Consider the following 57,671-nt stretch of genomic DNA (forward strand, 5'->3'; position numbering starts at 1 on the left):
GTCTCGTGCTGCGCGGCGGCGCGCAGTTCGGCGGCGGCCTGCTCGGCCTCCGCGCGCACCTCGGCGGCGTAGGCGTCGGCGGTGTCGCGGACCTCGGCGGCGGTGTGCTCGGCCTGGGCGCGCGCGGCCTTGGCGGCGGCCAGCTGCTCGGCCGTCTCCTCACGCTCGCGCAGCAGCCCGGCGGCTGCCTCCTCGCGCTCGCGGCGGCTCTCCTCGCGCAGCGCGTTCGCGGTGGCCTCGGCCTCGGCCCGGGTCCGGGCGGCCTCGGCGTCGGCCTCGGTGCGCACCCGCTCGGCGTCGGCCACCGCGGCGTCACGCACCGCGTTCGCCTCGGCCTGCGCCTCGCTGGTCACGGCCTCCGCGGCGGCGGCCGCCTCGGCCCGCACCCGCTGGTCGAACTCGGTTGCCTCCCGCCGGAGTTCGGCGGTCTCGCGCTCGGCCGCGGTGCGGTTCTCGGCGGCCGCGGCCTTGGCCGCGGACAGCGCGTCCCGGCCCTGCTGCTCGGCGGCGGCGGTGATCTTCGCGGCCTCGGCACGGGCCCGGGCCAGGGTCTGCTCGGCCCGGCCCTGGGTCTCGGCGGCCTGCTCCTGGGCCTGCTCGCGCAGCCGCTCGATCTCGCCGGCGGCGCCCGCCCGCAGCTCGTCCGCGTCCGCCTTGGCCTTGGTGAGCAGCTCCTCGGCGTTCTTCGCCGACTCCTCGATCTGCAGCACCGCCTGCCGACGGGCCTCGCCACGGACCCGGTCGGCCTCGGCGGCGGCCTGGGCGCGCAGCTCCTCGGCCTCGGCGCGCAGCCGGGCCGCCTCGTCCTGCATCTGCTCGATCCGCTCGCGGATCGCGGCGGCGTCGTCCAGGGCGGCGTTCTGGGCCTGCTCGACGGCGGCCTGCGCCTGCTCGCGCAGCCGCTGCGCCTCGGCGGCGGCCTCGCCGCGGATCCGCTCGGCTTCGGCGGCGGCCTCGCTCCGGGCGGTCTCGGCGTCCTGGTTGGCGCGGGCGAGCACCTCCTCGGCGGTCTTGGCGGCCTTGGCGAGGTGGACGGTGGCGTCCTTGGCGCCGGCCGCGCGGCCCTCCTCCTCGGCCTCGCCGCGCAGCCGCTGGGCGTCGGCCGCGGCCTGCGCCCGCAGCTCGGCGACGTCCCGCTCGGCCTGCGCGCGCAGCTCGGCGATCGCGGCCTCGGCCTCGGCGCGCAGCTCGGCGGCGACCGATTCGGCGGTGGCCCGCAGCCGCTCGCTCTCCTCGGCGGCGGCGGCCTTGGCGGCCTCGGCCTCGGCCTGCTTGGTGACGGCGGCGGTCCGCACGGCCTCGGCCTCGGCGCGGATCGCGTTCGCCTCCTTGGTGGCCTGGGCCACCATCCGGGCCACCTCGGCCCGGGCGGTCTGCGAGCGCTGCTCGCTGGCGGCCTCGCCGTCGGCGACCTTGCGGACGGCGGCGGCCTCGGCGTCGGCCTGCAGCTGTTCCGCGGCCTGCTCGGCCTGGGCGCGCAGCTCGGCGGCCTCGCGGCGGGTGCGCTCCGCCTCGGCGATGGCCTCGGCGCGCAGCCGCTCTATCTCGGCCTTGGCGGCGGCGAGCTGCTGCTCGGCCCGGGCCTGCTCGGCGGCGGCCTGCTCCTTGAGCCGGCCGATCTCGCCGTGTGCGACGGCCAGCTGCTGTTCGGCGGCGGCGTGGGCCGCGGCGAGCTCCTGCTGGGCCTGGCCGCGGGCGGCGTCGACGTCCGCGGCGGCCTGGGCGCCGGCCTGCTGGGCCTGCTCGGAGGCGGCGCGCAGCAGGCGCTCGGCGTCGCTCTGGGCGCGCTGGAGGGCGGCCTCGGCGGCGGCGTGGGCCTCGCCGCGGGCGGCGTCCACGTCGGCGGCGGTCTGGGCGCGGGCCTGGTCGGCGAGGGCGACGGCCTCCGCGCGGGCGGCGGCGACCATCCGTTCGGCCTCGGCCCGGGCCTCCTGGAGGAGGCGCTGGGCCTCCTGCTCGGAGCCGGCCCTGGCCTGCTCGGCCCAGCCGTTGACGTGCTGCTCGGCGGTGCGGCGCAGCTCGGCGAGTTCGTCCTCCAGCTGGCGGCGGCGGGCGGCGAGCTCGGCCTCCAGCCGGGCGGTGCGCTCGGCGGCCTCGGCCATGATCCGCTGGGTGGCGGCCTGGGAGTCGCGCAGCTGGCGCTCGGCGTCCGCGCGCAGCTGCTGGGCCTGCATCTCGGCGGTGCGGAGCATCTGCTCGGCCTGGCCGGAGACGGCGTCGAAGGCGCGCGGCTGGGCGAGCATGCGACGGGACTCGTGCAGCTTCGCCCGGAGGACCTCCACCTGGTAGGCGAGGTCTTCGGCATGCTCGACTGCCTTGTCCCGCTCCTTCCGAGTCCGACCCATCTCGGCCTCGAACTGGGAGAGGTGATCGTCAGCCTCGTAGCGGTCGTTGCCCCGCACTCCGCGGTCCCATCCATCTCCTGGTCGCGTCCTCGACCCGGCCGGTTCCGGGCTCCCGTGTCCCGGGCGCCGGTCCGACTGGTCCTTGCATCCGCAGCCGGTGGACGCCCCCTTGCCTAGTCGGGGCCGCCCGCCGCGGTCGTCGGAGTCCGGGGCGCGGGATCGCGGGGGTACCGCGTTCCCCCGTCCGGGTGGACTCCTGGGCGAACTCTTGCCTTGTGGAGAATGGTGACAGATCAGTCTTACGACTGTGCAGCCGTGCCCGCGTAATGGACTCCCCTTGCGACGGGCCGACCGCCGCGCGGCGGACGGGCCTGTCTTCGGCCGTGCCCGTCCCCTCCGTCCCCCGGAGTCTTCGCGCACCTGGGCATTGTAGTGGGAGCGCACTGCGGGGGAATGGCCGCATGGGGGTTTTCCGGCTGTCCCGGCCAGGTTACTGACGGGTCATGACCGACGGGCCGTCGGATGCCGCCGGAGCGCGCGGCACCCTGGGGACGGTCCGGTGAACGATCGGTGCTCCTGGTGTGTGCTCCCGGGGTCGTCCCGGTGCGCGTCCTAGTGCTCGGCGGGCGCGTCCTGGTGCGCGTCCTGGTGCGCGTTCTGGGCGGAGGTGACCAGCTCGGTCAGGACGCCGCCGCAGTCCTTCGGGTGCAGGAAGGTGATCCGCGAGCCCATCGAGCCGATCCGCGGCTCCTCGTACAGGACCCGGACGCCCTTGCCGCGGATGGCCTCGGCGTCGCCGTCCACGTCGGCGGTGCCGAAGGCGATGTGGTGGACGCCCTCGCCGTTCTTCTCCAGCCACTTGGCGACGGTGGAGTCGGGCCGGGTCGGCTCCAGCAGCTGGAGGTAGGAGGCGCCGCCGTCGTCGGTCCCGTTGATCCTGAGCATGGCCTCGCGGACCCCCTGCTCCTCGTTGACCTCGGAGTGGAAGACCTCGAAGCCGTAGGTGGCGCGGTAGAACTCGACCGTCTTGTCGAGGTCTCGGCAGGCGATGCCGATGTGGTCGATGCGGGTCAGCACGGCGACCTCCGGGGTGGTGGCGGACAAAGGTGGCACCAAGTGCAGCGCATGGCCCGCGACGGACGCCAGTGCCGGAGGTGCGAGCCTGCTCACACGCCGCGGGGTTCACCCGGACCGCGTCGGCACGGTGTTGACTGGAGGGTGCCAGTGCGCTCGATCACACCGTCGCTCCGGTGACGGGCGGGTAACAGGTCAGTACATTGAGCGCATCCTCACCTGGCCACGACGTGCGAAGGGGCCCGTCCCATGACCAACACCACCTCTGTGATCGTTGCCGGTGCGCGGACCCCGATGGGTCGCCTGCTCGGCTCCCTCAAGGGCTTCTCCGGGGCCGACCTCGGCGGTGTCGCCATCAAGGCCGCGCTGGAGCGGGCGGGCATCACGGGTGACCAGGTCCAGTACGTGATCATGGGCCAGGTGCTGCAGGCCGGCGCCGGCCAGATCCCGGCCCGCCAGGCCGCCGTCAAGGCCGGCATCCCGATGAACGTCCCGGCGCTGACCGTCAACAAGGTGTGCCTCTCCGGCCTGGACGCCATCGCCCTGGCCGACCAGCTGATCCGGGCCGGCGAGTTCGACATCGTCGTGGCCGGCGGCCAGGAGTCGATGACCAACGCCCCGCACCTGCTGCCGAAGTCCCGCGAGGGCTTCAAGTACGGCGCGGTCGAGATGCTCGACGCGATGGCCTACGACGGCCTGACCGACGCGTACGAGAACATCCCGATGGGCGAGTCCACCGAGAAGCACAACACCCGCCTGGGCATCCCGCGCGAGGTGCAGGACGAGATCGCCGCCGCCTCCCACCAGCGGGCCGCCAAGGCGCAGGCCGACGGCGTCTTCGACGCCGAGATCGCGCCCGTCGCCATCCCGCAGCGCAAGGGCGAGCCGGTGCTGTTCAGCCAGGACGAGGGCATCCGCGCCGACACCACCGTCGAGGGCCTGGCCAAGCTGCGCCCGGCGTTCACCAAGGACGGCACGATCACCGCCGGCACCTCCTCGCAGATCTCCGACGGCGCCGCCGCGGTGGTCGTGATGAGCAAGGCCAAGGCCGAGGAGCTGGGCCTGACCTGGATCGCCGAGATCGGTGCGCACGGCAACGTGGCCGGCCCGGACAACTCGCTGCAGTCGCAGCCGTCCAACGCGATCAAGCACGCGCTGGCCAAGGAGGGCCTGCAGGTCGCCGACCTCGACCTGATCGAGATCAACGAGGCGTTCGCGGCCGTCGCGTACCAGTCGATGAAGGACCTGGGCGTCTCCTCGGACATCGTCAACGTCAACGGCGGCGCGATCGCGCTGGGCCACCCGATCGGCATGTCCGGCGCCCGCGTGGTGCTGACCCTCGCGCTGGAGCTGCAGCGCCGCGGCGGCGGAATCGGCGCGGCCGCGCTGTGCGGCGGCGGTGGCCAGGGTGACGCGCTCATCGTGCGCGTCCCGAAGGCCTGATCAGCTGATCTGATCTTCGGGGCTGCGGACCGCCACAAGCGGTCCGCAGCCCCTTCGGCATCCGCATCCGCGCTAGGAGCTCCTGATGATCGATGTCGCCACGCTGGTCGAGCAGGCCCGGGAGGGCCGGCCGCGGGCCGTCGCCCGGCTGATCACCCTGGTCGAGAACGCCGCCCCCCAGCTGCGGGAGGTGATGGCCGCGCTCGCGCCGTACACCGGGCAGGCCTACACGATCGGCCTCACCGGCTCGCCCGGGGTCGGCAAGTCCACCTCCACCTCGGCCCTCGTCTCCGCCTACCGGCGGCTCGGCAAGCGGGTCGGGGTCCTGGCCGTCGACCCCTCCTCGCCGTTCTCCGGCGGCGCGCTGCTCGGCGACCGGGTCCGGATGCAGGACCACGCCACCGACCCCGAGGTGTTCATCCGCTCGATGGCCACCCGCGGCCACCTCGGCGGACTCTCCTGGGCCGCGCCGCAGGCCCTGCGGGTGCTGGACGCCGCCGGCTGCGAGGTGATCCTGGTCGAGACCGTCGGTGTCGGCCAGTCCGAGGTCGAGATCGCCGCCCAGGCCGACACCACCGTGGTCCTGCTGGCCCCCGGGATGGGCGACGGCATCCAGGCCGCCAAGGCCGGGATCCTGGAGATCGGCGACGTCTTCGTGGTCAACAAGGCCGACCGGGACGGCGCCGACGCCACCGCGCGGGAACTCAACCACATGCTCGGCCTCGGCGAGGCCCGCGAGGCGGGGGACTGGCGGCCCCCGATCGTCAAGACCGTCGCGGCCCGCGGCGAGGGCGTGGACGAGGTCGTCGAGGCACTGGAGAAGCACCGCGCCTGGCTGGAGGAGCACGGCGAACTCGCCGTCCGCCGCCGCCGCCGCGCCGCCGAGGAGATCGAGGCCATCGCCCTCGCCGAACTGCGCGCCCGCATCGGCGACCTGCGCGGCGACCGCCACCTCGCCGCCCTCGCCGAACGCGTCGCCGCCGGCACCCTCGACCCCTACGGCGCCGCCGACGAACTCGTCGCCGGCCTCACGGCGAGCTGACGCGCCCCGGCTCGTACCGTCCGCAACCCCGCGCGCAGGAAGTCGGTGTGGCCGACTTCCTGCGCGCGAGGTGCCGGGCGGGTGGGGCAGCGGCCCGGAACGCGGACCGCCCCGCCGCGACGGGGGTCGGGGCGGGGGAGGAGCAGCGGGGCCTAGCCGCGGCCGCGGAGGCCGCGGAGGTGCTCGGCGATGGGGGCGAGGGCGTCGAACATGGCGTCGAGCTGCTCCGGGGTGAAGCGGTCGATGAAGTGGGCCCGGACGCTGCGCACGTGGTCGGGGGCGACGCGCTGCATGGTCTCCCAGCCCTGCTCGGTGAGATGGGCGTAGAGGCCGCGGCGGTCGCCGGGGCACTCCTGGCGCAGGACGAGGCCGGCGTTCTCCATGCGGGTGATCTGGTGCGACAGCCGGCTCTTGGACTGCAGGGTGGCGGTCGCGAGGTCGGTCATCCGCATCCGGCGGTCCGGGGCCTCGGAGAGCACGACGAGGATCTCGTAGTCGTTGATGGCCAGGTTGTGCGGCTGCAGTTCGCGGCTGAGCTGGTACTCCAGCAGCTTGGCGACCTCCAGATGGGCGCGCCACATCCGCTGCTCCCTGGCGGTCAGCCAGGGAGTCTCCTCCTCGGGCTGCGACGGAGGGTTGTCCGCAGTGTTGGTTGTGTGCGTATCCATGGGATCCAGCATAGCCGCTTTAGTTCAATCTTGTACAAGTTTACAGGCCGAAACGTCGGCCGAGGTCGCCCAGGTTACCCAGCCCCGGGATGTTGGGATTCCCGCCGCCGTGGCCGCTCGTGCCCGGCTGGGACGGCACGCCGCCCATCGGCACGCCCGCCTCGGCGCCGACCACGCCCACCGACCGCTCCGCCATCAGCTTCTCGCTCGACTGCAGCAGCACCTGCCCGGCGCCGATGAACTCGAACTGGTGCTCCTCGCCGGAGGCGCCGCCGATGCCGGTGAGCCGGCGGATGCCGCCGATCAGCCCGTGCATGTAGTCGTGGTCGTAGTGGTGGCACGGGGCCGGGCAGTCCGCCCAGCCGACCAGGGCCTGCGGGTCCACCCGGATCGGCGGCTCCACGAAGTGCACCGGCCCGTTGGAGGCGGCGACGAAGCGGCCGGTGCCGATCAGGGTCAGGAACCCCGGGATGATCGACTGCTTGAGCCGCAGCGTCGGGTCGAAGGCCAGCAGATTGCCCGAGCGGACGGTCAGGTTGCCGTCCTCCAGGTCGTACGAATTGAGGTCGAACGCCCGGTCGGCCAGCAGCAGCTTGCCGCGGCCCTGGGCGACCACCCAGTCCGACGCGTGCAGCGGCGAGTTGAAGTGCTGCCCGAGCATCCGGTCGATCGCGCCGGCACCGACGCCCTTGAAGGTGATGTCGCCGTAGTAGGCGATCATCTTCCCCTTCTGCAGGAAGTAGGACCCGTTCAGCTCAACCGAGAAGGCGTACGGGTTGACGTTGTCGTTGACCGGCAGGCTGTGGAGGTCGTGCACCACCGGGCCGGTGCCGCCCTGGGCGGTCGGCAACGGGGCGACCGGCCCGCCGAACTGCTCCTGGGCGTAAGGCTGTTGGGGCGGCTGCGGGGGCGCCGGGTAGCCGCCCTGCGCCGGGTAGCCGCCGGGCTGCGGGTACCCGCCCTGCTGGGGGTACCCGCCCTGCGACGGGTGGCCCGGCTGCGGGCCGTGGTTCGGCGGGGGCGGCGGGACGACGAAGCCGGGCTGGGTCGGCTGGTCGTGCGGCGAGCCGTACGGGGGCTGCGGCGGGTAGGACATCAGAGCTTCTCCTCGCTCGCCTGGACGTACACCGCGCCCTGCCCGGACAGCTCCAGCTGGAACGCCTCGCCCGAGCCGCGGCCGATCATGTCGCGCCAGCCGAGCGCGGTGGACAGCTTGTTGCGCACGTCGCCGCGGTGCGCCACGTACGCCTGCGGGTCGACGTGCACGTCCTGGCCCGGGACGATCGGCAGCTCGAAGACGCCGCCGTGGGCCATCACCGCGACCGAGCCGCTGCCCTCCAGCTTGGTGGTGAACAGGCCCTGCCCGGTGACCTGGCCGCGGACCATCCCCATCACCCCGCCCTGCGAGCCCATGAACATGGTGGACTGGCGCAGCGTGCCCTCGAAGGCGAGCAGCCGGTCCGCCTCGACGTACAGGGTGTCGCCGAACAGGTCGATCACGTGGACGTGGTGGCCGCCGTGCCCGAACATCACCCTGCCCTGCCCCTCGACGGTCATCAGCGGAGTGTCCTCGTTGGCCACCCGGCGCCCGATCATCGACATCACGCCGCCCTGCCCGCCGGTGATGTTCGGCGTGAAGCGGACGTCCCCGCTGTACGCGAGCATCGCGCCGCGCTGGCTGAACAGCCGCTGCCCGGGGACCACCTGGGCCTCGACCATCTTTCCGTTGATCTTCGTGAAGGCCATCAGACGTCACCCCCGATGGTGACCTTCTCGGAGGGCTGGACGTAGACCAGGCCGTCGCCGGTGAACTCGACCTGGACGGCCTCGCCGCCGCCCTCGCCGATCACCGTCGTCCAGCCCGCGCCCGACTTCAGGCTGCGGTGCAGGTTGCCGGTGTGCGCCACGTACGCGCCCGGGTCGACGCGCAGCGGCATGTTCTTGTCGACCCGCAGGATGATGGCGGGCCCGTCGGAGGTGACGGCCGCCCAGCCGTGGCCCTCCACCTTGGTGGTGAACAGCCCGTTGCCGGAGGACATGCCGTTGAGGCCGGTGAAGCTGGTGCCGGTGTGCAGGGTGGACTCGGTGCAGAGCAGGTTGTCCGCCTCCACGTACAGCGCCTCGCCGTTCAGCCGGACCAGGTTGATCTCGGTGGCCTTGTCGGCGAAGTAGCAGGTGCCCTGGCCCTTCACCTCCATGACGGTCATCTTCTCGCCGGTCAGCCGACGGGCGACCATGCCGCGCAGGCCGTCCCCACCACCGGTCAGCTTCTTGAAGGTCATCTGCCCGGTGTAGGCGACCATGGAGCCGTGTCTGGCCTTGACGGCGTCCCCGCCCAAGTCGACGGCGAGCACGCGCGATCCCTGGAGTCTGAACTGTGCCACGCCCGCAATCTAGCCGCTGCGGCCGTGGCGGGGGGAGGGTTCGGTGCCCGACTGGTACGGGTCTGCGACAAACGCGCCGGTCAGGACCGGGCGTGCGCGCCGTGCCCGGGGCCCGGGATCGCGCCCGCCGCCTGCTCGACCTCCAGCAGCGAGGCCGAGTGGCGCTCCGCCTCGAAGGCCACCACGCCGCCGCGCAGCCCGAACAGGCGCTTGGAGAGCATGATCCAGAGGACCGCCGCGATGTTCAGCAGCAGGGTGCAGATCTTCAGCGCGCTGACGTGGTGGCTCAGCTCGTAGCCCTCCAGGGGGAGGAAGGCCGCGGTGGCGACCACCGTCAGGTACTCGGCCCAGCGCTTGTTCAGCCAGAGGCCCACCGCCTCGACGATCTCGATCGCCGCGTAGGCCAGCAGCGCGCCGGCGACGATCAGCAGGGTGCTCTTCTTGAAGTCGAAGGTCTTGCGGATCGTCTCGACGATGGGGGCGTGTTCGAGGTCCCAGTGGAAGTGGTCGGTGACCGGCCGGAAGACCGTCAGGTTCTCGTCGAACACCCGGTGCACCGCGTCCTGGCTGTTGGAGAACTTCCACACGGCCCAGGCGATCACGATGATCAGCAGACCGCGCAGCACCCGCTCGACGGCCAGGAAGCGCAGGATGAAGAGGTCCCGCAGGGCCTTGCCGCGCGGCACCAGCGGCGCGTCGGCGGCCGGGCCGGAGCCGTGCGGGGCGCCGAGCGCGAAGTCGCCGCAGCGCAGGCAGCGCCAGGCGTCGCCGAGCGCGGTGGCCGCGTGCAGCCGGGAGGCCAGCTCGGGCTCGGTCGGCGCGTAGGTGGTGTGGCCGCGCTTGGCGCAGGTCCTGCGGTCCCAGTCGCGCTTGAACATGTGGTGGCTACCCCCGTGACGTGTGGCTCCCGGCGCCCGGATCGGTGGGCGCGCGGGCAGCAGGATAGGGGTTCCCGATGACGGGCGGTCGCGCCCGGCGGCGATCCGGCACACAGCTGTGACACCGCGGGCGGGCACGGGCGGGCGGGCGCCGGGCCGGACACCGGGGTGTGGCGCGCCGGGCGCTGTGAGATCGGGCACGGAGCCCGCCCCCCGCCGGGGGATCGGACATGTGCTCGGTGATAATGGGCGGAAGGCTTGTGAGTCGCTTCACAAGCGTGCCCGCGCCTCCGACCCCCGTATTGAGGTATCCCACGTGAACAGCAGCGCCGTCCACCGCCTGCGCCTGGTCTCCGGCCCCGAAGGGGTCTCGTTCATCCTGCTGCTGATCTGCTCGGTGCTGAAGCGGACCACCTCCTTCGACGCCGTTCCGGTGCTGGGCATGGTCCACGGGATCCTGTTCATCCTCTACGTGATCTTCTGGATCCAGGCCTGGCAGGCGCAGAAGTGGGACGCCAAGCGCGGCGTCCTGCTGTTCGTCCTGTCGGTGCTGCCCACCGGCGGCTTCTTCGCCGAGCGGATGCTCGGCCGCGAGGAGCGCGGCGAGCTGAAGCCCGCCACCGCCTGATCCGACGGCTTCCGTCCGCCGCGCGGACGGGCGACAGGCTGCCACGGCCTCCTCTCCCAAAGGGCCGCGGCAGCCTGTCGCCGTTTCTCACCGGTGGTGGCTCCCCGGCCGGGACGTCGTGTCGACGCCGGCGACGGCCGGTCGGTGTCGACGGCCGGCCGTCGCCGACGGCGGGTCGACGTCGACGGCTAGTTGACGTTGACGGCGCTCCAGGCCGCCGCCACCGTCTTGTACTCGGTGCTGGTCGCGCCGTAGAGGTCGGTCGCGGCCTTCAGGGTCGCCGCGCGGGCGGCCTTGTAGTTGGTCGTGGAGGTCATGTAGACGGTCAGCGCGCGGTACCAGACGGCCGCCGCCTTGGTCCGGCCGATGCCGGTCACCGTCGAGCCGTTGGAGGTCGGGCTGTTGTAGCTGACCCCGTTGATCACCTTGGCGCCGCTGCCCTCGGCCAGCAGGTAGAAGAAGTGGTTGGCGACGCCGGAGGAGTAGTGGACGTCCTTGTTGCCGACCGTGGAGGACCAGTAGTCGGCCGAGGCGCCGTCCTTGGAGGGCTTGTCCATGTAGCGCAGCGGGGTGCCGTTGCCGTTGATGTTGAGCTTCTCGCCGATCAGGTAGTCCGGCGGGTCGGCGGGCAGGTTGGCCGACCACTCGACCATGGTGCCGAAGATGTCCGAGGTGGCCTCGTTGAGGCCGCCGGACTCGCCCGAGTAGATCAGGCCGGCGGTGGCCGAGGTGACGCCGTGGCTCATCTCGTGGCCCGAGACGTCGATGGCGGTCAGCGGGTGGGTGTTGCCGGAACCGTCACCGTAGGTCATGCAGAAGCAGGAGTCGTCCCAGAACGCGTTGACGTAGTTGGTGCTGTAGTGGACGCGGCTCGCGGCGCCGACGCCGTTGTTCTTGATGCCGTTGCGGCCGAAGGTGTTCTTGTAGTAGTCCCAGGTGGCCGCGGCGCCGAACTGGGCGTCCACGGCGGCGGATTCGCGGTTGGACGGCGAGCCGTTGCCCCACGAGTTCGTGGTGTTGGTGAACAGCGTGCCGCTGCCGGAGGTGCCGCCCTTGAGGTCGGTGGTGGACTGGTTGCCCCGGGAGCCGTCCTTCAGCTGGTAGCTGGAGCCGCTCTGGGTGGTGGTCAGCGTGACGGTGCCGACGTTGACGCCCTTGCCGGTGCCGGTCGCGGTCTGCACGTGCTCCTGGCTGGAGAGCACCTGGCCGGTGGCGGCGTCGGTGACGACCTCCTGGCGGCTCGGGGTGCCGTCCGCGCGCTCGCCGGTGACCGTCGTGCGGTGGGCCAGCCGCGGCGCGCCGTCGGCGGCCCAGACCACCAGCTCGGTCGCGTCGGCGCCGTCGACCCGGCTGAGCGCGGCCTCGTCCTCGTCCGCGGCGATGCCGACCGTCGAGCGCACCGCGGCGGTGGCCCGCTCGGCGGCCTGGCCGGCGGCGAGGGCCGGGGTCAGGCTGGGCACGGACAGCCGGCCGTCGAAGGCCCGGTCGACCGAGCCCACGGTGCCGTCGGCCTTCTGGTGGACGACCAGGTCGCCGCCGATCACCGGCAGGCCGGCGTAGGTCCGCTCGTACCGGAGGTGGCGGGTGCCGTCCCGGTCGACCACCACGTCCTTGGGGACGAGCCGTTCCTGGCTGCCGAGGGCGAGGGCCTGCGCGACCGGGGCGCTCTGCCCGGCGGCGAAGGCGAGCAGCGTGGACTGCTGCTGCGCGGCGGAGGGGGCGGCGGCCTGGGCGGCGGGGACGGCGGCGATCTGGACGACGCCGGCCAGCAGGGCGGTGGCGGAGAGTACGGCTCCGACAGTCAGCTTTCGCTTCACGGACGGGGGTTCCTTCCACGAGACCCGCGGGTGCGTGCGGGTGCGCCGCGTACCGGGGCGCCGGGGGTGACGCCGTGGGGCGGTAGGGCGCGGACGTGCTGATCCCGTGCGGTTCCTGACGCTCCGCCGAGGGTGGGGGCGGCGGAGGTCGGACGGGGCTTGGTCAGAAGCATGACAAGCTTTGGCGGGAATGGACAGGCCGCGTCCGGGGATTGGCCGGGAACCGCCAGTCCCGGTACGGATGGTTCGGTTGCCGTCGGTTGCCCGGTACGGGCGGTTCGTCCCGCTGGCGGGACTCCGCCAGCCGGGCGCCTTGACACCCCGGAGGCCCGAGCGGCGCCCACCGGGCCGGGCGGCCCGCGCGAGCCGTGCCCGCCCGAAGGCGGGCGGGCACGGGCCGGACGTGGGCAGGCACGGGCCGGACGTGGGCGGACGCCCGGGGCCTACCCTCCGAGGGGCCCCGGGCGTCCGGTTCGGCGGCGCCGTACGTCAGTTGACGTTGACGGCGGTCCAGGTCGCGGCGACCGCGTTGTACTCGGCGCTGTTCGCGCCGTACAGGTCGGTGGCGGCCTTCAGGGTCGCGGTGCGGGCACCCGCGTAGTCGGTAGTGGAGGTCATGTAGACGGTCAGCGCCTTGTACCAGATCTGCGCGGCCTTGGCCCGGCCGATGCCGGCGAGGGTCGAGCCGTTGTAGGTCGGGCTGTTGTAGTTGACGCCGTTGATGGTCTTGGCGCCGCTGCCCTCGGCCAGCAGGTAGAAGAAGTGGTTGGCGACGCCGGAGGAGTAGTGCACGTCCAGGTTGCCGACGCCGGAGGACCAGTAGTCGGCCGAGGAGCCGTCCTTGGAGGGCTGGTCCATGTAGCGCAGCGGGGTGCCGTCGCCGTTGATGTCGATCAGCTCGCCGATCAGGTAGTCCGGCTTGTCGGCAGGCAGGTTGGCGTAGAACTCGACCATGGTGCCGAAGATGTCCGAGGTGGCCTCGTTGAGGCCGCCGGACTCGCCGGAGTAGTTCAGGCCGGCGGTGGCCGAGGTGACTCCGTGGCTCATCTCGTGGCCGGCCACGTCGAGTTCGGTCAGCGGGTGGGTGTTGCTGGTGCCGTCGCCGTAGGTCATGCAGAAGCAGGAGTCGTCCCAGAACGCGTTGACGTAGTTGCGCCCGTAGTGGACGCGGCTCGCGGCGCCGACGCCGTTGTTCTTGATGCCGTTGCGGCCGAAGGTGTTCTTGTAGAAGTCCCAGGTGGCCGCGGCGCCGAACTGGGCGTCCACGGCGGCGGACTCCGCGTTGGAGGCCAGGCCGTTGCCGAAGCTGTCGGTCGAGTTGGCGACCAGGGTGCCGGAGCCCGAGGTCTTGCCCTTCAGGGTGTAGGTGGCCTGGCCGCCGCGGCTCGCGTCCTTGAGCGAGTAGGTCGAGCCGCTCTGGGTGGTGGTCAGCGAAACGGTGCCGACGAAGACGCCCTTGCCGGTGCCGGTGGCGGTCTGCACCTCCTCGTGGGTGGAGAGCACCTGGCCGCTCGCCGCGTCGGTGACCAGCAGCTGACGGCTCGGGGTGCCGTCGGCGCGCTCGCCCTCGACGGTGGTGCGGTACGCCAGGCGCGGGGTGCCGTCGGTGGCCCAGACCACCAGCTCGGGCTTGCCGGTCTGGTGCACCGCCGTCAGCGGCGCCTCGTCCTTGTCGGCGGTGACGCCGACGGTGGACTGCACGGCGCCGGTGGCCTGGGCGGCGGCCTTGTCCGCCGGGATCTGCGGGGTGAGGCTCGGCAGGGCGATCGTCGCACCGGTGGCCTTGTCCACGGAGGTGGTCGAGCCGTCGGCCTTCTGGTGCACCACGAGGTCGCCGCCGAGCACGGGGAGTCCGGCGAAGGTGCGCTCGTAGCGGAAGTGGCGGGTGCCGTCGGTGTCCACCACGGCGTCCTTGGCGACCAGCTGCTCCTGGGCGCCCAGGGCCAGGGCGTGCGCCACCTTGCCGGCCTGGCTGTTCGCCAGGGCGATCAGGTCGGCGGACCGGGAGTGCGGGGCCGGGTCCGCGACGGCCACGGTGCTGACCTGGACGACGCCGGTGAGCAGGGCGGTGGCGGACAGAACGGCGACTGCGGCGAGCTTTCGCTTCACGGACGAGTCCCTTCGGGAAACCGCGTGGGCGCGGTCGCACCTCGTCCCGGGGGCCGGGGTCGGCACCTACAGGGGCGGGACGGGCGCTGTCGTACTGGGGCCCCGAGCGGTCGATCGGCCGAGCCACCGTGGGTGGGGGTGGTGGAGGCCTTTCGGGGTTGGCGGAAAGCATGACAATCGAGCAAATCAAATGACAGGTCTTGCTCATGGATTGGCCAAGTCCCGCCAGGACGAAGCAATGTGAACGAACGGACAAATGGGGTGAACCGCCCGGCCTTTCAGCGGGTTACCGTCCGAACCGAGGCCTGATACCGCGGCGTTGGCGCGGTCGACGGTCAACCCCGTTGCGCCGCCCGCTCGTTGCAGTCCGTTCACACCGGCGCAATGTCCTGGTATGGACCTGGCCGTCCGATTGGCGGGATCCCGCCACGCGTCGCGCTTGTCCACCATCAGGACAGCTGGTAACACGTGCACCATCCGCCGGTACGGTAAGGAGGTGGCCAAGCCCCTCGCACTCGACTTCGACCCGATCGCCCGCGCCGACGAGCTGTGGACCCGCCGGTGGGGCGGCGTCCCCTCGATGGCGGCGATCACCTCGATCATGCGCGCCCACCAGATCCTGCTGTCCCGCGTGGACGCGGTGCTCAAGCCGTACGGGCTGACCTTCGCCCGCTACGAGGCGCTGGTGCTGCTGACCTTCAGCCGGACCGGCGAGCTCTCGCTCTCCAAGATCGGCGAGCGGCTCATGGTCCACCCGACCAGCGTGACCAACACCGTCGACCGCCTGGAGCGGGCGGGCCTGGTCGCCCGCCGCCCCAACCCGCTGGACGGCCGCGGCGTGCTGGCCGCGATCACCGACCGCGGCCGCGAGGTGGTCGAGGAGGCCACCCGGGAGCTCATGGCGATGGAGTTCGGGCTGGAGGAGTACGGCCCCGAGCAGTGCCGCCAGGTCTTCGAACTGCTCAAGCCGCTGCGGGTCGCGGCCGGCGACTTCGCCGAGCCGGACGAGGGGTCTGCGAAGGGTCGGGCGTGAGGGCGGCTACCCTCGTGGGAGCGGTGCGCGGATCCGGGCGTACCGCCCGAAACTGCCGAGCGAGGCGAGGAAGAGTATGAAGGCGACCCCCCTGCTGGGCTGGTACCGGGCCCTGGCCATCGCGACCGGTGTCGCACTGCTGGTGTTCTGCGGCTTCATGGTCGCGAAGTACGGCTTCGGCAAGGCCGAGGAGGTGACCACGTACGTCGCGATGCTGCACGGCTACCTGTACATCGGCTACTTCGTGGTGACCTTCCTGCTCGGCCAGAAGCTCAAGTGGCCGCTCGGCCGGCTCGTGCTGACCCTGGCGGCGGGCTGCATCCCCTTCCTCTCCTTCGTCTTCGAGCGCAAGGTGGCCGGCGAGGCCGCCGCGAAGCTGACGGCGGGCGCCGGCGCCCGCCAGTCGGCCGGCGTCTGAGCCGGCGGCCGTCCGAGGGCCCTTCCCCGCCAGGGGAGGGGCCCTCGCCGTTTCCCGGGGCCGCCGCGCCGGCGGCCCCGGCCTCCCGCCTCCGGGCCGCCACTCCCGGGCGGTTTGCCATCGACAAGTACTAGGACGTCCGAGTAAATTAGTAGGACGTCCTAATAGCTGTGCCGCCCGTCGCCGTGGCGGCCGTACGGAGCGGAGTTCGGGGTCATGGACGCCGAGGAGATCGAGCGCGGACGGCAGCGCTGGCAGCAGCGGTACGACAAGGCCCGCAAGCGGGACGCGGACTTCACCACGCTCTCCGGCGACGAGGTCGAGCCGGTCTACGGCCCGCCCGCCGGGCAGCCCTACGAGGGCTTCGAGCGGATCGGCTGGCCGGGCGAGTACCCGTACACCCGCGGCCTGCACCCGACCGGCTACCGGGGCCGCACCTGGACCATCCGCCAGTTCGCCGGCTTCGGCAACGCGCAGCAGACCAACGAGCGCTACCGGATGATCCTGGACGCGGGCGGCGGCGGCCTCTCGGTCGCCTTCGACATGCCCACCCTGATGGGCTACGACTCCGACGACCCCAAGTCGCTCGGCGAGGTCGGCCACTGCGGCGTGGCCATCGACTCGGCGGCCGACATGGAGGTGCTGTTCAAGGGCATCCCGCTCGGCGAGGTCACCACCTCGATGACGATCAGCGGCCCGGCCGTCCCGATCTTCTGCATGTACCTGGTCGCCGCCGAGCGCCAGGGCGTCGACCCGGCCGTGCTCAACGGCACCCTGCAGACGGACATCTTCAAGGAGTACATCGCGCAGAAGGAGTGGCTCTTCGCCCCCGAGCCGCACCTGCGCCTGATCGGCGACCTGATGGCCTACTGCGCCGAGGGCATCCCCGCGTACAAGCCGCTGTCCGTCTCCGGCTACCACATCCGCGAGGCCGGGGCGACGGCCGCGCAGGAGCTGGCGTACACCCTCGCGGACGGCTTCGGCTACGTCGAGCTGGGCCTGTCCCGGGGTCTGGACGTGGACGTCTTCGCGCCCGGCCTGTCCTTCTTCTTCGACGCGCACCTGGACTTCTTCGAGGAGATCGCCAAGTTCCGCGCGGCGCGCCGGATCTGGGCCCGATGGATGCGCGAGCGCTTCGGCGCCAAGACCGACAAGGCGCAGTGGCTGCGCTTCCACACCCAGACCGCCGGCGTCTCGCTCACCGCGCAGCAGCCGTACAACAACGTGGTCCGCACCGCCGTCGAGGCGCTGGCCGCGGTGCTCGGCGGCACCAACTCGCTGCACACCAACGCCCTGGACGAGACCCTGGCGCTGCCGTCCGAGCAGGCCGCCGAGATCGCCCTGCGCACCCAGCAGGTGCTGATGGAGGAGACCGGCGTCGCCAACGTGGCCGACCCGCTGGGCGGTTCCTGGTACGTCGAGGCGCTGACCGACCGGATCGAGCAGCAGGCCGAGGCGATCTTCCAGCGGATCCTGGACAAGGGCCGCGAGGACCACGAGATCGGCCCGATCACCTCCGGCATCCTGCGCGGCATCGAGGAGGGCTGGTTCACCGGCGAGATCGCCGAGGCGGCCTTCCAGTACCAGCAGTCGGTGGAGAAGGGCGACAAGCGCGTGGTCGGCGTCAACTGCCACCCGCGCAGCGTCACCCCGGAGCTGGAGATCCTGCGGGTCAGCCACGAGGTCGAGCGCGAGCAGGTCCGGGTGCTGGCGGCGCGGAAGGCGGCCCGGGACGAGGCGGCCGTCCGGGCCGGGCTGGACGCCATGCTGGCGGCGGCGCGCTCGGGCGAGTCGATGATCCCGCCGATGCTGGACGCGGTGCGCGCCGAGGCGACGCTCGGCGAGATCTGCAACGCGCTGCGGCAGGAGTGGGGGACGTACCAGGAGAACGCGGCGTTCTGAGCGCGCCGCCGGCCGCCCGTACGGGGTTCCCGTACGGGCGGCTCCGCCGTGTCCGGGGCCGGTCAGCCGGTGGTGAGCGGTCCCAGCAGCAGGTCGGTGAAGCGGCGGGTCCACGCCGGGGTGATCGGTTCGCCGCTCACCAGGACGCGGTGCTCGACGGTGCCCGCGATGGTGTCGAAGATGATGTCGACCTCCTCGCGGGCCGAGTCGGCGTCGGTGTCCGGTTCGAGTTCGCCGCGCGCCTGGGCGGCCGCCCGGCCCTGGTGCACCAGCCGCTTCTGCGGGTCCACGATGGCCTCGCGGATCCTGCGGTGCAGCTGACGGTCGCGGATGCCCTCGGCGAACAGCGCGAGCAGCGCGGCCTGGGTCTCCGGACGGGCCAGCAGGTCGGCGAACTGGGCCACCACGGCCTCGATGTCGGCCCGCAGGCTGCCGAGGTCCGGCATCACCAGCTCGTCGAAGAGGGTGGCGACGGCGTCCACCACCAGCTCGTTCTTGGACGGCCAGCGGCGGTAGAGGGTGGTCTTGGCGACCCCGGCCCGGCTCGCCACGTGGCCCATGGTCAGTCCGCCCCAGCCGAGTTCGGCGAGGGCTTCGCGGGTGGCGTCGAGGATCGCGCGGTCGGCGGCGGCGCTGCGCGGGCGGCCCTTGGCCCGGGCGGCCGCGGCGGCCTCCGGGGCGGCGTGCGGTGCGTTGGGAGCGGCGTGCGCGGGGGCGTGCGTGGCGTCCGGGGCGGCGTTCGCCGGGACCGCGCACACCGGGCGGGTGCTCTCCGGTCTCGCGGGGGGCTGGGCGGCCGGCACCGGGCCTCCTTGCGCTGTACTGGTAAGTAACTTGGGTGGGGCAGGTAACGGTAGCGACTGTTCGCCGATTCGGGCAGCCGGGCCGCCCGGGAAAGTGGGGCAGGTCACGTCCCCGAACCGGCGGATGGGCTTGCGGCCGGGGCACCGGCTCCAGTTACGCTACGACTCGTAGCGAAAGCAGTGACAACCAGGCGCCGCCTCCCGTGGGACGGGAGCGGCGCGGACGCGGGTGGGGATCCGCGTCGAACGGTCCAGGCTACCGGGGCGCGGGTCCCGCGCCCGGGAACCCGCACCGCGCGGGCCGCGCGGAGCGACTTTCCCGAGGATGGTGCCCGCAAGCAGCGCGGACGGGGGAGGATGGTGCCATGCAGCCACGGAATTCGCGTCTCAACAGCTCCGCCCTGCGCGGTGCGGTCGACCTCGCCGCAGTGAAGGCGGCCGGCGAGGCCGCCCAGAAGGCCGAGCAGGCCCGGGCCGAGCGGGCCCGTCAGGCGGCCGCCGCCGAAGCGGACGGCTACGCCCCCGCGCAGTCCGCCTACCAGCTCGTCATCGACGTCACCGAGGACACCTTCGAGACCGAGGTCGTCCAGCGCTCCACCGAGGTGCCGGTCGTCATCGACTTCTGGGCCGAGTGGTGCGGCCCCTGCAAGCAGCTCAGCCCGGTCCTGGAGGCCCTGGCCGAGGAGTACGCCGGCCGCTTCGTGCTCGCCAAGATCGACGTGGACTCCAACCAGCTGCTCGCCCAGCAGTTCGGCATCCAGGGCATCCCGGCCGTGATGGCCGTGGTGGCAGGCCAGCTGGTGCCGTTGTTCCAGGGCGCGGAGAGCGCCGCCAACATCCGCAAGGTGCTGGACCAGCTGATCCTGGTCGCCGAGCAGCGCTTCGGCGTGGCCGGCGGCGTGGGTGCCGCCCCGGGCGAGGCCCCGGGCGCCGCCCCGCAGCGCCCCGAGGACCCGGCGCTGGCCGCCGCGCACGACGCGCTGGACTCCGGCGACCTGGGCGGCGCCATCCAGGCGTACCGGAACGTGCTGGCCGACCAGCCGGGCAACACCGAGGCCAAGCTGGGCCTGGCCCAGGCCCAGCTGCTGCAGCGGGTCGAGGGCCTGGACCTGCAGGCCGTCCGGGCGGCGGCCGCGGCCGACCCCAAGAACATCGAGGCCCAGCTGCGGGCGGCCGACCTGGACCTGGTCGGCGGTCACGTCGAGGACGCCTTCGGGCGCCTGGTGGACACCGTCGGGCGGACGGCCGGCGAGGACCGGGACACCGCCCGACTGCGCCTGCTGGAGCTGTTCGAGGTGATCGGCCCGGAGGACCCCCGGGTCACCGCGGCCCGTACGGCGCTGGCGCGCGTGCTGTTCTGAGTCGGCGTCCGGGCCCTCCCGGCGCGTTTCCGACTCGTTTCCGGCCCGGCCCGGGGGCGCTCCGGAGCCGCTCCGGGGCCGCCGTCGGACGGCCGGCTGGCACGGCGGGTGACCTGCGGTGTCGCCGGGTGATTTGGCGACAATCCGGTCAACCGGACAGAGGTTTACCAAATCTTGATTTCACCCGTGGATGGTCACCAAGCGTGACCATCCACGGGTGTTTCCCTGGTGTTTCCGGCGGATTTCGCCGTCACGTCTCCTTCAAGGCGTCACGTACGGTGCCGGTCGCGCGCATTTCATGATCAACGCCCCCGGATGTTGCATTACCCGTCAGTAAGGCACCCCTTGTGCTTCGCCCGGGATTCAAGCAGCATCGGCGTCGCCCGGTCCCAGACTCCACACCTCCGACAGCCCGTCGGCCACGCGGAGCGCGGGATCCCCACCGGGTGATCCGCCGGCCACGGTCGGCGGGAGGGAGGGCAGGGGGGTATCCGCGGTCCCACGGCGGTTCCTGTCCTTCGACCGGCCGCGCGGCCCTGCGCGGTCGCTGGTTGTCGCTCGGGGGTGATCGCCGATGTCGTCGGTCCTGCCCGCCGCCCCACAAGGTCGGCCGGTACTCGGCCGGGAGGGCCGCTGTACGCAGGCCGCTCCCGCGTCCGACGACGCCCAAGGCGCTCTCCGCTACCGAGGACGTAGCTCTCTCCCATCCCAGGCCCCCACCGGTGCGGGACGCCCCGCCGGGGAGCCGGAGATGTACGTCCTAGAAGGAGGACTCGCATGTCCAAGACCTACGGCAAGACCCGCTGGAAGCGCTTCGCCCTGGTGATGGTGCCGAGCGTCGCGGCCACCGCGATGGTCGGCGTCTCGATCGCCAACAGCGCGCTCGCCGCCTCGTTCAGCATTTCCGGCCAGCAGTTCAAGGTCAGCACCACGCACCTGGAGGGCACGAACTTCGCCCAGTTCGGCACCGTCGACATCGAGGCCAACGGCACGCCGCACCCGGTGGCCGTCTCGGCCTTCGACAAGGCGGACATCACCAACCTGTGCCAGTCCGTGGTGACCGACCTGTCGGCGTTCGGCCTCGGCAAGATCACCCTCCAGCTGAACGCCGGTGGCGCGGGCAGCAAGCCGGTGCACGCCGACAACCTGCTCATCGACCTGGAGCAGCTGAAGGCGGACGCGACGTTCAAGAACATCAACATCGGCGAGGACGCGTCCTCCCTCAAGGGCAGCGCGACCCAGGGCTGGGCCCCCCACGCGGGCGTCCAGGCCGCGGGCGGGGGCAAGGGCCTGCCGACCGGCGCCACGGGCTTCGCCCAGGCCGCCGACTCGGCCATCCTGGAGAACGTCCAGCAGACCGCGCGCGCCACCTCGGCCGGCAACTTCGTGCTCAGCGGCCTGAACCTGTCGCTCAAGCACGGCGACGGCCCGGGCAACGAGTGCTTCTGAGCCCCACCTGACGGTGTGCCGCTCGGCGCACCGGTGGACGGGTCTCCCAGGGCCGGGGGCGGCGGATCCTTCGCCGTTCCCGGCCTGACGTCAATGTTCTTCCCCTCGTAGAGACATCGAGGAGCTGCACCATGTCCAGCGCAACGGTCGAACCCCGGGCCGACCACCAGAACCCGATCGGGTGGCTCTGGCGGCACTTCCGTGTCTTCCGCCGCACGAGGCCCTTCTGGGGCGGCCTGCTGGCCATGATCGCCGGCGGCCCGATCCTCTACTTCCCCTACGCGCACCTCTCGCTCGGCGGCCTGACCATCGCGATGTCGACCACGGCCGGCGCCGGGTCGATGATCATCGGAGTACTGATGATCATCCTCGGGTTCACCGGGTGGTTCCAGCCGGCCGTCCGGGTCTTCGCGGGCATCGCCACCATCCTGTTGACCCTGGTCTCGATCCCGGTCTCCAACCTGGCGGGCTTCGGGCTGGCCCTGCTGCCGGGCCTGATCGGCGGCGGGCTGATGGTCTCCTGGGCGCCGCTGCCCGAGCCCAAGGCCGAGTCGACGGCCCAGCGCGGACGCCGCCGGGGCAAGGGCGCGGCCGGCGCGACGGCGGGCGACGTGGCGCAGAGCGTCGCGACCGAGCCGACGGCCGCGGAGTCGGCCGCCGAGCCGGTCGCCGGGTCCGCCGCCCGGCCGGCCGCCGAGGCCGCGCCGGAAGCCGCCGAGGCCCCGACCGCCAAGCTGCCCGCCCAGGGCGCGCCGCAGGAGCCGGCCGCCGAGGCCGCCGCCACCGAGCCCGCCGACCGGCCCGAGGTCCCGAAGCAGACCGGCGCCGCCGACCCGGAGGGAGCCCGGTGACCGGGCCGGCCGAGCAAGCCGACGGCACGGCCGTCCCGGCGCAGCGCTCCGGCCGGCACGCGGCCCGGCGCACGCCCGTACGGGTCCGGCTGAGAGGCCGCGCGCTGGCGATGGCCGCGGTGCCGACCGCGCTGCTGATGGCCGCCGCCTACACGCCCAACCCGGCGATCGCCGAGTCCGCGGCGGGCAAGCCCTGCGGCAACGCGCCGGTCACCGTGCCGGACGTCGCGCCGATCGAGACGCCGGTCCCCAAGAGCGAGCTGCCCGAGCCGCCGCCCGCCCCGTCCGGCGGGCCGAGCACGGCCCCGACCCAGCCGCCGACCACCGGGGCGGGCGGAGGCCCGGCCGGCGGCCCCACCACGGCGCCGACCGCGGCCCCCACCCACGCGCCGACCCAGGCGCCCTCGGCCACGCCGGCCCCGCAGCCGACCTCGCCGGTCAAGCCCTCGTCCGCCGCGTCGCCCGCCGCCCAGCAGCCCGCCGCCCGGGCGGCCGCCGCCGGCGCCGGCGCGGCCACCACCCCCGGCACCGCGACTGCCCCCGGCGGCGACACCGTCACCCCCGGCGCGGCCCCGCAGGGCACCGGCAGCGGCGCGGGCCTGGCGACCCAGGCCGGGCTGATCGACGACATCGTCGGCGGCATCAACCACCTGCTGAACCCGAGCGCGTCGCCGAGCCCGACCCAGAGTCAGGCCCCCAAGCCGGCCCAGCCGTCGGCGCCGTCGGCCACCACCCCGTCCGCCCCCGCTCCGAGGACCGGCGCGCCGGCCCAGCCCCCGGCCCCGGCGGCCGACCAGGGCGCGGCGGCGCCCGCGGCCCAGCCCTCCGGCGGCGCGCCCTCGCCCGCCGCGACGCCGAGCGGCAAGGCGAGTGCCAAGGCGACGCCCTCCGCGGGGGCCACCGGCAGCGCCACGCCCTCCGCGGGCGCCACCGGTACCGGCACGCCCTCCGCGAACGCCTCCGGATCCCCGTCCGCCTCACCCACCGCGAACCCCAACTGCGCCGTGGACACCCGGAGTCTGACCGCCGGCGCGGCCGCCCCCGGGCACGTCGTCCCGGAGCAGAACTGGACGCTGCTGACCAGCCGTCTGGCCCTGCACGGCGCGGTCTTCCACGGCGTCTACGACGTGAAGACCCCGACCGGCAGCAAGCGGGTGCTGAAGTTCGTGGTCGACAGCGTGGACATCGACAACCTCGACATGTCGACCCTGGAGGGCAATGGCGTGACCTTCCACGTCCAGGGCGCCAAGGGGTCCACCTCGACCATGCGCGACGGCCCGGTCACCATGTACGTCGAGCGGCTGTCGGGCCACCTCTCCAAGCTGCTCGGCCTGCCGATCCCGATCGACCTGGGCGAGATCACCCTCACCCCGGACACCCTGCCGCGCTGGCTGTACGACCTGATCGGCGCCATCCCGATCCCGCTGGACCTGGAGCTGACCGGCGTCACCGCCAAGCAGGCCGGCCAGTTCGGCGGCACCCTGCACATCCCCGGGATGCACCTGTTCAACGACGACGCGCCGTACAGCGACAAGTAGCGGGCGCCGCAACGCCCGTGGGGCGGTCCTCCGGAACCGGAGGACCGCCCCACGGGCGTTTGCGGGACGTCCTAGGGGACGTCGGGGCCGCCACGGCCCCGTGGCTCACGCGCCCCGGGTGCCCAGGTGGTGCACCTGCACCATGTTGGTGGTGCCGGGGATGCCGACCGGGACACCGGCGGTGACGATCACGGTGTCGCCCTCGCCGAGCCGGCCCATCCGCAGCAGCTCACGGTCGACCTGGGCGACCATCGCGTCGGTGGTGGCGACCTGCTCGGTCACGTACGCCTCGACGCCCCAGCTCAGCGAGAGCTGGTTGCGGGTCGCGGTGTCCGGGGTGAACGCGATCACCGGGATCGGCGAGCGGTAGCGGGAGAGCCGGCGCGCGGTGTCACCGGACTTGGTGAACGCGACCAGCGCCTTGCCGTCCAGGAAGTCGCCCAGCTCGCACGCGGCGCGGGCGACCGAGCCGCCCTGGGTGCGCGGCTTGCGGCCCGGGTTGAGCGGCTGCAGGCCCTGGGAGACGAGCTCCTCCTCGGCCTTCTCGCAGATCCGGCTCATGGTGCGGACGGTCTCGACCGGGTACTTGCCGACGCTGGACTCGGCGGAGAGCATGACCGCGTCCGCGCCGTCCAGGATGGCGTTGGCGACGTCGGAGACCTCGGCGCGGGTCGGGCGCGAGGCGTGGATCATCGACTCCATCATCTGGGTGGCGACGATGACCGGCTTGGCGTTGCGGCGGGCCAGCGTGATCAGCTGCTTCTGGACCAGCGGCACCCGCTCCAGCGGGTACTCCACGGCCAGGTCGCCGCGGGCGACCATGATGGCGTCGAAGGCGAGGACGATCTCCTCCATGGCCTCGACGGCCTGCGGCTTCTCGATCTTGGCGATGACCGGCACCCGGATGCCGACCTCGTCCATGACCTCGTGGACGTCCTTGATGTCGTCCGCGTTCCGGACGAAGGACAGGGCGATCATGTCGACGCCCAGACGCAGCGCGAAGCGCAGGTCGTCCTTGTCCTTCTCGGACAGGGCGGGCACGTTCACGGCCGCGCCGGGCAGGTTGATGCCCTTGTTGTTCGAGAGCACGCCGCCCTCGACCACCACGGTCTTCACCCGCGGGCCGTCGACGCTGACGACCTCCAGGGCGATGACGCCGTCGTTGATCAGGATCGGGTCGCCGGGCTTCACGTCGCCGGGCAGGCCCTTGTAGGTGGTGCCGCAGATGTGCTGGTCACCGGGGACGTCTTCGGTGGTGATGGTGAACTCGTCACCGTTGTCGACGGTCACCGGACCGTTGGCGAAGGTCGCCAGACGGATCTTCGGACCCTGGAGGTCGGCCAGGACGCCGATGGCCTTGCCGGTGTCCTCCGAGACCTGGCGGACCTTGCGGTACCGCTCCTCGTGGTCCGCGTGGTTGCCGTGGCTCATGTTCAGTCGGGCGACGTTCATGCCCGCTTCGACGATGGCCTTCAGCTGTTCGTAGGAGTCCGTCGCCGGACCCAGGGTGCAGACAATTTTCGCTCGGCGCATATCGGTCAGTCTATCCGTTCGAGTTATCCGCGCATTCGGCGCGGACCTGGAGGAATCGCCGACGGAGCGTTCCGAGGAGCGAGACGATTCGGTGTCATTCCCCGGACGCGCCCGGTTCCCGGTGCACCAGCGCGAAGGCCTGCCGGGCGATCTCCAGCTCCTCGTCGGTGGGCACCACCGCGACCGCCACCCGGGCGTACGCGGGCGAGATGATCCGGGCCTCGCCGGAGCGCACCGAGTTCAGCTCCGGGTCGACGGCGATGCCCAGTTCGTCCAGGCCCGCGGTGGCCGCCGCGCGCACCGGCGCCGCGTTCTCCCCGACCCCCGCCGTGAACGCGATCGCGTCCACCCGGCCGAGCACCGCGTAGTAGCCGCCGATGTACTTGCGCAGCCGGTGCACGTACGCGTCGAAGGCGAGCCGGGCGTCCGCGTCGCCCTCGTCGGCGCGGCGCATGATCTCGCGCATGTCGTTCTCGCCGCACAGCCCGCGCAGGCCGCTGCGGCGGTTGAGCAGGTCGTCGATCTCGTCGATCGACAGACCGCCCACCCGGTGCAGGTGGAACACCACGCCGGCGTCGATGTCGCCCGAGCGGGTGCCCATGACCAGGCCCTCCAGCGGGGTCAGGCCCATCGAGGTGTCCACGCAGCGGCCGCCGCTGACGGCCGAGGCCGAGGCGCCGTTGCCCAGGTGCAGCACGATCACGTTGACCTCGGCCGGGTCCTTGCCGAGCAGCCGGGCGGTCGCCCGCGAGACGTACTGGTGCGAGGTGCCGTGGAAGCCGTAGCGGCGCACCCGGTGCTCGTCCGCGACGTCCTTGTCGATCGCGTACCGGGCCGCGGACTCGGGCATCGTGGCGTGGAAGGCGGTGTCGAAGACGGCCACCTGGGGGAGGTCGGGGCGCAGCGCCCGCGCCACCTCGATCCCGGTGATGTTGGCCGGGTTGTGCAGCGGGGCGACCGGGATCAGCCGGCGGACCTCCTTGAGCACCTCGTCGGTGATCACGGTCGGCGCGGTGAACCGCTTGCCGCCGTGCACGACCCGGTGGCCGATCGCGGCCAGCTCGGGGGAGTCCAGCCCGAGGCCGTCGGCGGCCAGCTCCTCGGCGACGGCCTTCAGCGCGGCCGAGTGGTCGGGGAAGGCCTGCGGCGCCTCGCGCCGCCCGCCCGCGCGGGGCGTGTGCACCAGCCGGCCGCCGGCCTCGCCGATCCGCTCGACCAGCCCGGAGGCCAGCCGGGTGCCGTCCAGCATGTCGATCAGCTGGTACTTCACCGACGAGGAGCCGGCGTTCAGCACCAGAACCCGCGTTCCTTCGGTCATGCCTTCGACTCCTTGCGGTCCTGCGTGCGGTCCTGCGACTGGATGGCGGTGATCGCGACGGTGTTGACGATGTCCTCCACCAGCGCCCCGCGCGAGAGGTCGTTGACGGGCTTGCGCAGCCCCTGCAGCACCGGGCCGACCGCGACCGCGCCGGCCGAGCGCTGGACGGCCTTGTACGTGTTGTTGCCGGTGTTGAGGTCCGGGAAGATCAGCACGGTGGCCCGCCCGGCCACCGGGGAGCCGGGCAGCTTGGTGGCCGCGACGTGCTCGTCGACCGCCGCGTCGTACTGGATCGGGCCCTCGACCAGGAGGTCCGGGCGCAGCTCGCGGACGATCTCGGTCGCCTTGCGCACCTTGTCCACGTCCGCGCCGGAGCCGGAGGTGCCGGTCGAGTACGAGAGCATCGCGACCCGCGGCTCCACCCCGAACTGGGCGGCGGTGGCGGCGGACTGGATGGCGATGTCGGCCAGCTGCTGGGCGTCCGGGTCGGGGTTGACCGCGCAGTCGCCGTACACCAGCACCCGGTCGGCCAGGCACATGAAGAAGACCGAGGAGACGATCGCGGCGCCCGGCGAGGTCTTGATCACCTCGAAGGCGGGCCGGATGGTGGCCGCGGTGGAGTGCACCGCACCGGACACCATGCCGTCCGCGATGCCCTCCTGGACCATCAGGGTGCCGAAGTAGGAGACGTCGGTGACCACGTCGAGGGCGAGCTCGACGGTCATCCCCTTGTGGGCCCGCAGCCGCGCGTACAGCTCGGCGAACTGGCGGCGCAGCGGGCTGGTGGTCGGGTCGACGATCCGGACCTGGGCGCGGTCGGCGCCCGGCTCGCCCCCCGCCGCTGCCCCCGCCTCCGGGAGCTCGATGCCGAGCGCGGCGGCCTTGCGGCGCACCGCGTCCGGCTCGCCGAGCAGGGTGAGGTCGCAGATGTTGCGGCGCAGCAGGATCTCGGTCGCGCGCAGCACCCGCTCCTCGGTGCCCTCGGGTAGGACGACGTGCCGGCGGCCGGCCCGGGCGCGCTCCAGCAGCTCGTGCTCGAACATCATCGGGGTCACCCGCTCGGACCGGCCGACCTCGATCCGGTTGGTCAACTCGGCGGTGTCGACGTGCAGTTCGAACAGGCCGAGGGCGATCTCGGCCTTCCGCGGGCTGGCCGCGGTGAGCTTTCCCTCCAAGTGGGTCAGGGTCGCGGCGGTCGGCCAGCTGCCCTCGGGGACGACCGCGACCGGGGTGCCGGGGGCGAGCCGGGCGGCCAGCGCCAGCACGTTCGGGCCGGGGTGCTGGCCGAGCGTCAGCAGGACCCCGGCGATCGGCGGGGCGCCGGCGGCGTGTGCGGCGAGCGAGCCGATCACCAGGTCGGCGCGGTCCCCGGGGGTGACGACCAGCGCGCCCTCGGTCAGCGCGTCCAGGAAGGTCGGCAGCATGGCGCCGCCGAAGACGTAGCCGCGCACGTCCCGGGCCAGCCCGGCGGCGTCCCCGAGCAGCACCTCGGCGCCGGTCGCCTCGACCAGCTGGGCGACGGTCGGCGCGGCCAGGGCCGGCTCCTCCGGGATGACGTAGGCCGGGATCGGCAGCTTCTCGGTGAGCGTGCGCTGGATCCGCTGCTTGCCGGCCGGGGCGACCCGGTTGGCGATCACCGCCAGGGTCTCGCAGCCGAGGTCGGTGTACGCCCGGTGGGCGTTGCGCACCTCGGCGATCACGGCTTCCGGGTCCTCGGCGTGCCCGCCGATCACCGGCAGCACGGCGGCGCCGAACTCGTTGGCCAGCCGGGCGTTGAAGGCCAGCTCGTCCGGGATGTTGGTGTCGGCGAAGTCGGTGCCGAGCACCAGCACCGCCTGGAAGCGCCGTTCCATCGCCCGGAAGCGGTCGACCAGCACGGAGACCAGCTCGTCCTGCCCCCGGGCGGCCTGCAGCGCGGCGGCCTCCTCGTAGGTGAGCCCGTACAGCTCGGTGCCCGGCTGGTCGATCCGGTAGCGGCCGCGCAGCAGCTCGACGACGTGGTCCGAGCCCGGCTGCCCGGGCGCGGAGGCGTGCACCAGCGGGCGGAAGACCCCGACCCGGTCCACCTGCCGGGTGAGCAGCTCCATGACCCCGAGTTCGACCGCCTGGCGGCCGTCCCCCCGGTCGATACCGGTCACGTACACGCTGCGCGCCACGCCGATGTCTCCGTCCCGTCGTCTCGGAAGGTGGTCATCTCGACCATACCTTCGCACCGCGCACACATGTCCGCGAGCAAAGCCCCGCGGCGAACGCAAGGGACGGAGGTCCCGATCCGAACCCCGGAGCCGCGGCGGTCGGCCACCGTCGCGCCGGGACCGGTGCGACGGGTGTCAGGGCCGGGACGGCTCTCCGAAGTACTCGGGGCCCACCAGCTCGACCGACGCCCCGCGGGGGCTCTCGGTGACGAACGCCCGGACCACCCGCTTGTCCAGCAGCCACCCGTGCGGGTGCTGCAGCGAGCCGGACGGGCCGGCCGTCCAGCCCTCTGCGGCGAGGCCGGCCCGCAGCCGGGCTGCCACGGCGGCCGGTGGGAGATCGTCGGTGCTGCGTACGGAGAGCTCCCTCGCGCAGTCGTGCGAGGCGCAGCCGCCGGCGGTCCCGGAGTCACGTTCGACGACGAGCCCCGACGGCATCGGGAGCTCGGCGAGGCTCGGGTAGTAGGCGAAACCGGAGAGGTAGACCGGATAGGCGGCGGCCACGACCACCCCGACGATCGCGTGGCACGCGAGGGCAGCCGTCGCGCCGCCGACCCGGTGGCCCCCGGGCTCCTCGAGGCGACGCCCGAGCAGCCGGCCTTCGGCCAGTGCCCCGGCGAGGATCGCGAGGAGCGAGCCGAACGGGTACGCCACCGTCAGCTCGGCCGCTGCACGGAGGGACCACCACTCGTACTCCAGCCCGACCAGCACCAGCGCCTGCCCCGCCAGGGCCGCGCCGACGATCCCTCCCACCAGCCGACTGCGGGCGAGCGCGCCCCAGCAGCCCAGCGGCCATAGCACGTACAGCCACCACAGGATCCCGAACACCGATGCCCCCCTGTTGACGATTCGTATCGGATGTCAAAGCTAGGCGGGTCCGGGGCGGGGGACAACGCTCCCGCCCTGGACCCGCTTCCGGTCAGGAGAACGTGCAGGTCATGATGCCGCTGCCGCAGATCTCCCGGTTGGCCCGGTCCCAGTGCGTCTTCCAGGCAGTGATGTTGCCCGTGACCATGGGGCCGAAGTGGCCGTAATGATCGCCCTTGAGGTCGTAGAACGCCCGGTACGACTCGCTCGCGGGGTCGATGCCCCCGTTGTAGAACCCGTAGAGCACGTCGTATGTCGCGTAGTCCCGAGTGCTGACCTCCGGCAGTTTGGGCAGCTCGACCGACTCCAGGTACTTGATGTAATAGGCGGTTGCCGTCATGTCCAGATCGGTCTGGTCACGCAGGTCGGCCCACTCGTGTCCCCGGAAGGCATCCGGGTATGCCTTCGCGATGTAGTCCCAGGTCACCGGCTTGATGTTGGTGACGCCGAGCGAGGCCACTCCGTCACCGCCGTGCCCGGGCCACAGGTGCATCGTCGACAGTGCAGCGGCCCGCTTCTCGTACTCCAGGTAGACGTCGAGTCCGTAGTCGCGGACCATCGGGACCTCCTTGCCGCTGGTCTCCATCAGAGCAATGGAGTAGACCAGTCGCGGATCGACCTTCGCCTTGGCGGCGGCGATGACGGCCGACTGCATCAGGATCGACGGCTGGCAGGCGAGATTTTCGAACTTCGCGTCGAGGCAGTCCCCGTAGGTCCTCTTCATGGCAGTGGGCCAGTCACTGTTCAGGACGAACCGAAGATCGCACGGGTACTGGTCCCACGAACCGTCGCACTTCCGACCACCAACAGCTCCGGCGCCACCCGTGAGTTCGGTGACATTCGCACAGACCTGCCCTGATGTCGCGTCGCACCAGCCCTTGTCGGCCGAGGCCTTGATGCCGGTCCGGTTCGCGGCGTCGGCGGCCTCCTTGGCGTCCTGCTGGGCCTTGGCGATCGCCGCCTCGGCCGACGTGGCGGAGGCGTTCGCGGCCGCGGCCGACTGCTGGGCCTGGTTCGCGGCCGTCCGAGCGGTGACCGCGGCCGTACGGGCCCCTGCCGCGTCCCGTTCCGCGAGGACGGCCGAGTTCTGCGCGGCCTTCGCGTCGGTGGAGGCGTCGGTTGCCGACTGGTGAGCCGCGCTCTGATCGGCCTTGGCCCGAGCCACCAATTGGTCGCTGTGTGCGGCGGCCTGGACCGCGGCCTCCGAGTCGGCGGTCGCGGAGGCTGCGGACCGTACCGCGTCCGCGGACGACTTCGCCGCTGCCGCGGCGGACTTGGCCGCGTCGGCGGCGGCCTGGGCGGCGGCCTTGGCGTCCCCGTCCGCCTGGTCGGCCGCCTGCTGGGCACTCACCGCGGCTGCGGCCGCTTGCGTGGCCCGTGCTTGGGCGACCTCCGCCTGCTGCTGGGACGTCGTCTTGGCCGCTTGCGAGGCCAAGCCGGCCAGACCGGCCGCCGAGTCGTTGTTGGCGTACGGTGCGGCCAGGTCGATCGCCTTGTCGGCCGGCGCGGTGACGGTCGCCGCCGCGGCCGACGCCTGCTGGGCGGCCTCGGAGGTCGCCACCGCCTTGCCGGCGGCGACGGCGCTCTCGGTGACCGCGCCGTCCGCCTCGGACCGGGCGGCGGTGGCCGTGCTCTGGGCCTCGGCGGCGGTCCGGGCGGCCTGGTCCGAGGCGACCTGGGCGGCCTGGGCATTCAACGACGCCTGGTTCGAGGCCTCGATCGCGTCGGCCGCGGCCGCGTGGGCGTCCGCAGCGGCGGCAGTCGTCGCCGCAGTGTCCGCATCCGCCTTGTCCGCGTCCGCCTTGGCCCGGGAAGCGGCGGAGCCGGCCACGTCGGCAGCCTTGCGGGCCTTGACAGCCGCGATGGTCGCCGTGCCCGCTGCGGCGCGGGCCTGGTTGGCGGCGGTGACCGCCGCCGCGGCGTCCGCCTTGGCGCGGTCTGCCGCGGCTCGAGCGGCGGCCGCGTTCGGGCCGCCGGCCGCGGCCGCCGCCGCAGATTCTGCGGCGCTCGCCCGTGCGTCGGCCGCGTTCTCGCTCTTCTCGGCGGTGAGAGCTTCGTTCCTTGCCGTGTCGGCTTTCTGCTCGGCTTGCTGCGCGGCGCTTTCGTTGGACGCCGCGGTGCCGGCGGCTGCCGCCGCATCGTTGCGCCGGGCCTGCGCCGTGGCCGCCTTCTGCTGCGCCGCGGTCTCCGCTTGCTTGGCCTTGTTCCGCTCGGTGTCGGCGGTGGCCTTGGCCGTGGCCGCGTTCTGTCGTTCCTGGGCGGCCCTCACGGCGCTGTCGTGGGCGGCGGCCGACGCAGTGACGGCGGCGCTCTCGGCTGTCCGTGCCTTGCCCTTGGCCGTGGCGGCGCGCTGGGCGGCCTCGGCCGCGGCTGTCGCCCGTTCCTGGCTGGTGACGGCGAGCGATGCCGCCAGTTTGGCGTCGCCCTGGGCCATTTCACGCAGGAACTGGGCCCGGGCGGCGTGGGCCTGGGCCCTCGCGTCGGCGAGCAGGGCGGCGCTGTCGTTGACCGTGGCGTTGGTGGTGGCCAGCGCCGTCCGGATGGCGTTGGAAACGGCGGTGGCGGCCGAGGCGGAGGCCTTGGTGACCTGCGCGTCCTGCTGCGCGTACAGCAGGCCGCGGCCCTCGGGGTCGCCGTCGGCCTTGGCGGCCGCGGCGGCCGCATCCTGAGCGGCCTGGACCTTGTCGACCGCCTCTTGAGCCTGCGCGGCGGTCATCTTGGCGCTCTCGGCCAGCCCGGTGACCTTGGCCTTGATGATGCCGAGGTCGTTAGGGATCCGTCCCACCGGCGCGTTCCACTCAGGTGAGACCCGGTACTGCTGGGCCCACAGCAGGCGGTCGGCGTACCAGGCGTAGCTGAGCGCGTCGTTCATCGCCTCGGAGCTGGTGCGCAGTGCCTCCAGGCTCTGGATCTCGGCGGTGGTGATGTCGGCGCGGGCCTGAGCCTGGGAGTTGAGTTCGCCCTGGTACTCGGCCCAGGCGGTCTCGATGGCCTCGGTGAGCACGTACTTCGGGTCTGCGGGATTGGTCGGGTCACCGTTGAACCAGCGGGCCTTGATCGCCTCGACCTCGACCCGGAACTCCGGGGAGCTCTTGACGGGCGCGACCGTCGGGAAGCCGTTGTACTGGATGAAGCGGCGGACATCGTCGGCCGAACCCGCGTTGGCCTGATAGGCATAGGTCTCCCACGCCGTGGTGGTGGGATCCTTGGCGAGGTTCTCCTTGCCGATCGCGGTGACCCGGTCCATGGCGGCCTGGTCGGCCTTCGGTACGTTCACCGCCACGGAGATGGAGAGCACGGCTCGCCAGAACGCGGCGTTGGACGACATGTACGAGATCACGTCGCTGTCGAAGTCGGGCTGGCGGTCGTACATCGAGAAGTGGTCGAGGAAGTGCTGTCGGCCGTCCCAGCGCTGGCCACGCGCCTGGTCGGCGACCTTGGCGGCGGCGATGTCCTTCGCGAGCGCGCTGTCGGGGTCGTCCACCCAGCCGTTGTGGATCCAGGTGGCCCAGACGGCGCTCATCTCGGCGTCGTTGCCGGCCAGCGCCGCGCCGGCCTCCGTTCGCATCCGGGTACCTCCGGCGTGCATGGCTCTGGCCAATCGGGCCCGGTCCAGGCGCTTGGCCTCCGCGTCCTTGAGAGCGGCGAGCCGGACGCTCAGCGGGCCCGTGCCGGCGGGATAGACCACTGGCGCGGAGACCGTGGGGACGGCGACGGTGGCGTGCGGGCGTCGGGGAGTGTTCCAGACCTGGGCGATCGAGTCGTTGCAGGTCCAGATCTGCAGGGTGGTGGCATCTGCGGTGGAGGCGCCCGGGACGTCCAGGCAGCGGCCCGAGTTGGGGTTGACCAGAGAGGTGCGGCCGCCGGCGTCGAAGCGGACCACCCACTGCTGATTCAACCCGCCGTTGCAGGGCCAGAGCCCGACCGGCGTGCCGTCCGCGACGGCGCCGTCACCGCCGGCGATGTCGAGGCACTGGAAGGCGTGGGTGATGGTGCCGTCCTGGTTCAGCGTCCAGACCTGCGCGGGCGAGCCGTTGCACCGGGTGCTTTGCACCGGGGTGCCGGCGGCCGGGGCGTTCCCGACGGCGTCCACGCACTTGCCGCCGAGGTCGGGGTCGGAGATCGGACCGGTCGGCTGAGGATCGCCGGCAGGCGGGCTGAACCACTGGGCCGTGCTGGCGTTGCAGCCCCACAGCTGGAGCGTCACGCCGTCAGTGCCCGAGGCGCCGGGGACGTCGATGCAGCGGCGGCTCATCGGGCTGTAGATCCGCGGACTCCCGTTGTTCGCGTACTGCATGACCCACTGCTGGTTCCGACCGCCGTTGCAGTCCCAGATTTCCAGCTTGGTGCCGTCGGTGATCCCGCTCCCGTCACCCGGGGTGTCGGGAATGTCAAGGCACTTGCCGGGGGCGGTGGTCAGCGTGATCGCCCCGGAGAAGTCGAGGTCGCCGTTGCCGTAGGGAGCTTTCGGGCTGAACGTCCAGTTCTGGTTGCCTCCGCCGTTGCAGGCGTACGAGCCGACCGCCGCGCCGTTGCGGGTGTCGCCCGCGAGGTCGTCCGCGCACTTGTCCAGGCCGAGGTTGTGGATCGGCCCGGCAGCCTGGGCGTTGAGGTTGACCGGGGTGGCGAGTCCGGTGTTCCCGAGGTCCCACGGCGGCGTCACCGCGGCGGCCGATGGGATCAGTCCGAAGACGAGGCCGATGGCCGCGAGCGCAGCGGTCACTACCACGAGGAAGGGGCGGGCACGTCCTAATGATCTCGAATTCATGAAGATGCGGCCTACCGTCAGTTATTTCCGGACGCCGCCTTGTTGACGAACAGTCTCGGATCCTCGCGAGCCTACTGCGGAGGTTCGTGGCCTGTTCGAACATTTTTTACAAGCGGAAGCCCCCTGGGCGATTCCGCTCAGGGAGCTTCCGCTCGGCTCCTCAGCGGGCCGGGCGCAGCCAGAGGGTGGCGAGCGGGGGGAGGACCAGTTCGGCGGAGCGGGGCTGGCCGTCCCACTCGACCGGGTCGGCCTTGACCGGGTGGGAGTTGCCGATCCCGCTGCCGCCGTACTCCTCGGCGTCGGTGTTCAGCACCTCCTCCCACAGCTGGTCGCGGCCGGTCAGGCGGGGCAGGCCGACCCGGCGGCCGTGCCGGACGACGGGGGAGAAGTTGCAGACCGCGACCAGCGGGCTGCCGTCGGCCGCGTAGCGGACGTAGGAGAGCAGGTTGTCGTCGGCGGCCCCGCCGTCGAGCCAGCGGAAGCCGTCCGGGGTGGTGTCCAGCTCCCACAGGGCCGGGGTGTCGAGGTAGCACCGGTTGAGGTCGCGGACCAGGCGGCGCACTCCGAGGTGGTCCTGGTGGGCCGGCCACTGCTCGTCGAGCACCCACCACTGCGGGCCCTGCTCGTGGTCCCACTCCGCTCCCTGGGCGAACTCCTGCCCCATGTACAGCAGTTGCTTGCCGGGGTGGGACCACATGAAGCCCAGGTAGGCCCGGTGGTTGGCGCGCTGCTGCCACCAGTCCCCGGGCATCTTGGAGACCAGGGACTGCTTGCCGTGGACGACCTCGTCGTGCGAGATCGGCAGGACGTAGTTCTCGGAGTAGGCGTACACCATCGAGAAGGTGATCTCGTTGTGGTGGTACTTGCGGTGCACCGGCTCCTTGGACATGTAGACCAGCGAGTCGTGCATCCAGCCCATGTTCCACTTCAGGCCGAAGCCGAGGCCGCCGGCGTCGGTGGGGCGGGTGACGCCGTCCCAGGCGGTGGACTCCTCGGCGATGGTGACCACGCCCGGGCAGCGCCGGTAGACGGTGGCGTTCATCTCCTGCAGGAAGGAGGCGGCGTCCAGGTTCTCCCGGCCGCCGTACTGGTTGGGCGTCCAGGCGCCGCCCTCGCGGGAGTAGTCGAGGTAGAGCATCGAGGCGACGGCGTCCACCCGCAGGCCGTCGATGTGGAACTCCTCGCACCAGTAGACCGCGTTGGCGACCAGGAAGTTGCGCACCTCCTTGCGGCCGTAGTCGAACTCCAGCGTCCCCCAGTCCGGGTGTTCGGCGCGCAGCGGGTCGGCGGGCTCGTACAGCGGCTCGCCGTCGAAGCGGGCGAGCGCGAAGTCGTCCTTGGGGAAGTGCGCCGGGACCCAGTCGACGATGACGCCGATGCCGTGCCGGTGCAGGGTGTCCACCAGGTACCGGAAGTCGTCCGGGCCGCCGAGCCGGGCGGTGGGGGCGTAGTAGCCGGACACCTGGTAGCCCCAGGAGCCGCCGAAGGGGTGCTCCATCACCGGCATGAACTCCACGTGGGTGAAGTTCAACTCCTTGAGGTAGCGGGGCAGTTCCTCGGCGATGGCGCGGTAGGTGGTGAGGTCGGGGCGCCAGGAGGGCAGGTGCAGCTCGTACACCGACATCGGGGCCCGGTGGTGCGTGGAGCGGGCTCGGCGGGCCATCCACTCGTCGTCCTGCCAGCGGTAGTCGGAGGAGGTGACCACCGAGGCGGTGCCGGGCGGGCACTGGGCGGCCCGGGCCAGCGGGTCGGCCTTGTCGAGCACCCAGCCCTGCCGGGTGTGCACCTCGTACTTGTACGTGGTGCCCTCGGCCAGCCCCGGGACGAACAGCTCCCAGATCCCGGAGGAGCCGAGCGAGCGCATCGGGTGCCCGGTGCCGTTCCAGTGGTTGAAGTCGCCGATCACCCGCACTCCGACGGCGTTCGGCGCCCAGACCGCGAACGCGGTGCCGGCCACGCCGTCGACGGTGCGCACGTGCGAGCCTAGCGCCCGCCACAGCTGCTCGTGCCGGCCCTCGGAGATCAGGTGCAGGTCGAACTCGCCGAGGGTGGGCGCGGTGCGGTAGCCGTCCTGCTGGCGCAGCGGCTCGCCGTCCGGGTAGGTCACCAGGAGGGTGTAGTCGGGCAGTTCCCGCCCGGCCACCAGCCCGGTGAACAACCCGCCCTGCTGGTGGGTGAGTTCGGCCGGGCCCTGAGCGGTCTCGACGACCACCCGCTCGGCGAACGGGCGCAGCACCCGGATCGCGGTGCCGCCGTGCACGGGGTGTGCCCCGAGCAGCGCGTGCGGGTCGTGGTGCTGCCCGCTCACCAGCCGGTCCACCTCGGCCGGCGGCAGCGGTGCCTCGGGCAGGCGCAGCGCCCCGAGGGGGGCGGCGGGGTGCTCGGCCCCCCGGGGCTCCTCGGCCGGCGCCGCGGCTGGCGCCAAGACGGCCGGCGCCGAAGCCTCCGGCGCCGAAGCCTCCGGCGCCGAGACGTCCGGCACCGAAGCCTCCGGCATCGAGACGTCCGGCGCCGCGCCCTCCGGTCCGGCGGGTTCCGGCCCGGAGGGTTGCGGCCCAGCGAGGAAGGTGGCCGGAACGGGGTGGTTGGGGCGGCCGGTCGGGTCGAGCGGCGTCACGGCGTGGTCCTCCTGCGGCGGGGTTGGGCGGTCTCCTGCGGGCGGGGCGCGGAACGGTGGTGCGGGGGCGTCAGACGGACAGGGCGAGCCGGTTGATGGCGGCCAGCGGGATCGGCAGCCAGCTCGGCCGGTGCCGGGCTTCGTACACCACCTCGTACACCGCCTTGTCGATCTCCAGCGCCCGCATCAGCTCCGGTGAGGCGGCCGGGTCGGCGCCGCCGCCGGCGGTGTAGCCGGCGCAGAAGGCGGTGCGGTTGCGCTGGGCCCAGGCGGCGGCGAGGTGGGCCAGCTCCGGGTCGACCGGGCCGCCGGCCAGCAGGTGGGCGGCCGCGTAGTCGAAGGAGCGGAGCATCGCGGCGACGTCCCGCAGGGCGGGCTGCGGTTCGCGCCGCTCGTTGACCGACTTGGCCGGCTCGCCCTCGAAGTCCAGCAGCACCCAGCCGTGCGGGGTCCGCATGGCCTGGCCGAGGTGCAGGTCGCCGTGGATGCGCTGGACCGGCAGGCCGTCCGGGTGGGCGTCGGCGAGCTGGTGGAAGGCGGTGCGCAGCGCGGCCCGGAAGCGCAGCAGTCCGGGGACGGCGGCGACGGCGCTGTCCAGCCGGTCGGCCATCGCGGTGGCCAGCCGTCCGGTCTGGGCGCGGTCGAGCCGGGCGACCGGCATCGACCGGGCCAGCACCCGGTGCACCTCGGCGGTGGCCCGGCCGAGCCGGTGCGCCTCGATGGCGAAGTTACCGGGGGAGCGGTCGCCCTTGAGCCGGCCGACTTGGTCGAGGGCGAGCTCCCAGCCGTCCTCGGCGTCCGGCAGGTAGCGCTGGAGGAGGCCGAGGGTGGCGGGTTCGGCGCGTTCCATCCGGCTCTCGAACCAGGCGGCGACCCGGGGGATCCGGGTGGAGCCGGCCCGGGAGAGGGCGAGCGAGAGTTCGAGATCGGGGTTGGTGCCGGGGTGGATGCGGCGGAACAGCTTGAGGATGTACGAGGTGCCGTAGATGACCGAACTGTTGGACTGCTCGGCGGTGGAGGCGCGGCCGGGGAGGTTGGCGGGCAGGCCGGAGCCGGGGGTGCGGCGGAAGGACAGCGAGCCGAAGCGGTCGCCGGTGGCGAGGTGTTCCAGCAGTCGGCCGGTGAGTTCGGGGTCGTGCACCGCGTCGTAGAGGGTCGCGCCGTCGTACGGGCCCTGGTTGAGCCGGCCGAGCACCGCGCCGGGGCCGATGTCCCCGAGCCCCTGGGAGCGGATGCCGAGCAGCAGCTGGTAGATGTCGCCGTGCGGCGCGCCGGCCGTGGTGGCGTGCTCGACCCGCAGCAGCAGGTGCAGCAGGGCGGGGTCGCCGACCTGCAGCGGGGTGCCGACCACCGGGGTGAGTCCGGTGATGGGCCGGCCTTTCCCGGCGTACCAGCGCTGGGTGGGCAGCCACGCGGCGATCAGCGGGAGCGCCGCCTGGACGAGCTCGCTGACCCCCAGAGCGGTTCTCCGGGCCCCGGAGCCCCGCGCGCCGGTCGGCGCGGTGGCGCCGGCCGGCTCGTCGTGCTGCACATGGGCTTGCGAGCGGGAGGTTTCGGACATGACTCCCTTTCCCCGGAAGCACGCGGACTGCCCGACGGGTCGTGGCCGGGTCCGTCAGTCTTCCGGATTTCGGCGGCGCGGCGGTCGCGGCACGCGAGCACGGCTCGGGTGTCACGCCTTCGTGTGGGTGGCCGTTGGGCTGTTCTCCGTACGCGGTGGTGCAGAGACGTGCGGTGGTGCAGAGAACTCCGGGGGCGCCGGCGTTCAACTCGCGCCCCCGGAGGGTCTGGTGGTGCTGGTGCGGCGGGTGCGGCGGATCGTTACTTCGACCGCCTGGTCCCGCTCAGGCGCGGGGGCTGCCGGAGCTGGAACCAGTAGAAGCCGTGCCCGGCCAGGGTGAGCAGGTAGGGCCACTCACCGATCGACGGGAAGCGCACCCCGCCGATCAGCTCGACCGGGTAGCGCCCGCCGTACTGCCGCAGGTCCAGCTCGGTCGGCTGGGCGAACCGCGAGAAGTTGTTCACGCACATGACCAGGTCCCCCTCGTACTCGCGCACGAAGGCGAGCACGGCGGGGTTGCTGGACGGCAGTTCGGTGTAGCTGCCGAGCCCGAACGCCGGATTGAGCTTGCGGATCTCGATCATGCGACGCGTCCAGTGCAGCAGCGAACTCGAACTGCTCTGCTGCGCTTCGACGTTGGTCACCTGGTAGCCGTACACCGGGTCCATGATGGGCGGCAGACTGAGCCTGCCCGGGTCGGCGGAGGAGAAACCCGCGTTGCGGTCCGGGGTCCACTGCATCGGCGTGCGCACGCCGTCCCGGTCGCCGAGCCAGATGTTGTCGCCCATGCCGATCTCGTCCCCGTAGTAGAGCACCGGCGAGCCGGGCAGGGAGAGCAGCAGGGCGGTGAACAGCTCGATCTGGTTGCGGTCGTTCTCCAGCAGCGGGGCGAGCCGGCGGCGGATGCCCACGTTGGCGCGCATCCGGGGGTCCTTGGCGTACTCCGCGTACATGTAGTCGCGCTCCTCGTCGGTGACCATCTCCAGGGTCAGCTCGTCGTGGTTGCGCAGGAAGATGCCCCACTGGCAGCCGGCCGGGATCCGCGGGGTCTTGGCGAGGATCTCGGACACCGGGTAGCGGGACTCGCGGCGGACCGCCATGAAGATCCGCGGCATCACCGGGAAGTGGAACGCCATGTGGCACTCGTCGCCGCCGGAGGTGAAGTCGCCGAAGTAGTCGACGACGTCCTCCGGCCACTGGTTGGCCTCGGCGAGCAGCACGGTGTCGGGGTAGTCGGCGTCGATCTCCTTGCGGACCCGCTTGAGGAACTCGTGGGTCTCCGGGAGGTTCTCGCAGTTGGTGCCCTCGCGGGCGAACAGGTACGGCACCGCGTCGAGCCGGAAGCCGTCGATGCCGAGGTCGAGCCAGAACCGCAGCCCGGCGATCATCTCGTCCTGGACCCGGGGGTTGTCGTAGTTGAGGTCGGGCTGGTGCGAGAAGAACCGGTGCCAGTAGTACTGCTTGCGGACCGGGTCGTAGGTCCAGTTGGAGGTCTCGGTGTCGACGAAGATGATCCGGGCGTCCGGGTACTGCTTGTCGTCGTCCGCCCACATGTAGAAGTCGCCGTACGGCCCGTCCGGGTCCGTCCGGGAGGCCTGGAACCACGGGTGCTGGTCGCTGGTGTGGTTCATGACGAAGTCGATGATCACCCGCATGCCCCGGGCGTGCGCGGCGTCGGTGAACTCCATGAAGTCGGCGAGGTCGCCGAACTCCGGCAGCACCGAGGTGTAGTCGGACACGTCGTACCCGCCGTCGCGCAGCGGCGAGGCGAAGAACGGGGGGAGCCAGAGGCAGTCGATCCCGAGCCACTGGAGGTAGTCGAGCTTGGCCGTGAGCCCCTTGAGGTCCCCGACCCCGTCGCCGTTGCTGTCCTGGAAGGACCGCACCAGCACCTCGTAGAAGACCGCACGCTTGAACCACTCGGGGTCCAGGTTCTTCTTCGAGGTCTCGGGGAAGGTGTCGGGGACGGGCTCGTTCACTGTCACGCTGGGTTCCTCCGAACCGTGAGGAGGTGAGCCGGCTCGGCTGAGGGATCGAGCCGGACGTAGTTGTGCCGGCCCCAGGTGTAGACGGCGCCGGTGAGCTCGTCGTGCACCGCGTACGGGCCGTCGCCGTCCAACGTGACGGTGGCCTCCTGGACGTGGTGCGGGTCGAGGTTCACCACGGTGATGACCTGGTCGGTGAGCCCCTCGGGTGTGGTCGCGGTCTTGGAGAAGGCGAGCACCTGGTCGTTGTCGGTGGGGTGGAAGCGCAGGTCGCGCAGCTGCTGCAGGGCGGGGTGGCGCCGGCGCAGCCGGTTCAGCACCGTCAGCAGCGGGGCGAGGGTGTCGGTGCGGCTCCAGTCGCGCGGGCGCAGCTCGTACTTCTCCGAGTGCAGGTACTCCTCGGAGCCGGGGTGGGCCGGCTCGTTCTCGTACAGCTCGAACCCGGCGTACACGCCGTAGCTGGGGGAGAGGGTGGCGGCGAGCACGGCGCGGACCGCGAAGGCGGCGCGGCCGCCGTGCTGCAGGTAGGCGTGCAGGATGTCCGGGGTGTTGGCGAAGAAGTTGGGGCGCATGTAGGCGGCCGCGTCACCGGTGAGTTCGGTGAGGTACTCGGTGAGTTCCTGCTTGGTGGTGCGCCAGGTGAAGTACGTGTACGACTGGTGGAATCCGATCTTCGCCAGGGTGTGCATCATCGCCGGGCGGGTGAAGGCCTCGGCCAGGAACACGACATCGGGGTCGGTGCGGGCGATGTCGGCGAGGACCTTCTCCCAGAACACCACCGGCTTGGTGTGCGGGTTGTCGACGCGGAAGATCCGCACGCCGTGGGACATCCAGAAGCGAAGGATCCGGATGGTTTCCTTGACGATTCCATCCATGTCCTGATCGAAGTTGATCGGGTAGATGTCCTGGTACTTCTTCGGAGGGTTCTCGGCGTAGGCGATGGTGCCGTCCGCGCGGTGGCTGAACCATTCCGGGTGCTTGTTCACCCAGGGGTGGTCGGGGGAGCACTGGAGGGCGAAGTCGAGCGCCACCTCCAGGTGCAGCTCCCGGGCCTCGGCGACGAAGTGGTCGAAGTCCTCGATGGTCCCGAGGTCGGGGTGGACGGCGTCGTGGCCGCCCTCGGGGGAGCCGATCGCCCAGGGCGAGCCGACGTCGTGCGGACCGGCCGTCAGGGTGTTGTCGGGGCCCTTGCGGAAGGCTCGGCCGATCGGGTGCACCGGCGGCAGGTAGACCACGTCGAAGCCCATCGCGGCGACCGCCGGCAGCCGCTCGGCGGCGGTGCGCAGGGTGCCCGAACGCGGCGGCTCGACGCCCGCCGGGTCCACCACGGCGCCCTCCGAGCGGGGGAAGAACTCGTACCAGGAGCCGAACAGCGCGCGCTCGCGGTCCACCTGCAGCGGCAGCGGACGGGAGGCGCTGAGCAGTTCGCGCAGCGGGTGACGGGCCAGCACCTCCAGCACCTCGGGGGCGAGGGCGGCGGCCAGCCGGGACAGCGGCGGCATGGTCGGGTCGCGCAGCGCGTCGGCCGCGGCCAGGACGTCGGCGCGGCCGTCCTTCTTCGGCACCCCGGCCGCGGCCTGCTCGAACAGCCGGGCGCCCTCCTCCAGGACCAGCGCCGTGTCGATCCCGGCGGGCAGCTTCACCGAGGCGGTCCGGCGCCAGGTGGCGATCGGGTCGCTCCACGCCTCCACCAGATAGGACCAGCGGCCGGGCGCGGTCGGGGTGACGTACGCGCCCCAGCGGTCGGTGCCCTCGGCGAGTTCGCGCATCGGCGTCCACGGGCCGCTGCGGCCGCGCGGGTCGCGCAGCACCACGTTGGCGTTGACGGCGTCGTGGCCCTCGCGGAAGACGGTCGCGGTGACCAGGAAGGTCTCGCCGACGACGGCCTTCGCCGGTCGGCGGCCGGCGTCGACGAGGGGGCTGACGTCCAGGACGGGGATGCGGCCGATCACGGTGTCGCTCTCTGTCTTGCGGGCGGAGGGCTTCGGGGCGGGCTTCGGGGCGGGTTTCGCGGCGGACTTGGCGGCGGACCGGCCGGTGGTCTTCGCGGCGGGCGCCTTCGGGGCGGCCGCCTTCTTGGCGGCGGCGGTCCGGCGCGGTGCGGAGCCGCTCCCGGCGGCGGCCTCGGGGGTGGTGGCCGACGCGGTGGCGGTGGTGCGGCGCGTGGTGGTGCGCCGGCGGGGTGCCGCGGTCCGGTCCTCCCCGGCCCCGGGTTCTCGGGCCGCTGCGGATGACCTGGTTTCGGAGGATCCGGTACCGACCGGCCCGGACGCCCTGGGCGCCGGCATCGCCGGATCTGTACGAGTGTCAGAATCCATCCGTCCGGCGGATTCCGCGACCGCTGGGTCGAGGGTTTCGGCCACCGGTGTGGACTGGTCCCGCGTGTCGCCGTGCATGCCAAGCTCCTGCCCGAGATCAGCGGCAGCTCCCGCGGGCCGGGGTCGGGCCAGGGAGTACCGGGAGGACTGCTGGGTGGGGAGGACGTGCGACCGGAGCCTGCCCGCGTCGCTGTCCCCGGCAACCTGCCCGGCGCCCGCCGAGCCGGTGGCGGGACGCCCCGGAGCCCGTGCGCGTCCCGGCGCACGCCTCCGGGGGCACGCCCCTGGGCGGCCCGGTCCACCCGTGAACGAGCGGGCCGGGCGTGAGGACACGCGCCGGTGCTCGGTGGGCACCGAACGGACTAAGGAGAAGAGGGGACGGTCAACGCGAAAAGGTTTCGGACGTGCTGCTTCGAGGGGGACGCCACCCGTCGCCGGACTCTCCACAGCATCAACGACCTTCGGTCATCCTCGCATCGGCGACAAGGTTTTTGCACCGGTACGACAGTAGTTTCGGACCTTGTTCCGAGCGGATGCGCCGTCGGAAATGGATCCGTACCGCAGAGTTCACGTATTGGTAGCGCGGGCCCTCCATATGTGCGCCTCGCGCGCCCCCCGTGCAGACCAATGCGCCGAATGCGATCTCATCAATAGGCCGAACGGATGCCCAATAGCCCACTTGACCCACTGTCGGAGCGATCGCCGCGGCTACGCTTCACGCCGTGAAGGCAATCCGCAGATTCACCGTCCGCACCGTCCTGCCCGAACAACTCCAGCCGTTGCACGAGCTGGCCCTCAACCTGCGCTGGTCCTGGCACCCCGAGACCAGGGACCTGTTCCGGTCCGTGGACCCGGAGGTCTGGGCCGCGACCGGTGAGGACCCGGTGCGGCTGCTCGGGGAGGTCCCGGCCGCCCGGCTCGCCGCGCTCGCCACCGACCGGCGCTTCCTGCGCAGACTCGGCGACCTCGCCGACGACCTGCGCGACTACCTGAGCGGCCCGCGCTGGTACCAGACCCGGCAGGAGGCCGAGGCCGTCGCCCTGCCCGCCGCGGTCGCCTACTTCTCGCCCGAGTACGGCATCGCCGCCGCGCTGCCCCAGTACTCCGGCGGGCTCGGCATCCTGGCCGGCGACCACCTCAAGGCCGCCAGCGACCTCGGCGTCCCGATCATCGGCGTCGGCCTGTTCTACCGGCACGGCTACTTCCGGCAGTCGCTCGACCGGAGCGGCTGGCAGCAGGAGCGCTACCCTCTGCTCGACCCGGACGAGCTCGCGGTCAGCCTGCTGCGGGAGCCCGACGGCACTCCCTGCCGGATCGACCTCGCGCTGCCCGGCGGCCGCACCCTGGCCGCACACATCCGCAAGGCCCAGGTCGGCCGGGTGCCGCTGCTGCTGCTCGACTCCGACATCGAGGCCAACTCACCCGCCGAACGCGATGTCACCGACCGGCTGTACGGCGGCGGCAGCGAGCACCGGCTGCTGCAGGAGATGCTGCTGGGCATCGGCGGCGTCCGGGCCGTGCGCGCCTACTGCCGGCTCACCGGGCACCCCGCCCCCGAGGTCTTCCACACCAACGAGGGCCACGCCGGCTTCCTCGGCGTCGAACGGATCCGCGAGCTGGTCGCCGCGGGCCCGGCCGCGCCGGGCGGCGACGGCCTCGACTTCGCCGCCGCCCTGGAGTCCGTCCGGGCCGGCACCCTCTTCACCACCCACACGCCCGTCCCGGCCGGGATCGACCGCTTCGACCGCGAGCTGGTCGCCCGGCACTTCGGCGGCGACGTCGCGCTGCCCGGCGTCCCGGTCGACCAGGTGCTCGCGCTCGGCGCCGAGACCTGGCGCGGCGGGGACCCGAAGCTGTTCAACATGGCCGCCATGGGCCTGCGGCTGGCCCAGCGCGCCAACGGGGTCTCCGCCCTGCACGGCGAGGTCAGCCGCTCGATGTTCAACGGCCTCTGGCCCGGGTTCGACGCCGCCGAGGTGCCGATCACCTCGGTCACCAACGGCGTGCACGCCGCCACCTGGATCGACCCGGCGGTCGTCCGGCTCGGCGCCGCCGAGATCGGCGCCGAGCGCGCCGAGGAGGCGATGACCACCGGCGAGGCCACCCGCTGGACCGGTCTGGAGGCGATCGGCAACTCCGCCATCTGGGAGCTGCGCCGCACCCTGCGCGCCCAGCTGGTGGAGGAGGCCCGCCGCCGGCTGCACGCCTCCTGGCGCCAGCGCGGGGCCGGCGAGGCGGAACTCGGCTGGGTCTCCTCGGTGCTCGACCCCGACGTGCTCACCATCGGCTTCGCCCGCCGGGTGCCCTCGTACAAGCGGCTCACGCTGATGCTCCGCGACCCGGAGCGGCTGCGCGGCCTGCTGCTGCACCCCACCCGGCCGGTCCAGATCGTGGTGGCGGGCAAGGCCCACCCGGCCGACGACGGCGGCAAGCGGCTGATCCAGCAGATGGTCGCCTTCGCCGACGACCCGGCCGTCCGGCACCGGATCGTCTTCCTGCCGGACTACGACATGGCGATGGCCCAGCACCTCTACCCGGGCTGCGACGTCTGGCTCAACAACCCGCTGCGCCCGCTGGAGGCCTGCGGCACCTCCGGGATGAAGGCGGCGCTCAACGGCTGCCTCAACCTGTCCGTCCTGGACGGCTGGTGGGACGAGTGGTACGACGGCCGCAACGGCTGGGCGATCCCCACCGCCGACGAGAGCGGCGGGGTGCTCGACCCGGACAGCGGCGAGGCCGAGCGGCGCGACGACATCGAGGCGGCCGCGCTCTACGACCTGATCGAGCACCAGGTCGCCGGCCGGTTCTACGACCGGGACGCGGACGGGCTGCCGCAGCAGTGGATCGCCATGGTCCGGCACACCCTGGTCACCCTCGGGCCCAAGGTGCTCGCCGGACGGATGGTCCGCGAGTACGTCGAACGGCTGTACGCCCCGGCGGCCCTGGCCCAGCGCGAGCTGACGGGCACCGGCGGCGCCCCCGCGCGGGAGCTGGCGGCCTGGAAGGCGAAGGTGCGGGAGGCCTGGCCGGCCGTCCGGGTCGAGCACGTCGAGGCGGACTGTCCGGCCGAGGCCCAGGAGCTGGGCAGCTCGCTGGCGCTGCGGGTGCAGGTCGCACTGGGCTCGCTGGCGCCGGACGACGTGGAGGTGCAGGTGGTCTCCGGCCGGGTGGACGAGTCGGACGGCATCTCGGACGCCTGCCTGCTCGCCCTCAAGCCGGTCGGCGGGCCCGACCTGGACGGCCGCACCCGCTACGAGGGCTCGCTGGAGCTGTGCCGGACCGGACCGTTCGGCTACACCGTCCGCGTGCTGCCGGCGCACCCGCGGCTGGCCTCCCCGGCCGAGCCGGGGCTGGTCGCGCTGCCCGCCGAGTCGGTCGGGATGGACGCGGGGCTGCTGCGCTGACGGAGTGACGGATGACTGCCGGGCCCACCACGGACGGCAGTCATCCGGTTGCCCCGCGTGTCGGGCGGGGTGAGCGTGATGCCCATGATGCGAAACCTGCGCGCGGCCGCCCTCGCCGCGTTCTCCGTCCTCCTCGTGGCCTGGCCGGCCCGGGCGGCCACCACCCCGCTCGCGGCGCCACCGGCGACCGCGCGGCTGTCCGTCGAACTCTGCCCGCCGCAGGACGCGGTGGTCCCCGGCGAGACCGGGACCCTGGAGGTGCGGGTCACCAACCACGGCCCGGCGGCCACCGGCGACGCGACCCTGGTCGTCGTGCACTTCCCGTCGCCCGGTGTGGTGCGGTCGGCCGACCCGCCGGTCACCCTGACCTACTTCGGCACCGGCAGCTCGTACCAGCTGCCGGCCGGCCTGGCCCCCGGAGCGAGCTCGGTCGAGCGGCTGGCGCTGAACGTCGCGCCGATCACCGCCCCGTTCACCACCGTCAGCGGCGACGTCCAGGCCTTCTACCCCGGTGACCCGGACCAGTCCGGCCACACCGCGCCGTACCGCCTCACCACCGCCGACACCAGGGCGCACTTCATGGTCGGCGCCTCCTCGGCCTGGGAGGCCGGCCACCCCGTCCCGCAGCCGGGCGACCTCACCGGCGGGCCCGGGACGACCGTCACCCTGCCGCTGTGGGTGTACAACGCGGGCCCCTCGTACTCGACCCACCCGGTCGACCTGGCGATCACCACCCCGGAGCACACCACGCTGACCGGCACCGTGCCGTACAACTGCACGGCGACCGGGCCCCGGACGCTGACCTGCCACCTGCCGAGCGGGCCGCGCTACCACGACGCGGTCTTCATCGACCCGGCCGTGGTGATCGACCCGGCGACCGTCGCCGGGCAGGTGCTGCCCGGCGGGACGCTGGACGTGGTGGCCGCCGAGGAGGACTGCCCCTCGCCGGACTGGCACACCGACTACGTGGTGACCGTCGTCTGACGGCCCCGGAGGACGAGCGGGAAGCGGGGGGCGGGAGGGGCGGCCCGGCCGGGTGCGTGACGGCGCACCCGGTCGGGCACATCCATGGGTCGGGGCCGTGCCCCTCAGACCAGGCTGTCCCGCCAGGCCCGGTGGAGGTCGGCGAAGCGGCCGGAGCCCTCGATCAGCTCCCGCGGGGAGCCGTCCTCCACGATCCGGCCCCCGTCCATCACGAGGACGCGGTCGGCGATCTCCACGGTGGAGAGCCGGTGCGCGATGATCACCGCCGTCCGGCCGGCCAGCACCGTGCGCATCGCCCGCTGGACGGCCTGCTCGCCCGGGACGTCCAGGGAGCTGGTGGCCTCGTCCAGGATCAGCACCGCCGGGTCCGCCAGCAGGGCGCGGGCGAAGGCGACCAGCTGGCGCTGCCCGGCGGAGATCCGGCCGCCGCGCTTGCGCACGTCGGTGTCGAAGCCGTCCGGCAGGGCCGCGATGAACTCGTACGCGCCGATGTCGCGGGCGGCCCGCTCGACCTCCTCGCGGGAGGCGCCGGGCCGGCCGATCGCGATGTTCTCGGCGACGGTGCCGGAGAACAGGAAGGACTCCTGGGTCACCATCACCACCCCGCGGCGCAGCTCGGTGGTGCCCAGCTCGCGCAGGTCCACGCCGTCCAGCCGGATCCGGCCGTCGGTCGGGTCGTAGAAGCGGGCCAGCAGCTTGGCGACCGTCGACTTGCCCGCGCCCGTCGCACCGACCACCGCCACCGTCTGCCCGGCCGGGATCGCCAGGTCGAAGGGCGGCAGCACCTCCTTGCCGGTGCGGTACGCGAAGCGGGTCCCCTCGAAGGAGACCGCCCGGCCCTTCCGGGTGGCGGGCGGCAGCTCCGTCGGCCGGGCCGGCTCGGCGACGGTCGGCTCGTGGGCGAGCAGACCGGCGATCTTCTCCAGGGCGGCGGCGGCCGACTGGTAGCTGTTCAGGAACATCGCCAGCTGGTCGATCGGGTCGTAGAGCCGGCGCAGGTAGAGCGTGAAGGCGGTGAGCACGCCCAGCTCCAGCGAGTCGTCGAGGACCAGGTACGCGCCGACCAGCACCACGCCGGTGATCCACAGGTTGGCGGTGGCGCGGGACAGCCCGACGTAGCGGGCGATCTCCAGCAGGCCGTCCGCGGTCGCGGTGGCCGACTGCCGGTTGACCACGGCGAAGGCCGCGTCGTTGGCCTTCTCGCGGCGGAAGGCCTGCACCGGGCGGATGCCGTTCATGGTCTCGGTGAAACGGACGATCAGCGAGGCGGCCGAGGTCCGGGAGCGGCGGTAGACCCGGCGCGAGCGGCTGCGGAAGGAGCGGGCGATCAGCGCCAGCGGCACGCCGGACAGCAGCGACACCAGGCCGAGCCGCCAGTCCAGCGCCAGCAGCAGCACCGAGATGTAGCAGACCGACAGGAAGACCGTCAGCAGCTCCTGCAGGCCCTCGGAGAGCAGCTCGCGCAGCGCGTCGATGTCGCTGGTGGCCCGGGAGATGATCCGGCCCGAGGTGTAGCGCTCGTGGAAGTCCAGGCCGAGCCGCTGGGCGTGCCGGAAGATCCGGCCGCGCAGCTCCAGCAGGATGTCCTGGTTGACCCGGGCGCTGATCTTGATGAACGCCCACTGCAGCACCGGGCTGAGCAGCGCGCAGGACAGGTAGGCGGCGGTGACCGCGATCAGCGGGCCGGAGTCGTGCGCGCGCAGGGCCGGGATGGCGCGGTCCATCGCGATCGCGACCAGCAGCGGGCCGGACTGCAGGGCGGCCTGCTGGAGCAGGATCACCAGCATCGCGACGGCGATCCGGGCCCGGTGCGGGCCGAGCAGCGAGCGCAGCAGCGCCCGGGGCGCGCCGGGCGGGACGGGGATGTCCTCCTCGTCGGCCGGGGGCGGGGGCAGCTCCTCCTCGGCCGGGGCGGCGGGTTCGGCGGTGGTCGTCACGGGGCTGCACTTCCTCCGGGCACGAGGGCGTCGGGTGCGAGGACGTCGGGTACGGGGGCACCGGGCACGGGAGCGTCCGGTGCGGGTGCGGGTGCGGGGGAGGCCTCGCCCGACATCAGCTCGCGGTAGTGGGCACAGTCGCGCAGCAGCTCCTGGTGGGTGCCCACGGCCTCGATCCGGCCGTCCGCCAGCACCGCGACCCGGTCGGCGAGCAGCACGGTGCTGGGGCGGTGGGCGACCACCAGGGCGGTCGTGGTGCCGAGGACCTCGCGCAGCGCCCGCTCCACCAGCGCCTCGGTGTGCACGTCTAGGGCGGAGAGCGGGTCGTCCAGCACCAGGAAGGCCGGGTCGCCGACCACCGCGCGGGCCAGCGCGAGCCGCTGGCGCTGGCCGCCGGACAGGCTCAGGCCCTGCTCGCCGACCTCGGTGTCCACACCCTCGGGGAGCCGCTCGACGAACCCGGCCTGGGCGGTGGCGAGGGCCGAGCGCAGCTGGTCCTCGCCGGCGCCGGGGGCGCCCATCAGGACGTTCTCCCGGACGGTGGCGGAGAACAGGGTGGGCTCCTCGAAGGCGACCGCGACGAGCTCGCGCAGCCGCTCCCGGGGCAGGTCGCGGACGTCCCGGCCGTCCAGCGTGATGGTGCCGGCGGTGGCCTCGTGCAGCCGGGGGAGCAGGGCGGTGAGCGTGGTCTTGCCGCTGCCGGTGGCGCCGACCAGGGCCATCGTCTCGCCGCTGCGGATGTGCAGGTCGATGCCGGCCAGCAGGTCGGGGCTGCCCGCGGGGGCGTCGGGGTAGCGGAAGCGGACGCCGGTGAAGCGGATGCCGTCGGGGGCGCCGAGCTCGGTGACGGTCCCCGGATCCGGGGTGTCCGGTTCGTCCAGCACCTCGAAGAAGCGGTCGGTGGCGGTGGCGGCCTCGTTGGCGTAGGCGAGCAGCCAGCCGAGCGACTCGACCGGCCAGCGCAGCGCGAGCGCGGTGGAGAGGAAGGCGACCAGGGTGCCGGCGCTCAGCTCGTCGTGGGCGACCAGGACGGCGCCGACGGCGAGGGCGCAGCCGAGGGCGAGCTCCGGCAGACCGACGATGACGGCCCAGAGCCTGGCGAGCAGGTGGGCCTTGTGCAGCTCGGTGCGGCGCAGCTCGCGGGACTGCCGGCGGAAGCGCTCGGCCATCGAGCGGTGGCGGCCGAAGGCCTTGAGGATCCGGATGCCGAGGACGGACTCCTCGACGATGGTGGCGAGGTCGCCGTTCTGGTCCTGGGCGAGCCGGGAGGCGCCGGAGTAGCGGGACTCGAAGCTCCGGGTGAGCAGGAACAGCGGGACGACGGGCACCAGGGCGATCAGCGCGAGCCGCCAGTCCTGGGTGAACATCACCACCGTCCCGGCCAGGAACATCACCGAGTTGACGATCAGGAAGACCAGCGGGAAGGCCAGGAACAGCCGCATGGTGTACATGTCGGCGGTGGCCCGGGAGAGCAGCTGGCCGGAGCCCCAGCGGTCATGGAAGGAGACCGGCAGCCGTTGGAGCTTGGCGAAGAGGTCGCCGCGCATCGCCGTCTCCAGCCCGGCGAGCGGGCGGGCCAGCACCACTCGGCGGGTGTAGAACAGCCCGGCCTCGAAGAGGCCCGCGAACAGCAGCAGGCCGACCAGCGGCCACAGGGCGGCCGGGTCGTGGCTGGCGAGCGGGCCGTCCACGATCCGGCCGAGGATCACGGGGACGGCGAGGGTGCTCAGCATGCCGAGGGAGGCGGCCGTCACGGACACGGCCAGCCGGCCGCGGACGGCGCGCGCGTACGGCCACAGGCGCAGCAGGGAGCGGACCGTGGAGTGCCGGCGCTCGGTCACGGCTGCGCCCTCGGGCTGGTTGTCGGTGTCATGTCGGTTCTCGGCCATCGCGGTGAGGGTAGGCAATGGGGCCGTCATTTCTCATCCGGTTTTTCGCCCCTGTCCGGGCTCTCCGGCGAGAACCGGCCACCCGGACGAGTGGTGCGGGGGTGGACGGCGGGGCGTGCGCGGCGGTTCGTGCAGGGACGACTGCGCCGTGCGCCTCTTGCGAGCCCCGGCCGATCGGCCGATGGAATCTCCTGACGGATGCTCATTGATACCTGAGTGACAGGAGTGTGGACATGACGGTCGAAACCGAACCCACCCCGGCCCCCGGCGGCTCCGCGATGGTGCAGGTGCGGGCCCGGCTCAGCCTCAGCACGACCGCGGCCAGGAACCTGGCGACGACGACCAAGTCGAAGCCGCAGATGCAGGAGATCACCTCCCGCTGGCTGCTGAAGATGCTGCCCTGGGTGCAGGTCAGCGCGGGCACCTACCGGGTCAACCGCCGCCTCAGCTTCGCCGCCGGGCGCGGCCGGGTGGGCTTCTCCAAGGCCGGGTCCACGGTGAGCGTGATCGCCCCCACGCTGCGCGAGGTGCCCGCGCTGCGCGGGTACCAGGACGACGCGGTGCTGGAGGAGCTGGCCGGCCGGTTCGTGCAACGGGACTTCGGGGTGGGCGACGTGCTGGTCCAGGAGGGCGCGCCGATCGAGGAGGTGTTCCTGGTCGCGCACGGCAAGGTCGAGCGGATCGGCACCGGCAAGTACGGCGAGCCGACCGTGCTCGGCTCCCTCGCCGACGGCGACCACCTCGGCGACGAGGCGCTCACCGAGCAGAGCGGCACCTGGCCGTACACCGTGAAGGCCGCGACCTCCGGCGTCGCGATGGCGCTGCCCTGGCCGGTCTTCCAGGAGCTGGTCGACCGCTCCGACTCGCTGCGCGAGCAGCTGCTGGGCTTCGCCGCCGACGCCGCGCAGGCCCAGAACGCGCACGGCGAGGCGGAGATCGACCTCTCCGCCGGTCACCACGGCGAGTACGAGCTGCCCGGCGCCTTCGTGGACTACGAGCTGAAGCCGCGCGAGTACGAGCTGAGCGTCGCGCAGACCGTCCTCAAGGTGCACACCCGGGTGGCGGACCTCTACAACAAGCCGATGAACCAGACGGCGGAGCAGCTGCGGTTGACCGTCGAGGCCCTGCGGGAGCGGCAGGAGTACGAGCTCGTCAACAACCCGGAGTTCGGCCTGCTCGGCAACACCGACTTCGACCAGCGGATCCAGACCCGCTCCGGGGCGCCCACCCCGGACGACCTCGACGAGCTGCTGAGCATGCGGCGCGACACCGACTACCTGTTCGCCCACCCGCGGGCGATCGCCGCGTTCCAACGGGAGTGCAACAGGGCCGGCGTCTACCCGCCCACCGTCGACGTCCTCGGCAAGCACCGGCCGACCTGGCGCGGGGTGCCGATCTTCCCGTGCAGCAAGATCCCGGTCTCCGACCAGCAGACCAGCTCGTTCATCGCGATGCGGGTCGGCGAGGACAACCAGGGTGTGGTCGGGCTCACCCAGGTCAACCTGCCGGACGAGGTCGAGCCCGGCCTGAACGTCCGTTTCATGGGCATCGACGACAAGGCGATCGCCTCGTACCTGGTCAGCACCTACTACTCGGCGGCGGTGCTGGTGCCGGACGCGATCGGGGTGCTGGAGAACGTGGAGCTGGGGCGCGCCCGGGGCTGACGGGCCGACGGGCCGACGGGTTGACGGGCGGGCGGGCGGACGGGCGGACTGACGGGCGGGCGGGTTGACGGACGGGCGGACGGGCGGACGGGCGGACTGACGGGCGGGCGGGGGCAGGGTTCGGGACTGGGCGTTCCGGGGTCCGGGGTCCGGGGTTCCGGGTCGAGGGGTTCGGGGTTCTGGGTCCGGGGTTCGGGGTTCTGGGTCCGGGGTTCTGGGTGGAGGGGTTCGGGGTTCAGGCGTTCGGGGCGGGTGCGCGGAGGAGTTGCAGGGAGCGCCCGCCCAGGACGACGGTGCCGTGCGGGTGCGGCTCGCCGGTGCCCGCGGCGGCGGTGTCGACCACCGTCTCGTACGCCGCCTCCGGGGCCGCCCAGGGCTCGCCGGGCAGGGTGAACAGCACCTCGCGGTGGCCGGCGTTGAGCAGCAGCAGGAAGCTGTCGTCCCGCAACGGGCGCCCGGTGTCGTCCCGTTCGGACAGCGCGGAGCCGGAGAGCAGCATGCCGAGGCAGGCCGTCGGCGCGAACCAGTCGGCCTCGGTCATCTCCTTGCCGAGCGGGGTGAACCAGGCCAGGTCCGGCTGCCCGCCGGGGGCGGTGGCCCGGCCGGAGAAGAACGCCCGTCGGCGGAGCACCGGGTGCGCCCGGCGCAGCCGGACCAGCCGGGCGGTCAGCTCGCACAGCTCCTGCCAGCCGGGCTCCGACAGCAGCGACCAGTCCAGCCAGCTGACCTCGTTGTCCTGGCAGTAGGCGTTGTTGTTGCCGCCTTGGGTGCGGCCCAGCTCGTCCCCGGCGGTGAGCATCGGGACGCCCGCCGAGAGCAGCAGGGTGGCGATCAGGTTGCGCAGTTGGCGCAGGCGGAGGGCGTTGACGGCCGGGTCGGTGGTCTCGCCCTCGACGCCGTGGTTCCAGGAGCGGTTGTCGTCGGTGCCGTCCCGGTTGTCCTCGCCGTTCGCCTCGTTGTGCTTGCGGTCGTAGGAGACCAGGTCGCGCAGGGTGAAGCCGTCGTGCGCCGTCACGTAGTTGACCGAGGCGTACGGGCGGCGGCCGCCGCGCTGGTAGAGGTCGGAGGAGCCGGAGAGGCGGTAGCCGAGCTCGCGGACGTCCGGGCGGGCGCCGCGCCAGAAGTCCCGTACGGCGTCGCGGTACTTGTCGTTCCACTCGGCCCACAGCGGGGGGAAGCCGCCGACCTGGTAGCCGCCCGGGCCGACGTCCCAGGGCTCGGCGATCAGCTTCACCCGGCTCAGCAGCGGGTCCTGGGAGACGGCGGCGAGGAAGGGGTGGTCCATGTCCACGCCGTCGCCGCCGCCGGGGCCGCCGCGGGCGAGGGCGGCGGCGAGGTCGAACCGGAAGCCGTCCACGCCCATCTCGGCGACCCAGTACCGCAGCGAGTCGGTGACCAGCCGGATCACCTGCGGACGGCGCGTGTCCAGGGTGTTGCCGCAGCCGGTGTAGTCGGCGTAGCCGCGCGGGCGGTTCGGCGGCAGGCGGTAGTAGCCGGCGTTGTCGATGCCGCGCAGCGAGAGCATCGGGCCGAGGGCGCCGCCCTCGGCGGTGTGGTTGAACACCACGTCCAGGATCACCTCGATCCCGGCGGCGTGCAGGGCCCGGACCATCCGCTTGAACTCGCCGACCTGGCCGCCGCGGGAGCCGGATGCGGAGTATCCGGCGTGCGGGGCGAAGTAGCCGACCGTGTTGTAGCCCCAGTAGTTGACGAGGCCGCGGGACTGCAGGTGGTCCTCGCTGGCGTACTGGTGGACCGGCAGCAGCTCGACGGCGGTCACCCCGAGACGGGTGAGGTGGGCGATGGCGGCGGGGTGGGCGAGGCCGGCGTAGGTGCCGCGCAGGTGCGGCGGGATGTCGGGGTGGCGCATGGTGAAACCGCGGACGTGCAGCTCGTAGATCACCGTCTCGGCCCAGGGGGTCTTCGGGCGGTGGTCGTCGAACCAGTCGTCGTCGTCGTGCACGACCACGGATCTGGGCACGTACGGGGCGGAGTCGCGGTTGTCCCGGACGGTGTCGGCGACGTCCGCCTCCGGCCAGTTGCGGACGGCGGCGCAGGCGGCGTCGTGGGAGGTGTAACAGCCGTCGATGGCCCGGGCGTACGGGTCCAGCAGCAGCTTGGCCGGGTTCCAGCGGGCGCCCGTCCACGGGTCCCAGCGGCCGTGGACGCGGAAGCCGTAGCGGGTGCCGGGGAGGACGCCCGGCAGGAAGCCGTGCCAGACCTGGAAGTCCTGCTCGGTGAGGCGGTGCCGGCTCTCCCGGCCGTCCTCGTCGAAGAGGCACAGGTCGACGGCCTCGGCGCCGGGGGTCCAGAGGGCGAAGTTGGTGCCGGGGGCGGGGTGGTTGGTGGGGGTGGGGTTGTGAGGGGTGGTGCAGTTGGGGTGGGTGGGGTTGTGAGGGGTGGTGGGGTTGGGGTGGGAGGGGCGGAAGCGGGCGCCCAGGGGTTGCCAGCTGCCGGGCAGTGGTGGCTCGGGGGGCCGCTCGGCGCTGCTCGGCCGTGCTGTGGCTTCCAGCTCCTGCCCTGACGCCATGGCCGTACCTCCCTGGGCGGGGTGTCCTGAGCCCCGTTCTTTGGGTCTTCCCGGATTGTGCAGATCGGAAGCGGCTGAACGGGGGCTTACCGGTGGGTGGCGTGGTGGGGGGCCGCTGCGCGGGGCTGGGGGGTGGGTGGGTGCTCTCGGGAGGGTGGGTGCCGGGGCGGCTCCGGGGGTGGCCGCTCCGAGGGGCTGGATGATTTTCAGACTGCCGACTCTGGCCCACGGGGCTGGGCGCCGTTGGCAGTCTGAAAATCACCCGCAACGCCCCTCTCCGGGCCACCCCCTGCGCCGCCCCTTCCGCAGCGCGTCCCTCTCGCGGGGGCGGGTGAGGGGGAGGTGAGGGGGAGGTGGGGGGTGAGGGGGAGGTGGGGGGAGGGAGGTGGGATGGGTGGGGTGGGTGTGGGTGGGCTCGGGGAGGTGGGTGCTGGGGTGGGGTGGGTGCTGGGGGTGGGTGGGGTGGTTGGCGTGTCTCCTGGTTGGCGGGGGTCGTTGTGCTGGGACGTGGACGCGAAGAGTGGGAGGCCCCCGGGGATGTGGCGCCGAGGACGGGTGTGGGCGCGGGGTGTGGCGGTGGTGGTGTGGTGTGTGGGGGCGCTGACGGGGTGTGGTGGGGGCGGGGGCGGGGGCGGGGGCGTGGTGGGGGACGGGGCGGGGGCGGTGGAGGTGGGGGTGAGTACGGCGCCGGCCGGCCCGTCGCGGGCGGTGGTCACGGTGGTGCCGGTCTACGGGGTGCAGGACGTGCAGCCGGAGGGGGCGGTGCGGGTGAGTGTGGCGCAGGGGCGGTTGGTGTCGGTGCGGTTGGCGGACGGGAAGGGGGTGGAGGTGCCGGGCACGATCGGGCCGGACGGGGCGGGGTGGGTGCCCGACGGGCCGTTGCCGTTGGGGACGGCGTTCACGTTGGACGCGGTGGCGGAGGACGACCAGGGGCAGAAGGCGGCTCAGCACGCGGCGTTCTCGACGGTGGCCCGGGCGCACACCTTCGTGGCCTTCTTCACGCCGGAGGACGGGTCCACGGTCGGGGTGGGGATGCCGGTCTCGTTGCGCTTCAGCCGTCCGATCGCGGACCGGGCGGCGGTGGAGCGGGCGGTGCAGGTGAGTGCCGATCCGCCGGTGGCGGTGGCCGCGCACTGGTTCGGCAACCAGCGGCTGGACTTCCGGCCGCAGCAGTACTGGGCCGCCGGCACGAAGGTGTCGGTGGCGCTGCGGCTGAAGGACGTGCAGGGGGCGCCGGGGGCGTTCGGGAGCCAGAACAGGGACCTGCACTTCACCGTCGGCCGGGCGCAGGTCTCGACCGTGGACCTGGACGCGCACACCCTGACGGTTCGGACGGACGGCAAGGTTGTCCGGGTGCTGAAGGTCTCCGGCGGCAGTCCCGAGCACTCCACGTACCGGGGGGTGATGGTGGTGTCGGAGAAGTACAAGGTGACCCGGATGAACTCGCAGACCGTCGGCATGGGTGACGAGTACGACATCAAGGACGTCCCGCACGCGATGCGGCTGACCAGCTCGGGAACGTTCCTGCACGGCAACTACTGGGCGGACCCGAAGGTGTTCGGCAGCGCCAACACGAGCCACGGCTGCCTCGGCCTGGCCGACGTCAAGGGCGGCACGAGCAAGGACACCCCGGCGGGCTGGCTGTTCGAGCACACCGTCCCGGGGGACGTGGTGGAGGTGAAGGCCTCGGCCGGGGACTTCGTGCCGCCGCAGAACGGGCTCAACGGCTGGAACCTCTCCTGGGAGCAGTGGGTGGCCGGGAGCGCACTGAGGTAGGAGGTCTTCACGCCCGGTTCACCGGACTCCCCCGAGGATTCACCCGGACGGCCCGGTTATCCTGCTCCGACGCGTCCGCAGACCGACGCGAATGATCGGCACCCGGTGCAACTCATCGGGGCACTCAACGCGTCAAGAGAGTGGATACCGGGAGGGGAGAAACCGTGAAGACGGGTAAGACGGTCGGCGCCGCGATACGCGCCGGTGGGCGCAACGGGGCGATGGCGTTGGTCATGGGTGGCGTCCTGCTGCTCACGGCGGCCTGCAACGACGACAAGGGCGGCGGCTCCGGGGGGTCGGGCGGCTCTGCCGCGGCCAGTGTGCCGGCGTCGGCGGACGCGGGCGCGGGCGGTTCCGCGGCGCCGAAGACCTCGGCCGCGGTGATCGCCGTGGAGCCGAAGGACGGTGCCCAGAACGTCCAGCCGAACGGGCTGCAGGTGTCCGTCTCGAACGGCAAGCTCAGCACCGTCGAGGTGACCGACAAGGACGGCAAGCCGGTCCAGGGCGCGATCACCCCGGACGGCACCGCCTGGAAGCCCGCCGCGGCGCTCACCGTCGGCATGGCGTACAAGGTGAACGCGC

Annotated in this window: 36 protein-coding genes and 1 pseudogene (1 of these 37 only partly in view); 15 read left to right on the plus strand and 22 right to left on the minus strand. The window is 72.8% G+C overall.

The features are described 5' to 3' along the window. Together ACZ6Y7_RS15050 and mce are read right to left on the minus strand one after the other, a co-directional pair. Positions 1-2,402: pseudogene (locus tag ACZ6Y7_RS15050) on the minus strand (hypothetical protein); the annotation flags it as partial. A 555-nt stretch (positions 2,403-2,957) separates the two neighbouring features. Further along, positions 2,958-3,422, minus strand: coding sequence for a methylmalonyl-CoA epimerase (mce, locus tag ACZ6Y7_RS15055; RefSeq protein WP_465758397.1), 465 nt, complete (start codon positions 3,420-3,422; stop codon positions 2,958-2,960). 246 nt (positions 3,423-3,668) lie between these two features. On the opposite strand from mce, the gene ACZ6Y7_RS15060 reads away from it, so the two are divergent. Continuing rightward, positions 3,669-4,862, plus strand: coding sequence for an acetyl-CoA C-acetyltransferase (locus ACZ6Y7_RS15060; protein WP_465758317.1), 1,194 nt, complete (start codon positions 3,669-3,671; stop codon positions 4,860-4,862). A gap of 85 nt (positions 4,863-4,947) precedes the next feature. Next, complete coding sequence (gene meaB, locus ACZ6Y7_RS15065; protein WP_402222080.1) at positions 4,948-5,904, plus strand: methylmalonyl Co-A mutase-associated GTPase MeaB; 957 nt, start codon at positions 4,948-4,950, stop codon at positions 5,902-5,904. Between the two features lie 152 nt (positions 5,905-6,056). Here meaB and ACZ6Y7_RS15070 read toward each other — a convergent pair whose 3' ends face one another. The 5 genes from ACZ6Y7_RS15070 to ACZ6Y7_RS15090 all read right to left on the minus strand — a co-directional run bounded on the left by ACZ6Y7_RS15070 (position 6,057) and on the right by ACZ6Y7_RS15090 (position 9,834). Continuing rightward, positions 6,057-6,572 carry a MarR family winged helix-turn-helix transcriptional regulator gene (locus tag ACZ6Y7_RS15070; RefSeq protein ID WP_465758318.1) on the minus strand — a complete coding sequence of 172 codons (516 nt, stop codon included), beginning with the start codon at positions 6,570-6,572 and terminating at the stop codon, positions 6,057-6,059. A 40-nt stretch (positions 6,573-6,612) separates the two neighbouring features. Beyond that, the gene (locus ACZ6Y7_RS15075) at positions 6,613-7,422 is read right to left on the minus strand and encodes an AIM24 family protein (RefSeq protein ID WP_465758398.1); all 810 of its coding nucleotides are present in this window, start codon (positions 7,420-7,422) and stop codon (positions 6,613-6,615) included. A 245-nt stretch (positions 7,423-7,667) separates the two neighbouring features. Then, on the minus strand, positions 7,668-8,318 hold the full coding sequence (locus tag ACZ6Y7_RS15080; protein ID WP_465758319.1) for an AIM24 family protein: 651 nt from the start codon (positions 8,316-8,318) through the stop codon (positions 7,668-7,670). Next, positions 8,318-8,956 (minus strand): AIM24 family protein, encoded by a 639-nt coding sequence (locus ACZ6Y7_RS15085; RefSeq protein ID WP_465758320.1) that lies wholly within the window; start codon positions 8,954-8,956, stop codon positions 8,318-8,320. Before ACZ6Y7_RS15085 ends, ACZ6Y7_RS15080 begins: the two co-directional genes overlap by 1 nt. An 80-nt stretch (positions 8,957-9,036) precedes the next feature. Then, entirely contained in the window at positions 9,037-9,834 is a 798-nt protein-coding gene (locus ACZ6Y7_RS15090; RefSeq protein ID WP_465758321.1) for a DUF2127 domain-containing protein, read from the minus strand. A 316-nt stretch (positions 9,835-10,150) separates the two neighbouring features. On the opposite strand from ACZ6Y7_RS15090, the gene ACZ6Y7_RS15095 reads away from it, so the two are divergent. After that, complete coding sequence (locus ACZ6Y7_RS15095) at positions 10,151-10,462, plus strand: DUF3817 domain-containing protein (RefSeq protein WP_465758322.1); 312 nt, start codon at positions 10,151-10,153, stop codon at positions 10,460-10,462. A 188-nt stretch (positions 10,463-10,650) separates the two neighbouring features. Here the strand turns inward: ACZ6Y7_RS15095 and ACZ6Y7_RS15100 are convergent, their stop codons facing one another. Next, entirely contained in the window at positions 10,651-12,279 is a 1,629-nt protein-coding gene (locus ACZ6Y7_RS15100) for a M4 family metallopeptidase (RefSeq protein ID WP_465758323.1), read from the minus strand. 489 nt (positions 12,280-12,768) lie between these two features. Continuing rightward, positions 12,769-14,388, minus strand: a complete 1,620-nt coding sequence (locus ACZ6Y7_RS15105; RefSeq protein WP_465758324.1) for a M4 family metallopeptidase — start codon at positions 14,386-14,388, stop codon at positions 12,769-12,771. Positions 14,389-14,884: 496 nt separating this feature from the next. Here ACZ6Y7_RS15105 and ACZ6Y7_RS15110 point away from each other — a divergent pair, with 496 nt between their 5' ends. From ACZ6Y7_RS15110 to ACZ6Y7_RS15120, 3 genes are all read left to right on the plus strand, one after another. Next, complete coding sequence (locus ACZ6Y7_RS15110; RefSeq protein WP_465758325.1) at positions 14,885-15,421, plus strand: MarR family winged helix-turn-helix transcriptional regulator; 537 nt, start codon at positions 14,885-14,887, stop codon at positions 15,419-15,421. 76 nt (positions 15,422-15,497) lie between these two features. Further along, positions 15,498-15,839 carry a DUF3817 domain-containing protein gene (locus tag ACZ6Y7_RS15115; RefSeq protein WP_465758326.1) on the plus strand — a complete coding sequence of 114 codons (342 nt, stop codon included), beginning with the start codon at positions 15,498-15,500 and terminating at the stop codon, positions 15,837-15,839. A 216-nt stretch (positions 15,840-16,055) separates the two neighbouring features. Further along, positions 16,056-17,741: an acyl-CoA mutase large subunit family protein gene (locus tag ACZ6Y7_RS15120; protein ID WP_402222051.1), complete on the plus strand. Its 1,686-nt coding sequence runs from the start codon at positions 16,056-16,058 to the stop codon at positions 17,739-17,741. A 62-nt stretch (positions 17,742-17,803) separates the two neighbouring features. Here ACZ6Y7_RS15120 and ACZ6Y7_RS15125 read toward each other — a convergent pair whose 3' ends face one another. Continuing rightward, positions 17,804-18,355 carry a TetR/AcrR family transcriptional regulator gene (locus tag ACZ6Y7_RS15125; protein ID WP_465758399.1) on the minus strand — a complete coding sequence of 184 codons (552 nt, stop codon included), beginning with the start codon at positions 18,353-18,355 and terminating at the stop codon, positions 17,804-17,806. 554 nt (positions 18,356-18,909) lie between these two features. Here ACZ6Y7_RS15125 and ACZ6Y7_RS15130 point away from each other — a divergent pair. From ACZ6Y7_RS15130 to ACZ6Y7_RS15145, 4 genes are all read left to right on the plus strand, one after another. Further along, entirely contained in the window at positions 18,910-19,905 is a 996-nt protein-coding gene (locus ACZ6Y7_RS15130) for a tetratricopeptide repeat protein (protein WP_465758327.1), read from the plus strand. Positions 19,906-20,682: 777 nt separating this feature from the next. Further along, the gene (locus ACZ6Y7_RS15135) at positions 20,683-21,354 is read left to right on the plus strand and encodes a DUF6230 family protein (RefSeq protein ID WP_465758328.1); all 672 of its coding nucleotides are present in this window, start codon (positions 20,683-20,685) and stop codon (positions 21,352-21,354) included. A 131-nt stretch (positions 21,355-21,485) separates the two neighbouring features. Beyond that, a complete protein-coding gene (locus ACZ6Y7_RS15140; RefSeq protein ID WP_465758329.1) occupies positions 21,486-22,205 on the plus strand; it encodes a DUF6114 domain-containing protein in 720 nt (239 codons plus the stop codon). After that, a complete protein-coding gene (locus tag ACZ6Y7_RS15145) occupies positions 22,202-23,743 on the plus strand; it encodes a hypothetical protein (RefSeq protein ID WP_465758330.1) in 1,542 nt (513 codons plus the stop codon). The genes ACZ6Y7_RS15140 and ACZ6Y7_RS15145 overlap by 4 nt, the downstream gene beginning before the upstream one ends. 105 nt (positions 23,744-23,848) lie before the next feature. Here ACZ6Y7_RS15145 and pyk read toward each other — a convergent pair whose 3' ends face one another. The 9 genes from pyk to ACZ6Y7_RS15190 form a co-directional block, all read right to left on the minus strand. After that, the gene (gene pyk, locus ACZ6Y7_RS15150) at positions 23,849-25,276 is read right to left on the minus strand and encodes a pyruvate kinase (protein WP_465758331.1); all 1,428 of its coding nucleotides are present in this window, start codon (positions 25,274-25,276) and stop codon (positions 23,849-23,851) included. A 94-nt stretch (positions 25,277-25,370) separates the two neighbouring features. Continuing rightward, on the minus strand, positions 25,371-26,594 hold the full coding sequence (locus tag ACZ6Y7_RS15155) for an acetate kinase (RefSeq protein ID WP_465758332.1): 1,224 nt from the start codon (positions 26,592-26,594) through the stop codon (positions 25,371-25,373). Continuing rightward, complete coding sequence (gene pta / locus ACZ6Y7_RS15160; RefSeq protein ID WP_465758333.1) at positions 26,591-28,750, minus strand: phosphate acetyltransferase; 2,160 nt, start codon at positions 28,748-28,750, stop codon at positions 26,591-26,593. The genes ACZ6Y7_RS15155 and pta overlap by 4 nt, the downstream gene beginning before the upstream one ends. A gap of 174 nt (positions 28,751-28,924) precedes the next feature. Then, complete coding sequence (locus tag ACZ6Y7_RS15165) at positions 28,925-29,617, minus strand: hypothetical protein (RefSeq protein WP_465758334.1); 693 nt, start codon at positions 29,615-29,617, stop codon at positions 28,925-28,927. A 91-nt stretch (positions 29,618-29,708) separates the two neighbouring features. Then, positions 29,709-34,379, minus strand: coding sequence for a ricin-type beta-trefoil lectin domain protein (locus ACZ6Y7_RS15170; RefSeq protein WP_465758335.1), 4,671 nt, complete (start codon positions 34,377-34,379; stop codon positions 29,709-29,711). A 205-nt stretch (positions 34,380-34,584) separates the two neighbouring features. Continuing rightward, entirely contained in the window at positions 34,585-37,041 is a 2,457-nt protein-coding gene (gene glgB / locus ACZ6Y7_RS15175) for a 1,4-alpha-glucan branching protein GlgB (RefSeq protein WP_465758336.1), read from the minus strand. Between the two features lie 70 nt (positions 37,042-37,111). Next, complete coding sequence (locus tag ACZ6Y7_RS15180) at positions 37,112-38,602, minus strand: maltokinase N-terminal cap-like domain-containing protein (protein ID WP_465758337.1); 1,491 nt, start codon at positions 38,600-38,602, stop codon at positions 37,112-37,114. A 260-nt stretch (positions 38,603-38,862) separates the two neighbouring features. Then, positions 38,863-40,587 carry a maltose alpha-D-glucosyltransferase gene (treS, locus tag ACZ6Y7_RS15185; protein WP_465758338.1) on the minus strand — a complete coding sequence of 575 codons (1,725 nt, stop codon included), beginning with the start codon at positions 40,585-40,587 and terminating at the stop codon, positions 38,863-38,865. Continuing rightward, positions 40,584-42,539 (minus strand): alpha-1,4-glucan--maltose-1-phosphate maltosyltransferase, encoded by a 1,956-nt coding sequence (locus ACZ6Y7_RS15190; protein ID WP_465758400.1) that lies wholly within the window; start codon positions 42,537-42,539, stop codon positions 40,584-40,586. The genes treS and ACZ6Y7_RS15190 overlap by 4 nt, the downstream gene beginning before the upstream one ends. Before the next feature lie 1,088 nt (positions 42,540-43,627). On the opposite strand from ACZ6Y7_RS15190, the gene glgP reads away from it, so the two are divergent. Continuing rightward, a complete protein-coding gene (gene glgP / locus ACZ6Y7_RS15195; protein WP_465758339.1) occupies positions 43,628-46,309 on the plus strand; it encodes an alpha-glucan family phosphorylase in 2,682 nt (893 codons plus the stop codon). Positions 46,310-46,387: 78 nt separating this feature from the next. Beyond that, entirely contained in the window at positions 46,388-47,293 is a 906-nt protein-coding gene (locus tag ACZ6Y7_RS15200) for a hypothetical protein (RefSeq protein WP_465758340.1), read from the plus strand. Between the two features lie 104 nt (positions 47,294-47,397). On the opposite strand, the gene ACZ6Y7_RS15205 is transcribed toward ACZ6Y7_RS15200, so the two are convergent. Both ACZ6Y7_RS15205 and ACZ6Y7_RS15210 read right to left on the minus strand, forming a co-directional pair. Continuing rightward, positions 47,398-49,188 (minus strand): ABC transporter ATP-binding protein, encoded by a 1,791-nt coding sequence (locus ACZ6Y7_RS15205; RefSeq protein ID WP_465758401.1) that lies wholly within the window; start codon positions 49,186-49,188, stop codon positions 47,398-47,400. A 38-nt stretch (positions 49,189-49,226) separates the two neighbouring features. After that, positions 49,227-51,119, minus strand: a complete 1,893-nt coding sequence (locus tag ACZ6Y7_RS15210; RefSeq protein ID WP_465758341.1) for an ABC transporter ATP-binding protein — start codon at positions 51,117-51,119, stop codon at positions 49,227-49,229. A gap of 233 nt (positions 51,120-51,352) precedes the next feature. Between ACZ6Y7_RS15210 and ACZ6Y7_RS15215 the strand changes: the two genes are divergently transcribed. Then, positions 51,353-52,783, plus strand: coding sequence for a family 2B encapsulin nanocompartment shell protein (locus ACZ6Y7_RS15215; RefSeq protein ID WP_465758342.1), 1,431 nt, complete (start codon positions 51,353-51,355; stop codon positions 52,781-52,783). A 235-nt stretch (positions 52,784-53,018) separates the two neighbouring features. Here the strand turns inward: ACZ6Y7_RS15215 and glgX are convergent, their stop codons facing one another. Beyond that, on the minus strand, positions 53,019-55,313 hold the full coding sequence (glgX, locus tag ACZ6Y7_RS15220) for a glycogen debranching protein GlgX (RefSeq protein ID WP_465758343.1): 2,295 nt from the start codon (positions 55,311-55,313) through the stop codon (positions 53,019-53,021). A 537-nt stretch (positions 55,314-55,850) separates the two neighbouring features. Between glgX and ACZ6Y7_RS15225 the strand changes: the two genes are divergently transcribed. Both ACZ6Y7_RS15225 and ACZ6Y7_RS15230 read left to right on the plus strand, forming a co-directional pair. Further along, positions 55,851-57,089, plus strand: a complete 1,239-nt coding sequence (locus tag ACZ6Y7_RS15225; protein WP_465758344.1) for a L,D-transpeptidase — start codon at positions 55,851-55,853, stop codon at positions 57,087-57,089. Between the two features lie 164 nt (positions 57,090-57,253). Further along, positions 57,254-57,671: the start of a L,D-transpeptidase gene (locus ACZ6Y7_RS15230; RefSeq protein ID WP_465758345.1), read on the plus strand. The gene runs 830 nt beyond the window's last position; only the first 418 of its 1,248 coding nucleotides appear in the window; the start codon lies at positions 57,254-57,256; the stop codon falls past the right edge of the window.

This window comes from Kitasatospora sp. NPDC053308 (genome assembly GCF_055585785.1).

Coding starts and splice junctions, on each gene's coding strand:
- ACZ6Y7_RS15060 (WP_465758317.1), top strand. CDS start 3,669: ATGACCAACACCACCTCTGTGATCGTTGCCGGTGCGCGGACCCCGATG.
- meaB (WP_402222080.1), top strand. CDS start 4,948: ATGATCGATGTCGCCACGCTGGTCGAGCAGGCCCGGGAGGGCCGGCCG.
- ACZ6Y7_RS15070 (WP_465758318.1), bottom strand. CDS start 6,572: ATGGATACGCACACAACCAACACTGCGGACAACCCTCCGTCGCAGCCC.
- ACZ6Y7_RS15080 (WP_465758319.1), bottom strand. CDS start 8,318: ATGGCCTTCACGAAGATCAACGGAAAGATGGTCGAGGCCCAGGTGGTC.
- ACZ6Y7_RS15090 (WP_465758321.1), bottom strand. CDS start 9,834: ATGTTCAAGCGCGACTGGGACCGCAGGACCTGCGCCAAGCGCGGCCAC.
- ACZ6Y7_RS15115 (WP_465758326.1), top strand. CDS start 15,498: ATGAAGGCGACCCCCCTGCTGGGCTGGTACCGGGCCCTGGCCATCGCG.
- ACZ6Y7_RS15120 (WP_402222051.1), top strand. CDS start 16,056: ATGGACGCCGAGGAGATCGAGCGCGGACGGCAGCGCTGGCAGCAGCGG.
- ACZ6Y7_RS15130 (WP_465758327.1), top strand. CDS start 18,910: ATGCAGCCACGGAATTCGCGTCTCAACAGCTCCGCCCTGCGCGGTGCG.
- ACZ6Y7_RS15135 (WP_465758328.1), top strand. CDS start 20,683: ATGTCCAAGACCTACGGCAAGACCCGCTGGAAGCGCTTCGCCCTGGTG.
- ACZ6Y7_RS15140 (WP_465758329.1), top strand. CDS start 21,486: ATGTCCAGCGCAACGGTCGAACCCCGGGCCGACCACCAGAACCCGATC.
- pyk (WP_465758331.1), bottom strand. CDS start 25,276: ATGCGCCGAGCGAAAATTGTCTGCACCCTGGGTCCGGCGACGGACTCC.
- ACZ6Y7_RS15155 (WP_465758332.1), bottom strand. CDS start 26,594: ATGACCGAAGGAACGCGGGTTCTGGTGCTGAACGCCGGCTCCTCGTCG.
- ACZ6Y7_RS15180 (WP_465758337.1), bottom strand. CDS start 38,602: ATGTCCGAAACCTCCCGCTCGCAAGCCCATGTGCAGCACGACGAGCCG.
- ACZ6Y7_RS15200 (WP_465758340.1), top strand. CDS start 46,388: ATGCCCATGATGCGAAACCTGCGCGCGGCCGCCCTCGCCGCGTTCTCC.
- ACZ6Y7_RS15210 (WP_465758341.1), bottom strand. CDS start 51,119: ATGGCCGAGAACCGACATGACACCGACAACCAGCCCGAGGGCGCAGCC.
- ACZ6Y7_RS15215 (WP_465758342.1), top strand. CDS start 51,353: ATGACGGTCGAAACCGAACCCACCCCGGCCCCCGGCGGCTCCGCGATG.
- glgX (WP_465758343.1), bottom strand. CDS start 55,313: ATGGCGTCAGGGCAGGAGCTGGAAGCCACAGCACGGCCGAGCAGCGCC.
- ACZ6Y7_RS15225 (WP_465758344.1), top strand. CDS start 55,851: ATGTGGCGCCGAGGACGGGTGTGGGCGCGGGGTGTGGCGGTGGTGGTG.